Origin of the sequence: Cellulomonas sp. C5510, assembly GCF_019797765.1 — a bacterium.
In the GTDB taxonomy this organism is placed as follows: domain Bacteria; phylum Actinomycetota; class Actinomycetes; order Actinomycetales; family Cellulomonadaceae; genus Cellulomonas.
Genome location: NZ_CP081862.1, coordinates 3,202,997 through 3,260,667, shown reverse-complemented (window position 1 = coordinate 3,260,667; position 57,671 = coordinate 3,202,997). Strand labels below are relative to the sequence as shown.

Genomic DNA, 57,671 nt, shown 5'->3' with positions numbered 1-57,671 from the left:
GACTGCCCGGCCGGCGTCGACATGGCGCAGTACAAGGCCGAGGTGCTGCACCGCACGTACCGCCGCCGGCTGCGGCCCGTGAACCACTACGCCCTCGGCTGGCTGCCCCGCTGGACGCGGCTCGTCACCGGCGTGCCCGGGCTGGCGCGGCTCGCGAACGCCGTGCTCGGCGTCCGGCCCGTCGCGAAGGCCGTGCTCCGGCTCGGCGGCATGGACACGCGCCGGTCGATGGTCGACTTCTCGCCGGCACCGTTCCGGTCGCGGGTCCGGCGCGGCGAGGTCGACGTCCGGCGCGGCGCCGCCCCCCGCGCGGCCGGCGGCACGGACCTGTCGGTCACCGGCACGTCCGGCCGGCCGCCGGTGCTGCTGTGGACCGACTCGTTCAGCGACGCGCTCGCCCCGTCGATCCCCGTCGCCGCCGTCCGGGTGCTGCGGGCCGCGGGCTACGAGGTGCTCGTCCCCGACCACGACGCCTGCTGCGGGCTCACGTGGATCTCCACCGGCCAGCTCGACGGCGCGCGCAAGCGCCTCACCCACCTGCTCGAGGTGCTCGGCCCCTACGCCGTCAACGGCGTGCCGATCGTGGGGCTCGAGCCCTCCTGCACCGCCGTGCTGCGCTCCGACCTGCTGGACCTGCTGCCGGACGACCCCCGCGCCGTGGCCGTCGCCCGCGCCACCCGGACCCTGGCGGAGCTGCTCACCGCGCCCGCCCCCGTCGGGCCGGGGGACCGGTGGACGCTGCCCGACCTGTCCGACGTGACCGCCGTCGTCCAGCCGCACTGCCACCACCACGCCGTCATGACCTTCACCGCCGACCAGGACCTGCTGCGCGCCGCGGGCGCGTCCTTCTCGACGCTCGCGGGCTGCTGCGGGCTGGCCGGGAACTTCGGCATGGAGGCGGGGCACTACGACGTGTCCGTCCAGGTCGCGGAGCGTGCGCTGCTCCCCGCCCTGCGGGAGGCCGCGCCCGGCGACGTGCTGCTCGCCGACGGGTACTCGTGCCGGACGCAGGCCGACCAGCTCGGCGGCGTCCAGGGCGTGCACCTCGCGGAGCTGTTGGCGTCCCACCTCCCGGGCTGAACGCCGGGCGGGCAGGCCGCGCGTCGACGGATTTGGGAGCGACGCCGTCGTGCCGTAGTCTTGTCGCTGCCCAAGACCGCAGGTCGTCGGCTCCCGTGCTCCTCCCGCTTCCGCGGGGCGTGCTCGGAGCCGCCCGAAGTCCCGCTCCGGCGGAGGCCCGCGCAGGCGAGGATTCGATGGTCGTGCGTGCGAGCGCGCGAGATGCGAGCCCCGGCCTGCGCCGGGGCTCTTCCTCTGTGCGGGGTCGAGGACGACGCCCGGCGGCACCACCATCGGAAGGATTGCCATGGCGAGGCCGGACAAGGCAGCCGCCGTCGCGGAGATCGCGGAGCTGTTCCGCGGGTCCAACGCGGCCGTGCTGACCGAGTACCGCGGGCTCACCGTCAAGCAGCTCAAGACGCTGCGGCGGTCGCTCAGCGGCAACGCGAACTACGCCGTGGTGAAGAACACGCTGACCGCGATCGCGGCCAAGGAAGCCGGCATCGACGGCATCGACGACGCGCTCCAGGGCCCGTCCGCGATCGCCTTCGTCACCGGTGACCCGGTCGAGGCGGCCAAGGGTCTGCGTGACTTCGCCAAGGCGAACCCCGCACTGGTCATCAAGGGCGGTGTCCTCGACGGGCGCGCCCTGACCGCTGCGGAGGTCACCACGCTCGCGGACCTCGAGTCCCGCGAGGTCCTGCTGGCCAAGGCGGCCGGTGCGATGAAGGCCAAGCTGTTCCAGGCGGCTTACCTCTTCACCGCTCCCGCTGCGCAGGCCGTGCGCACCGTCGAGGCACTCCGCGTCAAGCAGGAGTCCGTCGACACCGCTGCCTGAGCCACCAGGGCTTTCGGCGCTCACACCCTTCCTCGCCGGTCGACGTGACCGGTGAGGACCGAACGGAAGGAACCGCCATCATGGCGAAGCTCACCACCGACGAGCTCATCGAGCAGTTCAAGGGCCTCACCCTCATCGAGCTCTCCGAGTTCGTGAAGGCGTTCGAGGACGTCTTCGAGGTCACCGCCGCCGCCCCGGCCGCTGTCGCCGTGGCCGCCCCGGCCGCCGGCGGTGCCGGTGCCGACGCCGCCGCCGAGGAGGAGAAGGACGAGTTCGACGTCATCCTCGAGGCCGCCGGTGACAAGAAGATCCAGGTCATCAAGGAGGTGCGCGGCCTGACCTCTCTCGGTCTGAAGGAGGCCAAGGACCTCGTGGACGGCGCGCCGAAGCCGGTCCTGGAGAACGTCAACAAGGAGACCGCGGACAAGGCCAAGGCCGCCCTCGAGGGCGCCGGCGCCACCGTCACCCTCAAGTGACCCGCCCCGGCCGGCCGGCGCGCACGCGCTGACCGCCCGGACGCTCCGCGCGAAGGCCCGCACCCCCCGGGGTGCGGGCCTTCGCCGTCCCCGCACCCCCGCCCGCACCCCCGCACTCCCGCACCCCCGCATCCGCACCCCCACCCGCACCCCTCCGTTCGGAGGCTCCCAACGCGTTCGGAGGTAGGCGCGCGTCATCGTGGTGCTCCGCGGACCACCACGACCACCCGTCGGAGCCTCCGACGGTGCGAGTCCGCGGGCGGGGTGTGCGGGAGCGCGCCGGTCAGACGGGCGCGGACTGCGTGCGCCGGGTGACGGTGCGTTCGGAGGCTCCCAACGCGTTCGGAGGTGGGCGCGCGTCATCGTGGTGCTCCGCGGACCACCACGATCCTCCGTGGGAGCCTCCGAGGGCGCGGGAGGAGAGGGGAGGGGAAGAGGGGTGCGCGCCGGGTGAGGGGGCGCGGTGCGGCGGCGACGCCACGCCCATACCACGGACAGTGGACAGAGCGCCAGGTCTGTACTACGCTAGCGCTTTGCGCTGGCCTGTGCCCGCGATCCCGTATAACCCGCGCCCACCAGGCATCGTAGTACGCGATGCCCTGGGGGCCCGAGGCCGGGGGACCGCGAACCGCCGGGCCCGTCGCAGGGAACTCGATCTGCTGGGAAGGACCCCTCTTGGCTGCCTCGCGCACCTCCTCCGCACCGTCCGAAGCCATCGCGAACCGCACCGCATCCCGCCGCCTCTCCTTCGCCCGGATCGACGAGCCGCTGGAGGTCCCGGACCTCCTCGGGCTCCAGACCGAGAGCTTCGACTGGCTGCTCGGCAACGAGAAGTGGCAGGCCCGGGTCGCCGCCGCTCTCGAGGCCGGCCGCACCGACGTCCCGGAGACCGCCGGTCTCGAGGAGATCTTCGAGGAGATCTCCCCGATCGAGGACTTCGGCGGCACCATGTCGCTGTCGTTCCGCGAGCACCGCTTCGAGCCGCCGAAGTACACGGCCGACGAGTGCAAGGAGAAGGACTTCACCTACGCGGCCCCGCTGTTCGTCACGGCGGAGTTCGTCAACTACACCACCGGTGAGATCAAGAGCCAGACCGTCTTCATGGGCGACTTCCCGCTCATGAGCGAGCGCGGCACGTTCATCATCAACGGCACCGAGCGCGTCGTCGTGTCGCAGCTCGTGCGGTCGCCGGGCGTGTACTTCGAGCGCGCCGCCGACAAGACGTCCGACAAGGACATCTTCACCGTCAAGATCATCCCGAGCCGTGGTGCGTGGCTCGAGTTCGAGATCGACAAGCGCGACAACGTCGGCGTCCGCGTCGACCGCAAGCGCAAGCAGAACGCCACGGTGCTGCTCAAGGCGCTCGGCATGACGGAGTCGGAGATCCGCGAGGAGTTCGCGCAGTTCCCGGCCGTCATCGACACCCTGGAGAAGGACCACGTCCAGACCCAGGACGAGGCGCTCCTCGACCTGTACCGCAAGATCCGCCCGGGTGAGCCGCCCACCGTCGAGGCCGGTCGCGCGCTGATCGAGAACTTCTACTTCAACCCCAAGCGCTACGACCTGGCGAAGGTCGGCCGCTACAAGCTGAACAAGAAGCTCGGCATCGACGTGCCGCTCGCCGACTCGGTGCTGTCGAAGGACGACATCGTCGCGGCGATCAAGTACATGGCCGCGCTGCACGCCGACGTGGCGACCCTGCCGGGCCGCCGGGGCGGCGAGGCGATCGAGGTCCGCGTCGAGACCGACGACATCGACCACTTCGGCAACCGCCGCATCCGCGCGGTCGGCGAGCTCATCCAGAACCAGGTCCGCACGGGCCTGTCCCGGATGGAGCGCGTCGTGCGCGAGCGCATGACGACGCAGGACGTCGAGGCGATCACGCCGCAGACCCTGATCAACATCCGCCCGGTGGTGGCGTCGATCAAGGAGTTCTTCGGCACCTCGCAGCTGTCGCAGTTCATGGACCAGAACAACCCGCTCGCGGGCCTGACGCACAAGCGTCGTCTGTCCGCGCTGGGCCCGGGTGGTCTGTCCCGCGACCGCGCCGGCATGGAGGTCCGTGACGTCCACCCGTCGCACTACGGCCGCATGTGCCCGATCGAGACCCCTGAGGGCCCGAACATCGGCCTCATCGGCTCGCTCGCGACGTTCGGGCGCATCAACCCGTTCGGCTTCGTCGAGACGCCCTACCGCAAGGTGGAGTTCGGCCGCGTGACGGACGAGGTGCACTACCTCACCGCCGACGACGAGGACCGCTACGTCATCGCCCAGGCCAACGCGGTCGTGGACGCCGACGGCAAGTTCGCCGACGAGACCGTCCTGGTCCGCGTCAAGGGCGGCGACACCGAGGACGTCCCGGCCGAGACGGTCGACTACATGGACGTCTCGCCGCGCCAGATGGTGTCGGTCGCGACGGCCCTCATCCCGTTCCTCGAGCACGACGACGCGAACCGCGCCCTCATGGGTGCGAACATGCAGCGCCAGGCCGTGCCGCTGGTCCGCTCCGAGGCGCCGCTGGTCGGCACCGGCATGGAGTGGCGCGCGGCGGTCGACGGCGGCGACCTCATCGTCGCGAGCAAGGCCGGTGTGGTCACCGAGGTGTCGGCGGACCTCATCACGGTCGCGAACGACGACGCCACGACGACCACCTACCGCGTCGCGAAGTTCCGTCGCGCGAACCAGGGCACGAGCTACAACCAGCGCGTGCTGGTCGACGCCGGCCAGCGGGTCGAGGTCGGCTCCGTGCTGGCCGACGGCCCGGCGTCCGACGAGGGCGAGCTGTCCCTCGGCCGGAACCTGCTGGTCGCGTTCATGTCGTGGGAGGGCCACAACTACGAGGACGCGATCATCCTGTCGCAGCGCCTCGTGCAGGACGACGTGCTGTCCTCGATCCACATCGAGGAGCACGAGGTCGACGCGCGCGACACCAAGCTCGGCCCGGAGGAGATCACGCGGGACATCCCGAACGTCTCCGAGGACGTGCTGGCGGACCTCGACGAGCGCGGCATCATCCGCATCGGCGCCGAGGTCTCCGCGGGCGACGTGCTCGTCGGCAAGGTCACCCCGAAGGGCGAGACCGAGCTCACCCCGGAGGAGCGCCTGCTGCGCGCGATCTTCGGCGAGAAGGCCCGTGAGGTCCGCGACACGTCGCTGAAGGTCCCGCACGGCGAGTCCGGCACGGTCATCGAGGTGCGCACGTTCAACCGCGAGGACGGCGACGAGCTGCCCGCCGGCGTGAACGAGCTGGTCCGGGTGTACATCGCCCAGCGCCGCAAGATCACGGACGGCGACAAGCTCGCCGGCCGTCACGGCAACAAGGGCGTCATCTCGAAGATCCTGCCCGTCGAGGACATGCCGTTCCTCCCGGACGGCACCCCGGTGGACATCGTCCTGAACCCGATGGGTGTCCCCGGCCGCATGAACGTCGGCCAGGTGCTGGAGGTCCACCTCGGGTGGATCGCCAAGCAGGGCTGGGACGTGAAGCTGGCCGAGGGCGACCTGTCGTGGGTCGACGAGGTCCCCGAGATCGCGAAGTCCTCGGAGCCGGGCACCCCGGTCGCCACGCCCGTGTTCGACGGCGTGCCGGAGGAGACCCTGACGGGTCTGCTCGGCGCGACGCTGCCGAACCGCGACGGCGAGCGGATGGTCGGCGTGGACGGCAAGGCGCGGCTGTTCGACGGCCGTTCCGGTGAGCCGTTCCCGGACCCGGTGTCCGTCGGCTACATGTACATCCTCAAGCTGCACCACCTGGTGGACGACAAGATCCACGCCCGGTCGACCGGCCCGTACTCGATGATCACGCAGCAGCCGCTGGGTGGTAAGGCGCAGTTCGGCGGCCAGCGCTTCGGCGAGATGGAGGTGTGGGCCCTCGAGGCGTACGGCGCGGCCTACACGCTGCAGGAGCTCCTGACCATCAAGTCGGACGACATCCCGGGCCGCGTGAAGGTGTACGAGGCCATCGTCAAGGGCGAGAACATCCCCGACTCGGGCATCCCGGAGTCCTTCAAGGTGCTCCTCAAGGAGATGCAGTCGCTCTGCCTGAACGTCGAGGTGCTGTCGTCCGACGGCGTCTCGATCGACATGCGCGAGAACGACGACGAGGTGTACCGCGCCGCCGAGGAGCTGGGCATCGACCTGTCCCGGCGCCCGAACGCCGCGAGCAGCATCGACGAGATCTGACGCCGAGCGTCCGCCGGCCCCTGGGCGACCAGGGGCCGGCGGGCCGCCCGCACCCCTTGCACCATTCCGTCCGCCGGACCGCGACCACCGCGGGGCCGGCAAGCGAAGGAAGTAGGACCCCTTGCTCGACGTCAACGTCTTCGACGAGCTGCGCATCGGCCTGGCCACGGCCGACGACATCCGTGCCTGGTCGCACGGCGAGGTGAAGAAGCCCGAGACCATCAACTACCGGACCCTGAAGCCGGAGAAGGACGGGCTCTTCTGCGAGAAGATCTTCGGTCCCACCCGGGACTGGGAGTGCTACTGCGGCAAGTACAAGCGCGTGCGCTTCAAGGGCATCATCTGCGAGCGCTGCGGCGTCGAGGTGACCCGCTCGAAGGTCCGCCGTGAGCGCATGGGCCACATCGAGCTGGCCGCGCCCGTCACGCACATCTGGTTCTTCAAGGGCGTGCCCTCGCGCCTCGGCTACCTGCTGGACCTGGCGCCGAAGGACCTGGAGAAGGTCATCTACTTCGCGGCCTACATGATCACGTGGGTCGACGAGGAGGGCCGTCACGAGGACCTCCCGAACCTCCAGAACGAGATCGACCTGGAGAAGAAGGAGATCGCGGACCGCCGCGACAACGACATCAACACCCGCGCGCAGAAGCTCGAGGCCGACCTGGCCGAGCTCGAGGCCGAGGGTGCGAAGGCGGACGCCCGCCGCAAGGTGCGCGACTCCGCGGACCGCGAGATGGCGCAGATCCGCAAGCGCGCGGACGCCGAGATCGAGCGGCTCGACACCATCTGGGACAAGTTCAAGAACCTCAAGGTCGCGGACCTCGAGGGCGACGAGCTGCTGTACCGCCAGCTCCAGGACCGCTACGGCAACTACTTCGAGGGCTCGATGGGCGCCGCGGCGATCCAGAAGCGCCTCGAGGCGTTCGACCTGGACGCCGAGGCCGAGTCGCTGCGCGAGATCATCCGCACCGGCAAGGGTCAGCGGAAGACCCGCGCGCTCAAGCGCCTCAAGGTCGTCAACGCGTTCCTCACCACGACGAACTCGCCGACCGGCATGGTGCTGGACGCCGTCCCGGTCATCCCGCCGGACCTGCGCCCGATGGTGCAGCTCGACGGCGGCCGGTTCGCCACGTCGGACCTGAACGACCTGTACCGCCGCGTCATCAACCGGAACAACCGCCTCAAGCGGCTCCTGGACCTGGGCGCGCCGGAGATCATCGTCAACAACGAGAAGCGGATGCTCCAGGAGGCCGTGGACTCGCTGTTCGACAACGGCCGCCGCGGCCGCCCGGTCACGGGCCCCGGCAACCGCCCGCTGAAGTCGATCTCCGACATGCTCAAGGGCAAGCAGGGCCGGTTCCGCCAGAACCTGCTCGGCAAGCGCGTCGACTACTCGGGCCGTTCGGTCATCGTCGTCGGCCCGCAGCTCAAGCTGCACCAGTGCGGTCTGCCCAAGCAGATGGCGCTCGAGCTGTTCAAGCCGTTCGTGATGAAGCGCCTGGTCGACCTGAACCACGCGCAGAACATCAAGTCGGCGAAGCGCATGGTCGAGCGCGCGCGCCCGGTCGTGTGGGACGTGCTCGAGGAGGTCATCACCGAGCACCCGGTGCTGCTGAACCGTGCGCCCACGCTGCACCGCCTGGGCATCCAGGCGTTCGAGCCGCAGCTCGTCGAGGGCAAGGCGATCCACCTGCACCCGCTCGTCTGCGGCGCGTTCAACGCCGACTTCGACGGTGACCAGATGGCCGTCCACCTGCCCCTGAGCGCGGAGGCGCAGGCCGAGGCCCGCATCCTCATGCTCTCGAGCAACAACATCCTGAAGCCGTCCGACGGCCGCCCCGTGACCATGCCCTCGCAGGACATGATCATCGGCCTGTTCCACCTGACCTCCGACAAGGAGGAGCCGGTGGGTGCCGGTCGGTCGTTCAGCTCGGTCGCCGAGGCGATCATGGCGTTCGACCAGGGTTCGCTGGACCTCAACGCGGTCGTGCGGATCCGGATGGACGGCCTGGTGTTCGCGCCGGGTGCCGAGCCCGAGGGCTTCGTCGCGGACCAGCCGTTCCTGTTCGAGACGACGCTGGGCCGGGCGCTGTTCAACGAGCTGCTGCCCGTCGACTACCCGTACGAGAACGGCGTGGTCGACAAGAAGCGGCTGTCCGTGATCGTCAACGACCTGGCGGAGCGGTACCCGAAGGTCGAGGTCGCCGCGTCGCTGGACGCCCTGAAGGAGGCCGGCTTCCGCTGGGCCACCCGCTCGGGCGTGACGATCGCCATCTCGGACGTCGCGGCGCCGACGGCCAAGGCGGAGATCCTCACGGAGCACGAGGCGCGTGCGGCGAAGGTGCAGGGCCAGTACGACAAGGGCCTCATCACCGACGACGAGCGTCGCCAGGAGCTCATCGAGATCTGGACGCAGGCCACCGACAAGGTCGCCAAGGCCATGCAGGAGAACTTCTCCGCCCGGAACACCGTGTTCCGCATGGTCGGCTCGGGTGCGCGTGGTAACTGGATGCAGGTCCGTCAGATCGCCGGTATGCGCGGCCTCGTGGCGAACCCGAAGGGCGAGATCATCCCCCGCCCGATCAAGTCCAACTACCGCGAGGGCCTGTCGGTCCTGGAGTACTTCATCGCGACGCACGGCGCCCGCAAGGGTCTGGCGGACACCGCGCTGCGGACCGCCGACTCGGGCTACCTGACCCGTCGTCTGGTGGACGTCTCCCAGGACGTCATCGTCCGCGAGGACGACTGCGGCACCGAGCGCGGCCTCACGCTGCCGATCGCCGTCGAGCTCGGCGGCTCGTTCCGCCGGCACGACAAGGTGGAGACCAGCGTGTACGCCCGGACCCTCGCGGTCGACGTCGAGATCGACGGCGAGGTCGTGGGCCGTGCGGGCGAGGACGTCGGCGACGTGCTGCTGGACCGCCTCGTGGCGGCCGGCGTCACCGAGCTGAAGGTCCGCTCCGTGCTGACCTGCGAGTCGCGCGTCGGCACCTGCGCGAAGTGCTACGGCCGCTCGCTGGCCACCGGCAAGCTCGTCGACATCGGCGAGGCCGTCGGCATCATCGCGGCGCAGTCGATCGGTGAGCCCGGCACCCAGCTGACGATGCGGACGTTCCACACCGGTGGTGTGGCCTCCGCGGAGGACATCACGCAGGGTCTGCCGCGTGTCCAGGAGCTCTTCGAGGCCCGCACCCCCAAGGGTGAGAGCCCCATCGCGGAGTTCTCGGGCCGCATCACCATCGACGAGGCCGACCGCACCCGCCGCATCGTCCTCACCCCGGACGACGGCTCCGAGGAGATCGCCTACCCGATCACCAAGCGCTCGCGCCTGCTGGTCTCGGACGGCGACCACGTCGAGGTCGGCACCCAGCTCGTCCAGGGCGCCGTGGACCCGAAGAAGGTCCTGCGCATCCTCGGCCCGCGTGCGACGCAGAAGCACCTGGTCGACGAGGTGCAGGAGGTCTACAACTCCCAGGGTGTGGACATCCACGACAAGCACATCGAGGTCATCGTGCGGCAGATGCTGCGGCGCGTGACCGTGCTCGACTCGGGTGACACGGACCTGCTGCCGGGTGAGCTGGCCGAGCGCGGCCGGTTCGAGGACGCGAACCGCCGGGCGGTCGCCGAGGGCGGTCAGCCGGCCTCGGGTCGTCCGGAGCTGATGGGCATCACGAAGGCGTCGCTCGCGACGGACTCGTGGCTGTCGGCGGCGTCCTTCCAGGAGACGACGCGCGTCCTCACCGAGGCCGCGATGTCGGGCCGTTCCGACCCGCTGCTGGGCCTGAAGGAGAACGTCATCCTCGGCAAGCTGATCCCCGCCGGCACCGGCCTGCCCCGGTACCACGAGGTGACGGTCGAGCCGACCGAGGAGGCGAAGGCCGAGCTGTACCCGTCCTTCGGCTACGACGAGATCGACTTCCCCGCCCTGGGCCTCGGCTCGGGCGAGGCGATCCCGCTCGAGGACATCGACTTCGGCGACTTCCGCTGACGTCACGCCGGTCCGAGGGGGTCCGTCGCGCGCACGCGCGGCGGGCCCCCTCGGCCGTCCCGGCCACGGGGCCGGACGGCCCGGGGAACACCGGCCGGGGGAGCGGTGTTGGACCCGTCGTGACCCGCCTGGGGACCACCACCACCTGCTTTGACGGTGCGTGGACCGGCGAGTAACGTTGGACACCGTGCCCGCGCCGTCGGGCTCTCGCGCGCGCTCATCCCGTGAGCGCAGGGTGGCCGCCCCCACCGCACCTCGACCCCGGAGACCCGGGACCGGTGTGCGGAGCAGGACGGGGACGACACGCCCGGGCGCGGGGGTCGGTTCGGGACGCAAGACCAGCGGGGTAGTCGCGCGACGGGCGACGATCCGCACACGATGCCGGCCGTCCAGGGTGACGGGTGCCGGTCAGACCAGACCATCCGAACAGACGGAGACGTAGTGCCTACGATCCAGCAGCTGGTCCGCAAGGGCCGGCAGGCGAAGACGAACAAGTCGAAGACGCCTGCCCTCAAGGGCAGCCCGCAGCGCCGCGGTGTCTGCACCCGCGTGTACACGACCACCCCGAAGAAGCCGAACTCGGCTCTGCGGAAGGTCGCGCGCGTCAAGCTCTCCTCGGGCATCGAGGTGACGGCGTACATCCCCGGCGAGGGGCACAACCTGCAGGAGCACTCGATCGTGCTCGTGCGCGGCGGCCGAGTGAAGGACCTCCCCGGCGTCCGCTACAAGATCATCCGTGGCGCGCTGGACACCCAGGGCGTGAAGAACCGTAAGCAGGCGCGCAGCCGCTACGGCGCGAAGAAGGGCTGAACCGATGCCTCGCAAGGGTCCGGCCCCTCGTCGGCCGCTCATCGTCGACCCGGTCTACGGATCGCCGGTCGTCACCCAGCTGATCAACAAGGTCCTGCTCGACGGCAAGAAGTCCGTCGCCGAGGCCATCGTGTACGGCGCCCTCGAGGGCGTCCGCGAGAAGACGCAGAGCGACCCGGTGGTCGTCCTCAAGCGCGCGCTGGACAACGTCCGCCCGTCGCTCGAGGTCCGCTCCCGCCGCGTCGGTGGCGCGACCTACCAGGTCCCGGTCGAGGTCCGCCCCGTCCGCCAGACCACTCTCGCGCTGCGCTGGCTCACGGACTACTCCCGCGCCCGTCGCGAGAAGACCATGACCGAGCGCCTCATGAACGAGATCCTCGACGCCAGCAACGGCCTGGGCGCAGCGGTCAAGCGCCGCGAGGACATGCACAAGATGGCCGAGTCCAACAAGGCGTTCGCCCACTACCGCTGGTGACCCCAGCAGTAGCGCGGACCCCACTACCGAGGGGCTGAACCTGTGGCACTGGACGTGCTCACGGACCTGAACAAGGTCCGGAACATCGGCATCATGGCGCACATCGATGCCGGGAAGACCACGACGACCGAGCGGATCCTGTACTACACGGGCGTCAACTACAAGATCGGCGAGACCCACGACGGTGCGTCGACCACGGACTGGATGGAGCAGGAGCAGGAGCGTGGCATCACGATCACGTCCGCTGCTGTGACCGCCTTCTGGAACAAGGGCAAGCCGAACGAGACGCAGATCAACGTCATCGACACGCCCGGTCACGTCGACTTCACCGTCGAGGTGGAGCGCTCGCTGCGCGTGCTCGACGGCGCGGTCGCGGTGTTCGACGGCAAGGAGGGCGTGGAGCCCCAGTCGGAGACCGTGTGGCGCCAGGCCGACAAGTACGAGGTCCCCCGCATCTGCTTCGTCAACAAGATGGACAAGCTGGGCGCGGACTTCTACTTCACGGTCGACACCATCGTGAACCGCCTCAAGGCCAAGCCGCTGGTCATCCAGCTGCCGATCGGCGCCGAGAACGACTTCGTCGGCGTCGTGGACCTGGTCGAGATGCGCGCGCTCGTGTGGCGCGGCGAGACCGAGATGGGCGCGAAGTACGAGATCGAGGGGATCCCCGCCGACCTCCAGGAGCGGGCCGAGCAGTTCCGCAGCGAGCTGCTCGAGGCCGTCGCCGAGACCGACGACGACCTGCTCGAGAAGTTCCTGGGCGGTGAGGAGCTGACGGTCGCCGAGATCAAGGCCGGCATCCGCAAGCTCACCATCTCCGGCGAGGCGTTCCCGGTCCTGTGCGGATCGGCGTTCAAGAACAAGGGCGTCCAGCCCATGCTCGACGCCGTCGTCGACTACCTCCCGTCGCCCCTCGACGTCCCGGCCATCCAGGGCCACGACGTCAAGGACCCGGAGGTCGTCATCGAGCGGCACCCGGACGCCGACGAGCCGTTCTCGGCCCTGGCGTTCAAGATCGCCGCGCACCCGTTCTTCGGCAAGCTCACCTTCATCCGCGTGTACTCGGGGAAGGTCGTGCAGGGCGCCCAGGTCATGAACTCGACCAAGGGCAAGAAGGAGCGCATCGGGAAGATCTTCCAGATGCACGCCAACAAGGAGAACCCTGTCGACGAGGCCACGGCCGGCCACATCTACGCGTTCATCGGCCTCAAGGACGTCACCACCGGTGACACCCTGTCGGACATGAGCTCGCAGGTCATCCTCGAGTCGATGACGTTCCCCGAGCCGGTCATCGACGTGGCCATCGAGCCCAAGACGAAGGCCGACCAGGAGAAGCTCTCCACGGCGATCCAGAAGCTCGCCGAGGAGGACCCGACCTTCCGCGTCCGCCTGGACGAGGAGACCGGCCAGACCGTCATCGGCGGCATGGGCGAGCTCCACCTCGACATCCTCGTCGACCGCATGCGTCGCGAGTTCAAGGTCGAGGCGAACGTCGGCAAGCCGCAGGTGGCGTACCGCGAGACGATCCGCCGCACGGTGGAGAAGATCGACTACACGCACAAGAAGCAGACGGGTGGCTCCGGCCAGTTCGCCAAGGTCCAGATGACCTTCGAGCCGCTGGTCTCCGAGGACGGCGCGACGTACGAGTTCGTCAACGCCGTCACCGGTGGTCGCGTCCCGCGCGAGTACATCCCGTCGGTCGACCAGGGCATCCAGAGCGCGATGCAGCTCGGCGTGCTGGCGGGCTTCCCGCTGGTCGGCATCAAGGCGACGCTCCTCGACGGGGCGGCGCACGACGTCGACTCGTCCGAGATGGCGTTCAAGATCGCGGGCTCGATGGTCCTCAAGGAGGCCGTCCGCAAGGCGGACCCGGTCCTCCTCGAGCCCGTCATGGCCGTCGAGGTGCGCACGCCCGAGGACTACATGGGCGACGTCATCGGCGACATCAACTCGCGGCGCGGCATGATCCAGTCCATGGAGGACGCGACGGGCGTGAAGGTGATCCGCGCCCTGGTTCCTCTCTCCGAGATGTTCGGGTACGTCGGTGACCTGCGGTCGAAGACCCAGGGTCGTGCGGTGTACTCGATGCAGTTCGACAGCTACGCCGAGGTGCCTCGGAATGTTGCCGACGAGATCATCAAGAAGACCCGGGGCGAGTAGTCCCACAGGTCGAACCGAGTACGACCAATCAACCCGACCCGTAGGACCGCACGTCCGCGAGGGTGACCAGCCCCCGCATCGTTCGGCAATCTCTACACCAGAGTCCTGAGGAGGACCCAGTGGGCAAGGCGAAGTTCGAGCGGACCAAGCCGCACGTCAACATCGGGACCATCGGTCACGTCGACCACGGCAAGACGACGCTGACCGCTGCCATCTCGAAGGTGCTGCACGACAAGTACCCCGACCTGAACCCCTTCACGCCGTTCGACGAGATCGACAAGGCGCCGGAGGAGAAGCAGCGCGGTATCACCATCAACATCGCGCACGTCGAGTACCAGACGGAGAAGCGTCACTACGCTCACGTCGACGCGCCGGGTCACGCCGACTACATCAAGAACATGATCACGGGTGCGGCGCAGATGGACGGCGCCATCCTCGTGGTCGCCGCCACCGACGGCCCGATGGCCCAGACGCGTGAGCACGTCCTGCTCGCCCGTCAGGTCGGCGTGCCCTACCTGCTCGTGGCGCTCAACAAGTCCGACATGGTCGACGACGAGGAGATCCTCGAGCTCGTCGAGATGGAGGTCCGCGAGCTGCTGTCGTCGCAGGGCTTCGACGGCGACAACGCGCCCGTCATCCGCGTCTCCGGCCTGAAGGCCCTCGAGGGCGACCCGCAGTGGGTCAAGTCCGTCGAGGACCTGCTGGACGCCGTGGACGAGTCCGTGCCGGAGCCGGTGCGTGACATGGACAAGCCGTTCCTCATGCCGATCGAGGACGTCTTCACGATCACCGGTCGTGGCACCGTCGTCACCGGCAAGGTCGACCGCGGCAAGCTCGCGATCAACTCCGAGGTCGAGATCGTCGGCATCCGCCCGGCGCAGAAGACCACGGTCACCGGCATCGAGATGTTCCACAAGCAGATGGACGAGGCGTGGGCCGGCGAGAACTGCGGCCTCCTGCTCCGCGGCACCAAGCGCGAGGACGTCGAGCGCGGCCAGGTCGTCGTGAAGCCGGGCTCCATCACCCCGCACACCGAGTTCGAGGGCCAGGTCTACATCCTCGCCAAGGACGAGGGCGGGCGTCACAACCCGTTCTACTCGAACTACCGTCCGCAGTTCTACTTCCGGACGACCGACGTCACCGGCGTCATCACGCTGCCCGAGGGCACCGAGATGGTCATGCCGGGTGACAACACCGAGATCTCGGTGCAGCTGATCCAGCCCATCGCCATGGAGGAGGGCCTCGGCTTCGCCATCCGCGAGGGTGGCCGCACCGTCGGCTCGGGCCGCGTCACCAAGATCATCAAGTGATCTGACCCCTTCGGGGGACCAGCACCACTCGGGAAGGCCCGGGCGCTACGGCGCCCGGGCCTTCTCGCACCCCACCGCCGACCCCTCCCTCCCACCCACCCTCTCTCCCTCCCACCCCCCCGTTCGGAGGCTCCCAACGCGCTCGGAGGGCGCCGCGCGTCATCGTGGTGGTCCCCGGAGGTCTCCGATGACCCGTCGGAGGCTCCGACGGGATCGGCGGTGCGCGTCGCAGGTGTGGGAAGTGGGCTGTGGAGGGCGGCCGGTCGGGGGGCCGTGGCTGCGAGGGTGGGGCGGTGGACCGTCGAACCGTGCAGGTGCTGAGCGCTCTCGCCGCGCGTGACAGCGTGATCACGACCAGGGGCGCGGAGCTCGCCGGGGTGTCCGGGGACGAGCTGCGCGCGGCGTGCGCCCGCGGTGACCTCGTACGCGTGCGGGTGGACGCCTACACGACCGCGGAGCGGTGGGAGGGTCTCGGGGACGCGGAACGGCACCGGCTGCGGGTGCTCGCCGCAGCGCGCCGGCTGCGCCAGCCGGTGTTCACCCACGACTCCGCCGCGGCGCTCTGGCGGCTCCCGCGTGTCGGCCGGTGGCCGGAGTCGGTACACGTCTCGCTCCCGCACGGGGCCGGCAACCGGTCGTCCGCCGGCGTCCGGCGCCACGCGACGCCCGGACCGGTCGGCCACGTCGTGACGGTCGACGGCGTGCGGGTGACCGGGGTGGCGCGCACCGTCGTCGACGTCGCCCGCACCTGGGAGCTCGCGGCCGCACTCGCCGCGGCGGACCACGCCCTGCACCGCGGGTGGGCGACGTCGTCGCGGCTCGCGACCGAGCTCGAGGCGGCGGGCACCGGGCGGGGCGTGCGCCGCGCGCGCCGCGTGGTCGACGCGGCCTCCGCCCGGTCCGAGTCGGTCGGCGAGTCGCTGAGCCGCGCGCGGATGATCGAGCTCGGGCTGCCGCTGCCGGAGCTGCAGCACGCGGTGGAGGACGACGCCGGCGTCGTCGGCCGGGTCGACTTCTGGTGGCCGGAGCTCGGGCTCGTGGGGGAGTTCGACGGGCGGCTGAAGTACCGCGCCGGCGGCGTGTCGGACGGCCGGACGCCCGAGGACAGGGTCTGGGCGGAGAAGCGCCGCGAGGACCGCCTGCGCGCACTGGGTCTTCAGGTCGTGCGCTGGACCTGGGACACGGCGCTGGACCCGGACGCCCTCCGCGCCGTCCTCGCGGCGTCCGGCGTGCACCCGCGCACCTGACGGGACCGCCGTCGGAGGCTCCGACGTGTCATCGTGGTGCCCCGCGGACCACCACGATGACGCGCGGCACTCTCCGAACGCGTTCGGAGCCTCCGAGGGGAGCCGAGGGGGTGGGCGGCGGGTGTGCCGCGTGATCGTGCGGGTGTGACGGAGACCCGGTTGGACCTTTCGCGCCCCGGCTGGCACACTAGACAAGTTGCCCGACGACGGGGCTGCCTGCGCGCATGCGTGCGGAGCGCCCCGGACGAGTGGGCAGGGACGCGTTGCGAGTCCGAACGGAGCCCGGGGTCACCCGGCGCGGGACTCCATCACACCAACGACCTCGTCCCGGCCGGCGCGCGCCCCGCGTGCCGGAAGGGACCGGCGCAGAGGTACGTCGCGAAAAGCGACACGCCCGAGTGCGGGGGTCGGACACCAGGCAGTTCGAAGAGAGAGAAGTAGACGACGCCATGGCGGGACAGAAGATCCGCATCCGGCTCAAGTCCTACGACCACGAGGTCATCGACAGCTCGGCGCGCAAGATCGTCGACACGGTGACCCGCGCTGGTGCGACGGTCGTGGGTCCGGTGCCGCTGCCGACGGAGAAGAACGTCTTCTGCGTCATCCGGTCGCCTCACAAGTACAAGGACAGCCGCGAGCACTTCGAGATGCGCACGCACAAGCGGCTCATCGACATCATCGACCCCACGCCGAAGGCCGTCGACTCGCTCATGCGACTCGACCTGCCCGCGGACGTGAACATCGAGATCAAGCTCTGACGCTGGGAAGGAACTGATCTTCATGGTTACCCAGCAGAACGCGCGCCCCGTCACGGCGGTGCTCGGCACGAAGCTCGGTATGACGCAGGTCTGGGACGCCGATGGCCGTCTCGTCCCCGTCACCGTGGTCGAGGTCGGCACGAACGTCGTCACCCAGGTGCGCTCCGCTGAGGCCGACGGCTACGCCGCGGTGCAGCTGGCCTACGGCCAGGTGGACCCGCGCAAGGTCACGAAGCCGCTCAAGGGCCACTTCGAGAAGGCGGGGGTCACCCCCCGTCGGCACGTGGCCGAGATCCGCACGTCGGACGCCTCCGAGTTCACGCTCGGTCAGGAGATCACCGCGGCGGCCTTCGAGGCCGGTTCGCTGGTCGACGTGATCGGCACCACCAAGGGCAAGGGCACCGCCGGTGTCATGAAGCGCCACGGGTTCGCCGGTGTCTCCGCCTCGCACGGTTCGCACCGCAACCACCGCAAGCCGGGCTCGATCGGTGGGGCCTCGACCCCGTCGCGCGTGTTCAAGGGCCTGCGGATGGCCGGCCGGATGGGCAACGCCCGCCAGACCACCCAGAACCTGACCGTCCACGCGGTCGACGCCGAGAAGGGTCTGCTGCTGCTCAAGGGCGCGGTTCCTGGCCCGAAGCGGGGCGTCGTCGTCGTGCGTACCGCCGTGAAGGGGGCATGAGCCTCATGTCCGAGACGCTGACCGTCGACGTGCTCGACGCCCAGGGCAAGAAGGCCGGCACGGCCGACCTGCCCGGTGAGGTGTTCGACGCGCAGACGAACATCCCGCTGATCCACCAGGTCGTCGTCGCCCAGCTCGCCGCCGCGCGGCAGGGCACCCACGACACCAAGACCCGCGGCGAGGTCCGCGGTGGTGGCAAGAAGCCGTACAAGCAGAAGGGCACCGGCCGCGCCCGCCAGGGTTCGACCCGTGCGCCGCAGTTCGCCGGCGGTGGCACCGTCCACGGCCCGACCCCGCGCGACTACTCCCAGCGGACCCCGAAGAAGATGAAGGCCGCGGCGCTCCGCGGTGCTCTCTCGGACCGCGCCCGTGCCGGCCGCGTGCACGTGGTCACGGGCTTCGGCATCGACGAGGCCCCCTCGACCAAGGCCGCGCTGCAGGTCCTGGACACGCTGTCCGGCCGCAAGCACGTCCTCGTGGTCGTGGAGCGCGCGGACGAGCTGGCCTGGAAGTCGCTGCGCAACGTCGAGCGGGTCCACCTGCTCGTCGCCGACCAGCTCAACACCTACGACGTGCTCGTCTCCGACGACGTCGTGTTCACCCAGGGCGCGCTCGACACGTTCCTCGCCGGTCCCGTCAAGGGCCGCGGCGCGACCGCCGTCGCGACGTCGTCCGAGGCCGAGGAGGACGCCAAGTGACCACCGTCGCCAAGGACCCCCGCGACATCCTGATCGCGCCGGTCGTCTCCGAGAAGAGCTACGGGCTGCTCGACGAGGGCAAGTACACCTTCATCGTCGACCCGCGCGCCAACAAGACCGAGATCAAGATCGCCGTCGAGCAGGTCTTCTCGGTCAAGGTCGAGTCCGTGAACACGATCAACCGCAAGGGCAAGTCGCGGCGGACCAAGTTCGGGATGGGCAAGCGCAAGGACACGAAGCGCGCGATCGTCACCCTCCGCGAGGGCACGATCGACATCTTCGGCGGACCGGTCGGCTGACCGGGCCTGAGAGCAGATTGAGGACAGATCCCCATGGGAATCCGTAAGTACAAGCCGACGACGCCGGGCCGCCGCGGCGCGAGCGTCGCCGACTTCGTCGAGATCACGCGCTCGGAGCCGGAGAAGTCGCTGGTCCGTCCGCTGCACAAGACCGGTGGTCGCAACTCGACCGGCCGCGTCACGATGCGGCACCAGGGCGGCGGGCACAAGCGCGCCTACCGCGTGATCGACTTCCGTCGTCACGACAAGGACGGCGTGCCGGCCAAGGTCGCGCACATCGAGTACGACCCGAACCGCACGGCGCGCATCGCGCTGCTGCACTACGCGGACGGCGAGAAGCGCTACATCATCGCGCCGAACAAGCTGCGTCAGGGCGACGTCGTCGAGAACGGCGCCGGTGCCGACATCAAGCCGGGCAACAACCTGCCGCTGCGCAACATCCCGACCGGTACGGTCATCCACGCCATCGAGCTGAAGCCCGGTGGCGGCGCGAAGATCGCCCGCTCGGCCGGTGCGTCCGTGCAGCTCGTCGCGAAGGACGGCCCGTACGCGCAGCTGCGCATGCCGTCCGGCGAGATCCGGAACGTCGACCTGCGCTGCCGCGCCACGATCGGCGAGGTCGGCAACGCCGAGCAGTCGAACATCAACTGGGGCAAGGCCGGCCGCATGCGCTGGAAGGGCAAGCGCCCCTCGGTCCGCGGTGTCGCGATGAACCCGATCGACCACCCGCACGGTGGTGGTGAGGGCAAGACGTCCGGTGGTCGTCACCCGGTGAGCCCCTGGGGCCAGCCGGAGGGCCGCACGCGCCGTCCGAACAAGCCGAGCGACAAGCTCATCGTCCGTCGCCGCCGCACCGGCAAGAAGCGCTGATAGGGAGCCGGGAGAATGCCTCGCAGCCTGAAGAAGGGGCCCTTCGTCGACGGGCACCTGCAGAAGAAGGTCGACGCGCAGAACGCGGCCGGCACCAAGAACGTCATCAAGACCTGGTCGCGGCGCTCGATGATCACGCCCGACTTCCTGGGTCACACGTTCGCGGTGCACGACGGCCGCAAGCACACGCCGGTGTTCGTGACGGAGTCGATGGTCGGGCACAAGCTCGGCGAGTTCGCCCCGACGCGGACGTTCCGCGGCCACGAGAAGGACGACCGGAAGGGCCGTCGCCGCTGACCCGCGGGTCGGCGCAGCGACTGCCCTGACGGCAGAGACAAGAAGGCAGGACAGCAATGGAAGCCAAGGCGAAGGCGCGGTTCGTCCGCGTCACGCCCCAGAAGGCCCGGCGCGTCGTGGACCTCATCCGTGGCAAGCAGGCCGGCGAGGCCGTGTCGACGCTGAAGTTCGCGCCGCAGGCCGCGGGTGAGACGGTCCTCAAGGTCGTCGAGTCCGCGATCGCGAACGCCCGCGAGGGCGCCAAGCGTGCCGGTGAGCGCTTCGACGAGACCAACCTGTACGTCGCCGAGGCGTACGTCGACGAGGGTCCGACCCTCAAGCGGTTCCGCCCCCGGGCGCAGGGCCGCGCGAGCCAGATCCTCAAGCGCACGAGCCACATCACGGTGGTCGTCGCCGAGCGTGAGACGAAGGGAAGGGCCTGACGTGGGACAGAAGGTCAACCCGCTCGGGTACCGCCTGGGCATCACCACCGACCACCGGTCGCGCTGGTTCGCCGACTCGACCAAGCCGGGTCAGCGCTACCGCGACTACGTCCGCGAGGACGTGCAGATCCGCAAGCTCATGGGCACGGGCCTCGAGCGCGCGGGCATCGCCAAGGTGGAGATCGAGCGCACGCGTGACCGCGTCCGCGTCGACATCCACACGGCGCGCCCGGGCATCGTCATCGGTCGCCGCGGCGCCGAGGCGGACCGCATCCGCGGCGAGCTCGAGAAGCTCACGGGCAAGCAGGTCCAGCTGAACATCCTCGAGGTCAAGAACGCCGAGATCGAGGCCCAGCTGGTCGCCCAGGGCATCGCGGAGCAGCTCGCGTCGCGTGTGTCGTTCCGTCGTGCGATGCGCAAGGGCATGCAGTCCGCGCAGCGCGCCGGCGCCAAGGGCATCCGGGTGCAGGTCTCCGGCCGTCTCGGCGGCGCGGAGATGAGCCGCACGGAGTTCTACCGCGAGGGCCGGGTGCCCCTGCACACGCTCCGCGCGAACATCGACTACGGCTTCTTCGAGGCCCGCACGACCTTCGGCCGCATCGGCGTGAAGGTCTGGGTCTACAAGGGCGACATGACCGAGCGTGACTTCGCGCGCGAGCAGGCCACCCAGGCCCCGCGTCAGTCCCGCGGCCCCCGCGGGGACCGTGGCGACCGCGGTGACCGTGGCCCGCGCGGCGGTGGCCGTCGTCCGGAGCGCACCGAGGCCCCCGCGGCCGAGGCCGCCCCGGCCGCCGCTGCTGCCGAGTCGGCTCCTGAGACCGGAACGGAGGCCTGAGCCGTGCTGATCCCGCGCCGGCTGAAGCACCGCAAGCAGCACCACCCCGGGCGCTCCGGCGCCGCGACGGGTGGCACCTCGATCGCGTTCGGCGAGTACGGCATCCAGGCCCTCGAGCCCGCCTACGTGACGAACCGGCAGATCGAGGCTGCTCGTATCGCCATGACCCGCCACATCAAGCGTGGCGGCAAGGTCTGGATCAACATCTACCCGGACCGGCCGCTCACCAAGAAGCCCGCCGAGACCCGCATGGGTTCCGGTAAGGGCTCGCCCGAGTGGTGGATCGCCAACGTCAAGCCCGGCCGAGTGATGTTCGAGCTCGCCGGCGTCCCGGAGCCGCTGGCTCGCGAGGCCATGCGCCGCGCGCAGCACAAGCTCCCGATGAAGACCCGTTTCGTGGTTCGCGAGGGTGGTAACTGAGATGGCTATCGGCACCAAGGACCTGGCTCCCACCGAGCTGGACGCCTTCGACGACGAGCGTCTCGTGGCCGAGCTGAAGAAGGCCAAGGAGGAGCTGTTCAACCTGCGCTTCCAGTCGGCCACCGGTCAGCTCGAGAGCCACGGCCGCCTCAAGGCCGTGCGTCGTGACATCGCCCGGATCTACACGATCCTGCGCGAGCGCGAGCTCGGCATCCGGACCGCCCCGAGTGCGAGCGAGTGAGGACTCGATGAGCGAGAACAGCAACGAGACCACCACCGCGGTCGCGCAGGCGCGTCCCTACCGCAAGACGCGGCGCGGCTACGTGGTCAGCGACAAGATGCAGAAGACCGTCGTGGTCGAGGTCGAGGACCGGGTCAAGCACCCGCTCTACGGCAAGGTCATCCGGCGGACCAGCAAGGTCAAGGTCCACGACGAGGCCGGCACCGCCGGCGTCGGCGACCTGGTCGTCATCATGGAGACCCGCCCCCTGTCCGCGACCAAGCGGTGGCGCCTGGTGGAGATCCTCGAGAAGGCGAAGTAAGTCCGCCCTCCTCACCACATATCCGTTCGGCCAGGCTCGCCAGCGTGCGAGAACCGGCAGACGACAGGAGTTCTGTAGATGATTCAGCAGGAGTCGCGACTTCGGGTCGCCGACAACACGGGTGCGAAGGAGATCCTCTGCATCCGGGTTCTCGGCGGTTCCGGTCGTCGCTACGCCGGTATCGGTGACGTCATCGTCGCCACCGTCAAGGACGCGATCCCCGGCGGCAACGTCAAGAAGGGCGACGTCGTGAAGGCGGTCGTCGTGCGCACCCGCAAGGAGCGCCGGCGCGTCGACGGGTCCTACATCAAGTTCGACGAGAACGCCGCGGTGATCCTCAAGAACGACGGCGAGCCGCGCGGGACCCGCATCTTCGGCCCCGTGGGCCGCGAGCTGCGCGACAAGAAGTTCATGAAGATCATCTCGCTGGCTCCGGAGGTGCTCTGACCATGGCGAAGATCAAGAAGGGCGACCTGGTGGTCGTCATCTCCGGCTCCCGCAAGGACCGGGGCAAGCAGGGCCGGGTGCTCGAGGTGCTCACCGACCGCGACCGCGTCGTCGTCGAGGGCATCCACCGGGTCACCAAGCACACCAAGGTCGGCCAGAGCCAGCGTGGCTCCCGCACCGGCGGCATCGAGACCGTCGAGGCCCCGATCCACATCAGCAACGTGATGCTGGTGGACCCGGAGACCAAGCGCGGCACCCGGGTCGGCTACCGCACCGAGCAGGTCGAGCGCGACGGCCGCACCCGCACCGTCCGGGTCCGCGTCGCCAAGCGCTCCGGTAAGGACATCTGATGACCGCCATCGACGAGACCACCCGGGCGTACCCGGTGCCGCGCCTGAAGGTGCGGTACAACGAGGCGATCCGTCCCGCGCTCCGCGAGGAGTTCCAGCACGAGAACGTGAACCAGGTCGCGCGCCTGGTGAAGGTCGTCGTGAACATGGGCGTCGGCGACGCGGCGAAGGACTCGAAGCTGATCGAGGGCGCCATCCGCGACCTCCAGCAGATCACGGGTCAGAAGCCGCAGGTCACCAAGGCCCGCAAGTCCATCGCGCAGTTCAAGCTGCGTGAGGGCATGCCGATCGGCGCGCACGTCACGCTGCGCGGCGACCGTGCCTGGGAGTTCCTGGACCGCCTGCTGTCGACCGCGCTGCCGCGCATCCGCGACTTCCGCGGCCTGTCGGCCAAGCAGTTCGACGGCCACGGCAACTACACCTTCGGCCTGACCGAGCAGTCGATGTTCCACGAGATCGACCAGGACAAGATCGACCGGGTCCGCGGCATGGACATCACGGTGGTCACCACCGCCACCACCGACGCGGAGGGCCGGGCGCTCCTGAAGCACCTCGGCTTCCCCTTCAAGGAGGACTGACATGGCGAAGACCGCCCTGATCAACAAGGCCGCGGGCAAGCAGAAGTTCGCCGTGCGCGCCTACACCCGGTGCCAGCGGTGCGGTCGTCCGCACTCGGTGTACCGCAAGTTCGGCCTGTGCCGGATCTGCGTGCGCGAGATGGCCCACGCGGGCCAGCTCCCGGGCGTGACCAAGAGCAGCTGGTAACAACGACGTCGTAGGTCCGCGGCGGCCCGCCCACGGGCGGCCCCGCGGAAACCACGGCGAGGAAGGGCAGAACGCCCCCATGACGATGACCGACCCGATCGCAGACTTCCTGACGCGTCTGCGTAACGCGAACTCGGCTCACCACGACACGGTGAGCATCCCGTACTCGAAGCTGAAGTCGCACATCGCGGAGATCCTTCAGGCCGAGGGCTACATCTCCGGCTGGACCGTCGAGGACGCCCGTGTGGGCAAGAACCTCGTGGTCGAGCTGAAGTACGGCCCGAGCCGCGAGCGTGCGCTCGCCGGCATCAAGCGCGTGTCCAAGCCCGGTCTGCGGGTGTACGCGAAGTCCACCAACCTGCCGAAGGTCCTCGGTGGCCTGGGCGTGGCGATCCTGTCCACGTCCTCCGGTCTCCTGACGGACAAGCAGGCCGCCAAGAAGGGCGTGGGTGGGGAAGTCCTCGCCTACGTCTGGTAAGTCCGAGACGGAAAGGAGCTAGCCAATGTCTCGTATCGGCAGAATCCCCGTCCCGGTCCCGGCCGGCGTGGATGTCGACATCAACGGCGCCGTGGTGACGGTGAAGGGCCCGAAGGGCACCCTCACGCACACCGTGGCGTCCCCCATCGAGGTCGCGCGCGACGACGAGGGGGCCCTCGTGGTCACCCGTCCGAACGACGAGCGCCTCTCGCGGTCGCTGCACGGCCTCACGCGCACCCTCCTGGCGAACCTCGTCACCGGCGTCACCGCCGGCTACGAGAAGAAGCTGGAGATCGTCGGCACCGGTTACCGCGTGACGGCCAAGGGCGACGCGCTCGAGTTCGCGCTCGGCTTCAGCCACCCGGTGTCCGTGACGCCGCCCGCCGGCATCACCTTCGCCGTCGAGTCCCCGACCAAGTTCTCGGTCGCGGGCATCGACAAGCAGCAGGTGGGCGAGGTCGCCGCGAACATCCGCAAGATCCGCAAGCCCGAGCCGTACAAGGGCAAGGGCGTGCGCTACGCGGGCGAGAACGTCCGCCGCAAGGTCGGAAAGGCTGGTAAGTGAGCCATGGCGATCACCATCATCGGTAAGGGCAAGTTCAAGGCCCGTCGGCGCCGCCACCTCCGGCTGCGCAAGAAGGTCGCCGGCACCGCCGCGCGTCCGCGCCTGGTCGTCACCCGGTCGAACCGCAACCTCGTCGCGCAGGTCGTCGACGACGCCGTGGGCCGCACGCTGGTCTCCGCCTCGACGCTCGAGGCGGACCTGCGGGGCGCCGAGGGCGACAAGACGGCCAAGGCCCGCAAGGTCGGCGAGCTGATCGCCGAGCGCGCGAAGGCCGCCGGCATCGACGCGGTGGTCTTCGACCGCGGCGGCAACAAGTACCACGGTCGGGTGGCCGCGGTCGCCGACGCCGCTCGCGAAGGCGGCCTGGCGCTGTGACGACGACCATTCCCGCATCGAAGAAGAGGATCCACTGATGGCTGCTCCTCAGCGCAGCAACACGGGCGCTCCCCAGGGCGGCGGTGACCGCCGCGACGGTGGTCGTCGCGACGGCCGTCGCGGGGACGCCGCCGAGAAGAGCGCGTTCCTCGAGCGCGTCGTGTCCATCAACCGCGTCGCCAAGGTCGTCAAGGGCGGCCGCCGCTTCAGCTTCACGGCCCTCGTGGTCGTGGGTGACGGCGACGGCACGGTCGGCGTCGGCTACGGCAAGGCCAAGGAGGTGCCCGCGGCGATCGCCAAGGGTGTCGAGGAGGCGAAGAAGAACTTCTTCCGCGTCCCCCGCATCCAGGGCACCATCACCCACCCCATCCAGGGTGAGGCCGCCGCCGGTGTCGTCTTCCTGCGCCCCGCGTCGCCGGGTACCGGTGTGATCGCCGGTGGTCCGGTGCGCGCGGTGCTGGAGTGCGCCGGCGTGCACGACATCCTGTCGAAGTCCCTCGGTTCCTCCAACGCCATCAACATCGTGCACGCCACGGTCGCGGCGCTGAAGGGTCTCGAGGAGCCGGCTGCTGTCGCCGCCCGTCGTGGCCTGTCGCTCGAGCACGTCGCCCCGGCGTCGATGCTCAAGGCGCAGGCTGCGGGGCGCGCGGCCAAGACCGAGAAGGTGGGTGCGTGATGGCCCGCCTCAAGGTGACCCAGACCAGGTCCGCCATCGGCGGCAAGCAGAACCAGCGCGACACGCTGCGCACCCTGGGCCTGAAGCGGATCGGCGACGTCGTCGTCAAGGAGGACCGCCCTGAGATCCGCGGCATGGTCCAGACGGTGACGCACCTCGTCGCAGTCGAGGAGGTGGAGTGACGATGGCGGAGAAGGAGACCGAGAAGGTCGAGAAGGACGCTGCCGCGGCTCCCAAGGCCACGCGCGCCAAGAAGGCGACGGCGACCGAGTCGGCTGCCGCCGAGAAGCCGGCCGCCAAGAAGCCCGCCGCCCGCACCACCAAGGCCAAGGCCGAGGCGGCTGCGGCGGAGGAGAAGCCGGCCGCCAAGGCCAAGGCTGCTCCGAAGGCCAAGCCGGCCGAGAAGCCCGCCGAGGAGGTGGGCGCGGGCGGCACCCTCAAGGTGCACCACCTGCGTCCGGCTCCGGGCGCCAAGACCGCCAAGACCCGCGTGGGTCGTGGTGAGGCGTCCAAGGGCAAGACCGCCGGTCGCGGTACCAAGGGCACCAAGGCCCGGTACCAGGTGCCGGACCGCTTCGAGGGTGGGCAGATGCCGCTGCACATGCGGCTGCCCAAGCTCCGCGGCTTCAAGAACCCGTTCCGGGTCGAGTACCAGGTCGTGAACCTGGACAAGCTGTCGGCGCTGTACCCGCAGGGCGGCGACGTCACCGTCGCCGACCTGGTCGCGAAGGGTGCCGTCCGCAAGGGCGCCCCGGTCAAGGTGCTCGGCACCGGCGAGCTCACGGTCAAGCTGTCCGTGGCCGTCGACGCCTACTCCGGCTCGGCCAAGGAGAAGATCCTGGCCGCCGGCGGCAGCGTCGCGCAGGACTGATCCCCAGCGAACGGGGTCGGCGGAGGCACCATGCCCCTGCCGGCCCCGTTCCGCTTCCCGCCCCGGCCGTGGTGACGTCCGGGCATGCCGGATCCCCGACGGAAGTCCGTTAGGGTGCGGCAGGGCGGCGAGCGGCGACGCTCGCCCGACGTGGTCGCCTCACCCGCAGGCCGGCCGGTTCCACGACATCCCGCTTCGGCGGAGCAGGAGGACACGTGCTCAGCGCATTCGTGCGGGCGTTCAGGACACCTGACCTGCGGCGCAAGCTGCTGTTCACGATCGGGATCATGGTCGTATTCCGGATCGGATCGTTCCTGCCGACGCCGGGCGTGTCCTACCCGAACGTGCAGGTCTGCATCGCCGACGTCGGCGAGGACAACACGCTGCTCGGCCTGGTGAACCTGTTCAGCGGCGGTGCGCTGCTGCAGCTGTCGGTGTTCGCGCTGGGGATCATGCCGTACATCACGGCGAGCATCATCATCCAGCTGCTGCGCGTGGTCATCCCGCACTTCGAGGCCCTGCACAAGGAGGGCCAGTCGGGCACCGCGAAGCTCACGCAGTACACGCGCTACCTGACGATCGGCCTGGCGGTCCTGCAGTCGACGACCGTCATCATCACGGCTCGCAACGGGCAGCTCTTCCCGGGCTGCTCCGTGGACGTGATCCCGGACGGCGGCATCGTCACGACGCTCATCATGATCCTCACGATGACCGCGGGTACCGGCCTCATCATGTGGCTCGGCGAGCTCATCACCGAGCGCGGCGTCGGCAACGGCATGTCCCTGCTGATCTTCACCTCGATCGCCGCGTCGTTCCCGGGCGCCATGTGGTCGATCGCGGGCGGCTCCGGCGGCATCGGTGCGTTCCTCGTCGTGATGGCGATCATCGTGCTGGTCATCGCGCTGGTGGTCTTCGTCGAGCAGTCGCAGCGCCGGGTGCCGGTGCAGTACGCGAAGCGCATGGTCGGCCGCCGCATGTACGGCGGGTCCTCCACGTACATCCCGATCAAGATCAACATGGCCGGCGTCATCCCGGTGATCTTCGCGTCCTCGCTGCTGCAGGTGCCGGCGCTGCTGGCCGGCTTCGGGGACCAGACCGCGGGCTGGAAGCAGTGGGTGGCGAACAACCTCGCGGCCACGGACGCCCCGCTGCACATCGCGCTGTACGTGCTGCTGATCATCTTCTTCTGCTACTTCTACACGGCGATCACGTTCAACCCGGACGAGGTCGCGGACAACATGAAGCGGTACGGCGGGTTCATCCCCGGCATCCGCGCCGGCCGCCCCACGGCCGAGTACCTGGACTACGTCATCACCCGCATCACGGCGCCCGGGTCGATCTACCTCGCGCTGGTCGCGCTCATCCCCACGATCGCGTTCATCGTGCTCGGCGTCGGGACGAACATCCCGTTCGGCGGCTCGTCGATCCTCATCGTGGTGGGCGTCGGCCTCGAGACCGTGAAGCAGATCGAGTCGCAGCTCCAGCAGCGGCACTACGAAGGGTTCCTCCGATGAGCGCTCGCCTCGTCCTCCTGGGTCCGCCCGGGGCCGGCAAGGGCACGCAGGCCGTCCGTCTCGCCGAGCGGCTGGGTGTCCCGGCCATCTCGACCGGCGACATCTTCCGCGCGAACATCAAGGGCGGCACCGAGCTGGGCCGCACCGCGCAGGAGTACACCGCGCGCGGCGCCCTGGTGCCGGACTCGGTGACGAACGCGATGGTGCGGGACCGGCTCGCACAGCCGGACGCCGCGCAGGGCTTCCTGCTCGACGGCTACCCGCGCAACGTGGCGCAGGTCGCGGAGCTCGACGCCGTGCTGGCGGACCAGGGCCTGACGCTGGACGCCGCGCTGGAGATCACCGCGGACGCCGACGTCGTGGTGGAGCGCCTGCTGAAGCGCGCGGAGATCGAGGGCCGCGCGGACGACACGGAGCCGGTCATCCGGCACCGGCTGGACGTGTACGCCGAGCAGACCGCGCCGATCTCGGGCGTGTACGCCGAGCGCGGCCTGCTGCTGCAGGTCGACGGCATCGGCGAGGTCGACGAGGTCACCGGGCGCCTGGTCGAGGCCCTGGCGACCCGCGTCGGCTGACGGCGGGGTTCCTCGTGTTCGGACGTGAGCGGATCGAGCTGAAGACGCCGGAGCAGGTGCTGCTCATGCGGCGCGCGGGCCTGGTGGTGGCGGACGCCCTGGCGGCGGCGCGCGCCGCGGCCCGCCCTGGCGTGACGACCGCCGACCTGGACGCCGCGGCGGCCGCGGTGATCGCGGACGCAGGCGCCGAGCCGTCGTTCCTCGGCTACTACGACTACCCGGCGACCATCTGCGTCTCGGTGAACGACGAGGTCGTGCACGGCATCCCGTCGGGCCGCGTGCTGGAGCCCGGCGACGTGGTGTCCATCGACTGCGGCGCGATCGTCGAGGGCTGGCACGGCGACTCGGCGCTGACGCTCGTGCTCCCCGAGGCCGACCCGGCCGACGTCGAGCTCGCGGCCGTGACCGAGCGCGCCATGTGGGACGGCATCGCCGCGCTCGCGTCGGGTGACCCCGTCGCCGAGCGGCTGGGAGTCGTGGGCGACGCCGTGGAGCGGAGCGTCGAGGCCGCGGGCGGGACGTTCGGGATCGTGCAGGACTACGTCGGGCACGGGATCGGGTCGGCGATGCACCAGCCGCCGGACGTGCCGAACTACCGCACGCGGGACCGCGGGCCGCGGCTGCGCCCGGGGATGTGCCTGGCGATCGAGCCGATGGTCACGCGCGGCGGGTCGGGCACCGAGGTGCTCGAGGACGACTGGACCGTGGTGACGGTCGACGGGTCGCGGGCCGCGCACTGGGAGCACACCGTCGCGCTGCTCGACGGCGGGATCTGGGTGCTGACGGCGGTGGACGGCGGGGCGGCTGAGCTCGCCGCCCGCGGGGTCACGGTCGCGCCGCTGGCCTGACCCCCCAGGGGTCGACCGGGGCCCGCCACCCCCTCGGGTGACGCGAATCACCCGGGTGATAGCACCCAAGCCCGGTCAAAGTCGGCTCAACCGGACACGGTTGCCTGCCGAATCAGGGACGTCAGCGCGTTCCGGTCCCCCGGTCGGACGCGCCCCTGCGTCCCTCGGATGGTCATGGCCCAGCAGCCGCTCCCTGCCCCCCGTCCCGGCTCCGTCGCGCCCGCGTCGCCCCGCGCACGACGGTCGGCGCGCGCCCGTCACCGCGCCGCCGGACCCGCCACGCGCCTGGTGCGCTCGGCCGTCGGCCGCGCCCTGGCCGCGACGCTCGTCGTGGTGCTCTCGGGCCTCGCCGTGGGTGCGGCCGGGAGCGCCGCCCTCGCCGCCGGGGACGACGCGTTCACGCTGACGCTCGCGGACGGCAGCCCGGCGGTCGTTGCCGGCACGGGGACGACGCCGCTGGAGCCGGCGGGGGAGCGGTACACGCTGCCCGCCGCGCAGGCCGGCGACGCGGTGCGGTTCTCGTTCGTGGCGAACTGCGTGCTCGAGGACGAGGCGTGCCAGGACGCGACGGCGACGCTCGAGCTCGACCGGCTGCGGCTCGCCGCCCCGCTCGCCCCGTCGGCCCCGGTCGCGAACAGCGTCGGCTACGCGGTGACCTACCTCGACGGGTCCGGGGCGGACCTCGGGGACCCGTCGGCGTCGCTCGACGCCGTGCGGGCGGTGCGGCTGTCGTTCGTGTCCTACGGCCCCGACAGCGCCCCGCTGCCGCTGGCGGGCGGCAGCATCCTGGAGGTCGCGCTCGACGCGACGCTCGTGCCCCCGACCGGCGGAGGGGAGCAGGTCGGGACGATGACGGTGCGGCCGTCGGTCGGCGGCGTCGAGCAGAGCACGTCGTCGGTGGCGGTGGTCACGACCGTGGTGCCCGTGCTGGCCACCACGACGACGAAGACGTGGGCACCCGAGGACCCGTACCTGTCCGGTGCGGCCGACACCGCGCGGACCGCCACGGTGACGTTCACGAGCACCGGTGACACCGCGACCTCCCTGGTCGTCGACGAGCCCGCCGACCCGACGGCGGTGCCGCAGGGCGCCGACGCGTTCAACCTGCTGCGCGCGACCGGCCTGTCGCTCACGGCCTGGCCGGCGGGTGCGACCCAGGTCGCGATCAGCACGTGGCACGACGGCGTGGCCGGCCCCTCGACCACCGCCGCCGACCTGACGGCCGCGCAGGCGTGGCTCGCGGCGCTGCCCGGTGCCGAGCTCGACCGGCTGACCGGCGTGCGTCTCGCGTTCACGGGCACGTTCGCCGCCGGCGCCTCCGGCACGCTCGAGGTCGCAACGGCGCAGCTGGCCGGCGGTGCCGCCACCCCCGGGGCCGTCACCGGGCGGCACGGCTCCGTGGCGTACGAGGACGCGGGCGCCGTGCCCAGCGCGTCCGCGTCGTCGGACTTCCACACCGTGCGCGTCACGAACACGGCCGACACCACGGCGGCGTCCACCGTGCCCGGTGCCGCCCCCGCGACGTCGACCGGCTCGGCGGACTTCCGGATCTGGGACCCGGACCCGTACGCCGGCACGACCAAGCGCTTCGTGCGCCCCGGCACCACCACGGACGTGACGCAGGTCTACCCCGGCGCCTTCGCGGTCGTGCAGCTCACCGGGACGAGCTGGACCCGCCGCGCGGTCGACGCCCTCGTGCTCGCCGACCAGCCGGGCACCGGGGACGCCGCGGTCGACGCCGCGGTGCAGGGCGTGCGCGCCGGTGGGCTCGACGCCGACATGTTCGCCGCCTCCGGCATGGTGATGGCCGGCTTCGGGTCGGACGTCGTGGCCGGCACCGGGAACGGCCAGGGGCTGGTGTGGCCCGAGGGCGCCACCGGCCTGGACCTCGTCCTGCGCGCCGACGGCGAGACCGGTACCTGGCACGGGGACGTCGGCAGCGCCCTGCCGACGTCGACCGGCGAGTTCACGGGCTTCACCGCCGCACCGGCCTGGTCGGCGGTCACCGGCTTCGAGGCCCGGTTCGCCGGCGCGGTCGCGATGGGAGCGTCCGCCACCGTGCCGTACGTCGTCACCACCGGTGGGAGCTCGACCCCCGGCACCGTCGTGGACAACCTCGCGCTGACGCAGGCGACCGTCGGCGGGCTGACGTCCGCGCCGACGCCACGCACCCCGGGCAGCGGCAACAAGCCGGTCGCGGCCGACTCGGTGACGATCGCCGAGCCGTACGGCGCCGCGACGATCACCAAGACGATCCCCGAGCCGTTCGTCGACGTGCGGGGCGGCGACGTCACGGCCGTGCTGCGGGCCGCCGCGGCGCAGGGCACCGACCTGCCGACGACGCTCGTCATCGACGACACCCGCGTCACCGGGTCGGGCTCGGCGTGGTGGGCCCGGTTCGCGCCCACCGACATCGACGTGACCGCCGAGGGCGACGTGGACGCCGTCGTGCAGTACGCGACCGACTCGGGTGCGACGAACTGGTCGGCCGCACCGGCCGCGCCGTGGTCGGCGGAGACCACGAAGGCCTGGACCGGCGTGCGCGTCGTCGCCGCCAAGCCCGTGCCGTACGACGCCGGCGAGGTCGTGCAGGCGGTGGTCCGGTTCGCGGTCGCCGTCGACGCCGGCACCACGTTCACCGACAACCAGTCGGTCTCGAACTGCGCCGTGGCCCGGGCCGTGCTCGACTACGGCGGCCCGCGGACGTCCGAGCGGGTCACCGCGGCGTCCTGCGACGCGGTCCGCGGCTACGACCTCGGCGGTGACGGCTCCGGCCCTGCCGCGCTGGTCAAGGAGCTGCGCACCTCCGTCGTGGAGGGTGCGACCGGCTCCGGCGCGACCCGCGAGGCGACGCTGACGTGGGGCACGGCCGGCCGGGACGACCTCACGGGCGTGACCGTCGCGGACGCGAGCACCACGTCCGGCGGGACCGTGCTCGAGGGCCGCCGCGACAGCTTCTGGGACACGTTCGACCTCGTCGGCCTGCCGGCGATCACGTCGGGCGCGACGCGGTCCGGCTCCGACGCCTACGACCCGTCGCTGCTGTTCGACCAGGTGTCGGACGTCGAGGTCTACGACGTCGAGGACGACGCCTGGGTGTCGCTCGCCGGGAGCCAGTGGGACGACGCCACGGACGCGTGGGTGCCCGTGGGGCCGTCCCGCGCCGACGTCACCTTCGGCGGGGCGACCGTCGCGGCGTTCCCGTACCGCGGCACTGTCGCGCAGCCGCGGGTGTTCCCGGGCATGACCGTCGTGAGCGACGAGCTGCGGGAGCGCATCGGCGGCGTGCGGGTGGTCGTCACCCCGCTGCCCGCCGGGGTGCGCGACGGCGTCGTCGCGGCGCTCACCGACTGGCGGGTCCCGACGCTGACCGCCGGCCTGGTCCCGGACGCGGTCGCCGGCACGGACGGCCCGACGCGCGAGGTGAAGGTGTCGGTGCGGCTGCGCACCACGTCCCGTGCGGACCACCACCTCGTCGTCAACGACGCCGCGCTCTACAACCACCCCGACGTCGACGGCTCCCCGGTGCCACGCCTCGTGGTGGACGACGGCCGCGTCGACGGCCTCGGAGGGGGCTCGCCGTTCAGCCTGACGGCGGCGGACCGGATCGAGCACCGCACCGTCACGCTCACGCCCACCACGGTGACCGCCTCGGCGACGAAGCGGTGGACCCGGTCGTCGGACAACCCGCAGGACATCACGTCCGACGCGGAGCACGTGCACGTGGTGCCGCTGCCCGTTCTGGGCGGCGACGACGCGGTCGCCGCGCTGCGCGTCACCGGTGGCAACGCTTCGGGCGTGCCCGTCGACTCGCTGACGATCACGGAGCCGGCGGGGGTGGAGGCCCTCGAGGGCACGACCGCCGGCGACGCCGGGGGCCTGCCCGCGGACGCGCCGTTCGCGTGGTTCGCGCTCGACGCGGTCACGGAGCTCACCGCCCCGGCCCAGCTGCCCGGGGCGACCTCGCTCGGCCTGACCGCGTACGTCCTGGGGTCCGACGACGTCGTGGACGCGGTGGACGTCCCCGTCACGGACGCGGGCGCCGCGGGCCTCGCGGACGACCTGCCCGCGGCCCTCGCCGCGGCGGGCGTCGACGCCGACGCGGTTGTCGGCCTGCGCCTGGCGTACACCGGCCGGATCGCACCCGGAGCGGTCGCCGCCCTGGCGGCGCGCACCACCCTGCGCGCCGCGAACCTCGTGGACGGCACGACACCGCAGGACGCGGTCGACGAGGCCGACTCGCTGCGGGTCGACAACACCGTGCGCGTCACGGTCGCCGACCAGCTCGTGTGCTCCGGCTCGCCCGAGACCTACCCGGACGCGGGGGACTGCACGACCGCGCCGAGCAGCACCACGCGCACGGACCACGTGAGCGTGCAGGCGCCGGACGTGCTGGCGTTCGCGAGCAAGCGGTTCACGTCGCCCTCGACCGTCACCCGTGACGCGGGCACCACCATCACCGCGGTCCTCGACGTGCAGAGCTTCGGCAACTCCGAGCCCGACTCCCTCACGCTGACCGACGCGGACCCGACGTTCTTCGACGCCGTCGGCCTCACCGGCGTGCGGCTGACGGCCCTGCCGACCGGCGCGGCCTCAGCGCGGCTCGACGTCCTGCTGCGCGGGGGCGTCGACGTCGGGGCGGACGGCGCCTACACCGCGCCGGTCACCGACGCGGCGTGGACGACCGTCGGCACCCGCACGTCGGCCGGCGCCTGGTCGGCGCCCGCCGCGGGCTGGGGCCAGGTCGTCGGGGTGCGCGTCGTGTTCGCGGCGCCCGAGGGCAGCCGGCTGCCCACGCCCGGCTCGCAGGTCGGCACCGTGACGGTGACCGGCGTCCTGCGCGACCAGCTCCTGTCCGGCGGGCTGCCCGCGGCCACAGGCGCCGACCCGGCGTGGGGCGAGCCCGCCCGCAACCCGGGGGAGTCCGCCGACGCCACCGTCGCCAACACGGTCGCCGCCGTCGCGACCCGCGGCGACGCGTCCTCGGCGCCGAAGACGGCCACCGCGTCGTTCCGGGTCGCGGCCGGCACGCAGCGGGTCACGGTCACGAAGTCCTCGGCGGCCGCGCCGTCGGGCGGCTGGTCGCCGGGCGCCACCGTGCCCTACACGATCACGGTCGCGAACAGCGGCACGGCCGACGTGGTCGGTCTGGTGGTCACCGACCGGTTGCCCGCCGACGAGACGCTGGGCTGGGGAGGGGATCCGGTCATCGCCTCGACCGACCCGGCGCTCGGCGCGCCCGCGAGCGTGGTCCACGACGCGGAGGCCGGCACGATCACCGCGACCTGGCCGGCGACGGCACGGCTCGCCCCGGGCGCCACCGTCACGGTGCAGCTCCCGCTCACCATCGCCACCGCGCCGTCGACCCTGACGATCGTCAACGCCGTCGCCGTCTCCGCGACGGGCCGCCCGGTCGTGCAGCTGCCCGCCGGCAACGGCACCTCGGCCGCCTGCGTCACCGGCACGTTCCAGGCGCTGGACGGGCGCGAGGGCGCGTGCGTGGTCACGGCCGGCGCGCTGTCCATGAACGCCTCGACGGTCTTCGTGTCGGAGAAGTGGGTGAGCACGGGCACCAGCACCGCGACGTCCACGACGAGCGCCACCACCTGCACCCCGCGCGGCTCCGGAGCGGACGGGACCTGGTTCCGCTACCCGTGCGTGGTCGACGCGCAGCCGGGCGGGAAGATCGACTGGCAGGTGCAGGTCCGCAGCATGGCCGACGCGCCGTCGCCGACCGTGACCGTGGTCGACATGCTGCCCCGGCCGGACGACTACCAGGCCATGAAGACGACCGGCCGCGGCAGCCAGTGGCAGCCGGTCTGGGACGGCACCCTGCCCGTCGTGCGTCCCGTGACCGGGGTGCCCGGGGCGGTGTCCCGCACGGACGGCGTCGCCCGGTACTTCGTGACGACGGCCGACTACACCACGTCCACCGCGGCCGCCTCGACGTCCTACGACCCGCTGCCGGCGGACGCGTGGACGGAGGTCACCGGCGCGCTGACGGCCGCCGAGGCCGCCCGCGTCACCGGCCTCAAGGTGGTGCTCGACTACTCGGGTGTCGGCGGGTTCACCAAGAACAGCGCGGTCCGGCTGCAGTGGAGCCAGCGCGCGCCGCTCACCGCCTCGGACGGCGCCGTCGCGTGGGGCTCCTTCGCGTTCCAGGTCGAGCCCGAGAGCCGGGCGGCCCTCGCGTCCGTGCCGCTGAAGGCCGGAGTGCGGTACGCCGTGCCGAGCACGCTGTTCGCCGTCGGCGACCGCGTCTGGCACGACACGGTGGCCGACGGCCAGCAGGGCGCCGGCGAGCCGGGCGTGCCCGGGGTGACCGTGTCCCTGCTCGACACGGACGGCACCGTGCTCGGCACCACCGAGACCGACGAGGACGGGCGGTACCTGTTCGACGGCCTGCCCGCCGGGACGTACGCGCTCGGCTTCGCCCTCACCGGCGACGAGGCGGCGCGCTACCGGTGGACGACCCCGCTCGCCGGGGACACCGCCTCCGACTCGGACGCCGCCCCGGCGGACGGGTCGCGGGTCGTGGCCCGCACCGCGTCGTTCACGCTCGACGAGGGCGAGCCGGGACTCACCGCGGTCACCGACGGCTCGCTGGCGGCCGCGTTCGTCGACCGCACGCGTGACGGCGGGCTCGTGGACGCCCCGCTCGCCCTGGGCGACCGGGTGTGGCTCGACTCCGACCACGACGGCGTCCAGGGCCCGGCGGAACCCGGGATCGCGGGCGTCGCCGTGCGGGTGCTCGCGGCCTCCGACGACCGGCTCGTGCGGTCGACCACGACGGACGGCGACGGCTGGTACGCCGTGGGCGACCTGCCCGAGGGCGACTACGTCGTGGAGTTCGGGCTGCCCTCCGGCTACCGGTTCTCGCGTCCGCTGCAGGGCGGCGACGCCGCGGCGGACTCGGACGCCGCGCGGGCCACCGGGCGGACCGGCGTCGTCCACCTGGCGTTCGACACCGACCGGGTGCGTGCCACCACGGACGCCGAACGCGCGCGGCTCGGCACGGCCGACGCGGGCGTGATCGACCCGACGGTGGACGCGGGCGTGTTCGCGCTCGCGGTCGCCGGGCCGGTCACGGACGTCACGGTCCGCAAGGACGTGGACACCCCCGGCCCGGTGCAGGGCGGTGACGTGCTGACGTACACGCTCACCGCGTCGACGACGGGTGGCGTGGCCGCCGAGGACGTCGAGCTCACCGACGTGGTGCCCGCCGAGCTGGCCGTCACGGGCGTGGCCCCGGCGGACGGCGACCCGGCGTGGACCTGCGACCTCACCGGCCAGGACGCCCGCGGCTACGGCGGCACCGTGCACTGCACCCTGGGAGACGACCTGCTGCCCGGGACGTCGGCCCCGGCCGTCGTCGTCACGGCCACCGTCGACCCGCTGGTCGCGGTGGACGCCGTGGTCAACTCGGTCACCGTCGGAGCCTCCAACGAGGACCCGGGCCTCACCGGCGACGACACCGCGTCCGCCACGACGCCGGTGAGGTGGATCGCCGTGACCGCGACCCCGCGCTGCGAGCTCGACGCGCCGTGGCTGGACTACACGGTCGAGGCGCACCAGGTGGACGCCGCGGCCCTGCCGATCACGCTGACCTGGTACGCGGACCTCGACCGCGACGGTGTCGCCGACGGTCCCGCGGTCGCCACGCGCACGCTGCCCGCCGGCTCCGACCTGACCGGGTCGGTGCTGTGGCCAGGCGCCGCGGTGGACGCCGACGGGCGCGGGACGCAGTGGCCCGGCTGGCGCGAGGTCCGCGCCGGCGAGACCCCGGAGTGGGAGAACCGGGTGCTCGACCCGAGCCTGCCGGAGTACGCGCTGCGCGGCGGCTCGCTGGTGCAGGTCACCATCAACCCGGAGCGGACCGTCACGGTCGCCTACCCGGCGAGCACGGACGGCTGCGAGGTCGGCGGCGCGCCCGAGCTGGTGCTGAGCAAGACGGCCGACCACGACGAGGTGCAGCCCGGCGACGCCGTGGACTACACGCTCGCCGTGCGCGCCACGGGTCCGGGTGCCACGGACGACGCCGTGCTGACGGACGTCGTGCCGCCCGAGCTCAAGGTGGTCGCGGTGAGCGTGCTGCCGCGCACGACGGCGGACGAGCCCACGTGGACGGACTGCCGGGTCACCGGCCGGGACGCCCGCGGCTACGGCGGCACCGTCACCTGCACCCTCGACGGCTGGGTCGGCCAGGGGCAGGAGCTGCCGCCGGTGGTCATCGAGACCCGGGTGTCCCCGGACGCGGAGGGCGTGACCCGCAACGTCGCGCACGTGGCCTGGGGCGACCCGGACACGGGCGAGGAGCACACCGGGGAGTCCGCGTCGGGCGCCGACGTCGACGTGCAGTCCGAGGTGCTCGCGGCGGGCGGCGGGTCGCCGGCCGCCGGGGTCGGCGGGCTGCTCGCCCGGACCGGCGTCTCCGTCGGCGGCCTGGCCGGCGTGGCCGTGCTGCTGGTCCTGGCCGGGGCGGCGGCGTCGGCCGTGCGGCTGCGGCGCCGGGACGCGGGCGCCTGACGGACGGCGCGCCGGGGCTCGTGCGGCCCCGGCGCGCCGTACCCCGTGACCGCCCCCCCGCGCGCCCGCCCCGCCCCATCCGGCCCGCACGCTCGCCCACCGCACCCCGCGCGCCCGCCCCATCCGGCCCGCGCGCCCGCCCACCGCACCCCGCGCTCGCCCTTCTGCGGTGAGAGTCCAGGACACGCCGGCCGCGTGCCGTGATCCCGGGCGTGTCCTGGACTCTGGGCGCGGTCGGCGCGCGGGTGGCGCGTGGCCGGTGGGCCGGACAGCGCGCGCCCGCCCACCGCACCCGCGGCCGCTCTCCTGCGGCGAGAGTCCAGGACACGCCGGCCGCGTGCCGTGATCCCGGGCGTGTCCTGGACTCTCGGCGCGGGCGGGGTGCGGGTGGGGTGCGGGCTGCGCGCGGGTTGGGCGCGGGGTCGCGCGCGGGCGGAGGGGCGGACCGGGCGCGCGCCCGGCGTGTCGGGCCGGCGCGTCGTCGCGGAGTGGTCGGGGCGGCGTGGTGGTATCGTCCCCCGTTTCGCCGACGAGGACCGATGGCGTATGATCGTCCGTTGGGTGTGCGCCCAGGCGTTGCCGCACGTCCCGCCCGAGCCCGACCGTCCCTCCCCGCGAGGGGTTCGCGGTCGCGCACGCGCGGGGAGTCGGCGGCCGACGGGCACCAGGCACGTCCGGCCACGTCACCGCCCGGTCGCCACCGGTGCGAGAGCGTGGAACGGCAGTTCAGGACAAGAGTTAGCGGAGGACATGGCGAAGAAGGACGGTGTCATCGAGATCGAGGGCAGCGTGATCGAGGCTCTGCCGAACGCGATGTTCCGCGTGGAGCTGACCAACGGTCACAAGGTGCTCGCCCACATCTCGGGCAAGATGCGCCAGCACTACATCCGGATCCTCCCGGAGGACCGGGTGGTGGTCGAGCTGAGCCCGTACGACCTGTCCCGCGGGCGCATCGTCTACCGCTACAAGTAACCGACCGAACGAGCATCGCCGTCGGCCGTGCCCGCCACGCACCCGCGTGGGGGACCGGCGCACCGGCGGCGGAGGAACAGGCCATGAAGGTCAAGCCCAGCGTCAAGAAGATCTGCGACAAGTGCAAGGTGATCCGCCGGCACGGTCGCGTCCAGGTGATCTGCGAGAACCTGCGCCACAAGCAGCGCCAGGGCTGATGCCCTGACGCCCGGCGCACGCCGAGCAGCACCACCCGCCGGACCCGTCCGGCACCAGCGCACCGCCGCACCGCCCGCAGCCCCGCGAGGGGAACCGGGCGGTGAACCCCTGGCTCGGAGGCCGGGGCCCGCAGCCACGCGGGAGGACGGTGCGGCAGACCTCCGAGTGAAGTACAGGAGCCGGAAGGCACATGGCACGTCTTGTCGGCGTCGACCTCCCCCGCGAGAAGCGGCTCGAGATCGCGCTCACCTACATCTACGGGGTCGGCCGGACCCGCGCGCAGCAGACGCTGGCGGCGACCGGTATCAGCCCTGACGTCCGCGTCAAGGACCTCGACGACGCCCAGCTCGTCACCCTCCGCGACTACCTCGAGGGCAACTTCAAGCTCGAGGGTGACCTGCGCCGCGAGGTCGCCGCGGACATCCGCCGCAAGGTCGAGATCGGCAGCTACGAGGGTCTGCGTCACCGCCGCGGGCTCCCGGTGCGTGGTCAGCGCACCAAGACCAACGCGCGTACCCGCAAGGGCCCGAAGCGCACCGTCGCCGGCAAGAAGAAGGCCGGCCGGAAGTAACGCCCGCGCGGCCCGCCGGGCCTGTCGCACGACAGCAGCCCGCGCCGCGTCGGAGCACCGACTCACCGACCCGCAGCGAGAGAGAACGAGCGAATGCCTCCCAAGACCCGCAGTGCCGTGCGCAAGCCGCGCCGCAAGGAGAAGAAGAACGTCTCCCACGGCCAGGCGCACATCAAGAGCACCTTCAACAACACCATCGTCTCCATCACCGACCCGTCCGGCGCGGTGATCTCCTGGGCCTCCGGCGGCGACGTCGGCTTCAAGGGCTCGCGCAAGTCGACGCCGTACGCCGCGGGCATGGCCGCCGAGGCCGCCGCGCGCAAGGCGCAGGAGCACGGCATGAAGAAGGTCGACGTCTTCGTCAAGGGCCCCGGCTCGGGCCGCGAGACCGCGATCCGGTCCCTGCAGTCCGCCGGCCTCGAGGTCGGCTCGATCCAGGACGTGACGCCGCAGGCGCACAACGGCTGCCGCCCGCCGAAGCGCCGCCGCGTCTGATCCGTCGCCGGTCCGCCGCGGGCGGGGTGCAGACCCCGCCCGCGGCGGCGCCGGCCGGTCGCGCGGGTGGACCGAGACCCCCGCGGCCCTGCGTACCTGCGGTGCGTCATATGGCGGACGCACGCTGAGAGGAACCCAGAAGTGCTCATCGCACAGCGCCCCACCCTGACCGAAGAGGTCATCTCGGAGTACCGCTCGCGGTTCTCCATCGAGCCGCTCGAGCCGGGCTTCGGCTACACGCTCGGCAACTCCCTGCGCCGCACGCTGCTGTCGTCCATCCCGGGCGCGGCGGTGACGAGCATCCGGATCGACGGCGTGCTGCACGAGTTCAGCACCGTCCCGGGCGTCAAGGAGGATGTCACCGAGATCATCCTCAACATCAAGAACCTCGTCGTGTCCTCCGAGAACGACGAGCCGGTCGTGATGTACCTGCGCAAGCAGGGTGCCGGTGAGGTCACCGCGGCGGACATCGTCCCGCCGGCGGGCGTCGAGGTGCACAACCCCGACCTGCACCTGGCCACGCTGAACGAGAAGGGCAAGCTCGAGATCGAGCTGACCGTCGAGCGCGGTCGCGGCTACGTCTCGGCGAACCAGAACAAGTCGTACGAGGCGGAGATCGGCCGGATCCCGGTCGACTCGATCTACTCGCCGGTCCTCAAGGTGACCTACAAGGTCGAGGCCACGCGTGTCGAGCAGCGCACCGACTTCGACAAGCTCGTCGTGGACGTCGAGACCAAGCCGGCGATCTCGCCGCGGGACGCGCTGGCCTCGGCCGGCAAGACCCTGGTCGAGCTGTTCGGGCTCGCCCGCGAGCTCAACGTCGAGGCCGAGGGCATCGAGATCGGCCCGTCGCCGACGGACGCGGCGCTGGCCGCGGACCTGGCGCTGCCGATCGAGGACCTGCAGCTGACCATCCGGTCGTACAACTGCCTCAAGCGCGAGGGCATCCACACGGTGGGCGAGCTCGTGGCGCGGTCGGAGGCCGACCTGCTCGACATCCGCAACTTCGGTGCGAAGTCGATCACCGAGGTCAAGGAGAAGCTGGCCGAGCTGAACCTGTCCCTCAAGGACAGCCCGCTCGACTTCGACCCGAGCGCCGCCGCGTACTACGACGGCGACGAGGGCGACTTCACCGAGGACGAGCAGTACTGACGCCGGGGAGGCGGCGTCCCGCTGACGGGCGCCGCCGGCCCATCACCAGAACCAAGGAGTAAAGACCATGCCCACGCCCACCAAGGGTCCCCGGCTCGGTGGCGGCCCGGCGCACGAGCGGCTGATCCTGGCCAACCTGGCCACGTCGCTGTTCGAGCACAAGCGCATCACGACCACCGAGGCCAAGGCCAAGCGCCTGCGCCCGCTGGCCGAGCGCCTCGTCACCTTCGCGAAGCGCGGCGACCTGCACGCCCGCCGGCGCGTCCTGACCGTCGTCAAGGACAAGTCGGTCGTGCACGAGCTGTTCGTGGAGATCGCCCCGCAGATGGCCGAGCGCCAGGGCGGCTACACGCGCATCACGAAGATCGGCCCCCGCAAGGGCGACAACGCCCCCATGGCCGTGATCGAGCTCGTGCTGGAGCCCGTCTCGCCGAAGCAGGCCGTCGTCCGCGAGGCCACCAAGGCCGCCGCGAAGGCCGCGCCGAAGGCGGAGGAGCCGAAGGCCGAGGAGACCGTCGAGGACACCACCGAGGCTCCGGCCGAGGAGGTCACCGAGGCTCCCGCCGAGGAGACGACGGACGAGGCCGACAAGGCCTGACCGTCCGGTCCGCGGACAGGGCCCGGGCCCGCGAGCACACCGCTCGCGGCCCGGGCCCTGTCGCGTGCGCGGGCGTGACCGTCCGGATGCCGTGCCCCTGCGCGGCGGCGGGCAGGGGCGCCGGTACCGTCGGGTGCCATGACGGTCCCCGTGGTGCTGGTGCACGGTCTGCGCACGTCGCGCACCATGTGGCGGGTGCAGGTCGAGGCGCTGCAGGCGTACGGCTGCCCGGTGGTCGCGGTGGACCTGCCGGGGCACGGGACGCGCCGGGGCGAGGCGTTCACGCTCGACGGTGCGGTGCAGACCGTCGCGGACGCGGTGGACGGGCTGGGTGGGCGCGCGCTGGTGGTGGGGCTGTCGCTCGGCGGCTACACGGCGATCGCGCACGCGGCGCGGCACCCCGGCCAGGTGGCCGGCCTCGTCGCGGCGGCGTGCTCGACCCGGCCGCTGGTCGCGCTGGTCGGAGCGTGGACGCTGCTCGCCCGGGGTATCGCCCGGCTGCCGGACGCGGGGGAGGGCCTGAACCAGGGCCTCGTCAGCCGGGTGCTGCCGGTCGAGGCCGCGCGGGACGCCGCCGCGGGCGGGTTCGCGCTCGAGGTCATGGACGACGTGCTGCGGGAGATGCGCGCGGCGACCCCGGTGGCGGACCTGGGGCGCGTCGAGGCGCCCGTGTGGCTCGTGAACGGGCGGTTCGACCACTTCCGCGGCGAGGAGCGGGGGTTCCTGCGGGCGTGCCGCGACGGGCGGCTGGTCGTGGTCCCGGGCGCGACGCACCTGGTGTCGCTGACGGCGCCGGTGGCGTTCACGCGCGCGGTGCTGGACGCGGTCGACGTGGTGGGGGAGCGGGAGACGGGGACCCTGATCTAGACCCCGAGCTGCCAGGCGCGCACTCCGCCGACGATGCCCGCCTGGTTCGGGACGACGACCACGTCGTCCCCGAGCCGGGCGAGCACCTGGGGGGTGATGCGCCGCGAGTTGCCCCCGCCGAGGTACAGCCGGTCCCACAGGACCACGGGGCGCAGTCCCTCGACGACCTGCCGCACCCGCCGCGACCACAGCGCGTCGCCGAGCCGGGCGCGCTGGATCTGCCCGATGTACTCGTCGTACGTGGTCAGGCGGCGGACCGGGGCGTGCGACCACTCCAGGTGCGGGGCGAGCCGGCCGCCGTCGAACAGCGCGGACCCCAGCCCGGTGCCGAGCGTCAGCACCAGCTCGACGCCCGTGCCCGACACGACGCCGGCGCCGTGCACCTCCGCGTCGTTCAGCACGAGCGACGGCACACCGAGCCGTGCCTCGAGGGCCGCGCGGATGTCGCAGCCGGCCCAGGCGGCGACCAGCTCCGGGTCGACCCGGGTGTGCGGCCCCGAGCGCGTCACGTAGTGCGGGGTCGCCACGACCACGCCGTGGCGGATCATGCCCGGCATGCCGATCGTGGCGCGGTCGGCCGCCGGCAGCCGACCCGCGATCTCCGCGATCGTGGCGACCAGCCGCTCGGGCGGCAGCGGGTAGGGGGTCGGCACCCGCACCGCCGGGGCGTGCAGCGTCCCCGACGCGTCGAGGACGGATGCCTTGATGCCGCCACCCCCGCAGTCGACGGCGAGCGTGTACGGCGTGGCCGGCGCGGGCGCCGCGCCGGGGGAGCGCGCCGGGCGCGGGGACGCCGGGAGCGCGGGCGAGGACTCCGGGGGCACGGCCACCGGACCACCGTAGGGCAGGGACGGCGACCCGTACGCTCGGGGCGTGCCCGACGAGCCCCACCAGCACGACCAGCGCCGCACGCCCGACCAGCCCGACGCGTCCCCGCAGCCGGCCCCGTGCGACGCAGCCGCTGCTCCCGTCCGCGTCCGGATCGACCTCGCGTACGACGGCACCGACTTCGCCGGCTGGGCGCGGCAGCCCGGGCTGCGCACGGTGCAGGGCGTGGTCGAGGACGGCCTGGCGCTGGTGCTGCGCGCGGAGCACCGGGGGGACCCGCCGCCGCGCGTGACCGTCGCGGGGCGCACCGACGCCGGGGTGCACGCGCGGGGCCAGGTGCTGCACGTGGACGTCCCCGCGGGCGCGTGGGCGGCGGTCCCGGGCCGCTCGGACCGCACGCCGGCGCAGTCGCTGCTGACGCGGCTCGGCGGTGTGCTGCCGGACGACGTCGTCGCGACCGCCGTGCGCGAGGCCCCCGGCGGGTTCGACGCCCGGTTCTCCGCCGTCGCGCGTCGCTACGCCTACCGCGTCTGCGACGACCCGGCTCTGCGCGACCCGCTGCGCCGGCACCACGTGCTGTGGACGCGCCGGCCGCTCGACGTCGACGCGATGCACGCCGCTGCGCAGCAGGTGCTCGGGCGGCACGACTTCGCGGCGTACTGCAAGCCGCGCCCGGGGGCCACGACCATCCGCACGCTCGACGAGCTGACGTGGGAGCGCCCGTCCTCGGGCCCGGACGCGGGCCTGGTCGTCGCGACCGTCCGCGCGGACGCGTTCTGCCACTCGATGGTGCGGGCGCTGGTCGGCGCGAGCCTGGCCGTCGGGGAGGGGCGGCGCCCGGTCGGCTGGCCGGCGGAGCTGCTCGTCGGCGGCCGCCGGGACCCGGGCGGGGCCGTCGTCGCCGCGCGAGGGCTCACCCTGGAGGAGGTCGTCTACCCGCCGGACGACGAGCTCGCCGCCCGGCAGCTCCGGACGCGCGCGCCGCGCTCGGCGGACGACGTCGACCGGCACCCGCTGCGGGGGGCCTGACACCGCCGGGGGACCCGGTGCGGCCGCCGGGGCGCCGCCACGCGCCGCCGGTCGCGCGACCGGCTGGGCGGTGCGGAGGTCAGTCTTCCTCGTCGACGACGTGGACCGCGGCCTCCTCGGCGCTCGCGGCGCCGCCGTCCACGCCCGCGTCGATCGCGAACTGGTCGTTGCCGCCGGACTCCACGGCGTCGTCGTCCTCGAGCAGGCGGCCGGCGCGGCCGGGCTCGCGCGAGGGGTCCGGCGCCCGGTCCGGGTCGTCCCACACGTCCGGCTCCTCCTGGGCGACGCGCTGGTCGAGCGTCTCGCCGCGGGACTCCTCCCAGGGCGTCTCGCCCCAGTGCGCGGACGCCGGCCGGGGCCGCTCCGGCGGGGAGTAGCCCTCGTCCAGCAGGTCGTCGACGCCGCGGTCGAGCAGCGTGTCCTCCTCGGGCAGCTGGTCGGCGTCGCCCTCGGCCCCGGTGGCGGCGTCGGTGCTCGTGGCAGGGGTGTTCTCGGTCATGGAACGAGCGTGGCACCGCCGCCCGCCCGCTGCCACCGCACGGAATCGGCTTGGGGTGGGCCCCTGCACCTGGGACGATCGGCCCCATGGGTCATCTCGAGGTGCACGACGTGCGCTACGTGCTCCCGGACGGGCGGCCGCTGCTGGGCGGCGTGGACCTGCGGGTCGGCGAGGGGCAGCGCACGGCGCTGGTCGGGCCGAACGGCGCCGGCAAGTCGACGCTGCTGCGCATCGTGGCGGGCGACGAGCAGCCGCACGACGGCGCGGTGGTGCGCACCGGCGGGCTGGGCGTGATGCGGCAGGACGTGGGCCGCATCGCCGACGACCGCTCGGTGCGGGACCTGCTCGCGTCGCTGGCCACCGGCGCGGTCGGGGCCGCGGCGGCGGAGCTGACGGCCGCCGAGCTGCTCATGATGGAGGTCGACGACGAGCCCGCGCAGATGCGGTACGCGCAGGCGCTCGCGGACTGGGCGGACGTCGGCGGCTACGAGGTCGAGGCGGACTGGGACCGCGTGACGGACGCCGTCCTGTCGATCCCGTTCGACCGGGCGCAGCACCGCAGCGTGCGGACCCTGTCCGGCGGGGAGCAGAAGCGGCTGGTGCTGGAGGCGCTGCTGCGCGGCCCGCAGGAGGTGCTGCTGCTCGACGAGCCGGACAACGCGCTGGACGTGCCGACCAAGCGCTGGCTGGAGCAGCGGCTGCTGGAGAGCCCGAAGACGGTGCTGCTCGTCAGCCACGACCGGGAGCTGCTCTCCCGGGTCCCCACGCACGTCGCCACGCTGGAGCCCGCGCGCACCGGGGCGACCGTGTGGGTGCACGGCGGCACGTTCACCACGTACACCGAGGCCCGCGAGGCCCGGCGCGAGCGGCTGGCCGAGCTGGCCCGCCGCTGGGACGAGGAGCACGCCAAGCTCATCACGCTGGTGAACACCCTCAAGACGAAGGCCGCGTTCAACGACGGCCTGGCGTCGCGCTACTCGGCCGCCCAGACGCGGCTGCGCAAGTTCGAGGAGGCCGGCCCGCCGGAGGTGGTGGCGCACGACCAGCACGTCCGGGTGCGTCTGAGGGGCGGGCGGACGGCCAAGCGCGCGGTCGTCGCGGAGCAGCTCGAGCTCACGGGGCTGATGCGACCGTTCGACCTCGAGGTGTGGTTCGGCGAGCGCGTCGCCGTGCTCGGGTCGAACGGGTCGGGCAAGTCGCACTTCCTGCGGCTGCTCGCGGCCGGCGGGACCGACCCGCAGCCCGAGCAGGCGCCGTCCGAGGGTGAGCCCCCGGTCGACCCCGTCACGCACACCGGCGTCGCCCGGCTCGGCTCGCGGGTCGTCCCCGGGTTCTTCGCGCAGAACCGGCAGCACGCGCAGGACGCGGCGTTCGCCGGCCGCACCCTGCTGGAGATCCTGCACCGCGGCGAGGGCCGGCGGCCGGGCATGGGCCGGGAGCCCGCGAGCAAGGCGCTCGACCGGTACGAGCTGGTGGCCTCGGCCGAGCAGCGGTACGAGACGCTGTCCGGCGGCCAGCAGGCCCGGTTCCACATCCTCCTGCTCGAGCTGGGCGGCGCGACCCTGCTGCTGCTCGACGAGCCGACCGACAACCTCGACCTGCACTCCGCGGAGGCGCTCGAGGCCGGGCTGGCGGCGTTCGAGGGCACCGTGCTCGCCGTGACGCACGACCGCTGGTTCGCCCGCGGGTTCGACCGGTTCCTCGTGTTCGGCGAGGACGGCGCGGTGGTCGAGACGCCGGAGCCCGTGTGGGACGCGGGCCGCGTGGCCCGGGCGCGCTGAGCCGCCGTCGGGTGACCCAGGCCGCTTTGACCGGCCCGGCGGCGGCGGCTACCCTGGTGAGTCGTTGTGCGTTCGTCTGCGTCGACCTGGTGCGTTCCCACTCACCGGTCCGCGGAGGGCGCACGGACGGTACTCATCGGCTGACCCCGGCTTCTACGGGATTGCCGTGGACACAGTCAGAGACATAGAGAAGGCAACGACCGTGCGCACGTACACCCCGAAGCCCGGCGACGTCCAGCGGAACTGGTACGTCATCGACGCGACCGACGTCGTCCTGGGTCGCCTGGCCACCCACGTCGCCACGCTGCTGCGTGGCAAGCACAAGGCGACCTTCGCCCCCCACGTGGACGGCGGCGACTTCGTCATCGTCATCAACGCGGACAAGGTCGCGCTGACCGGCAACAAGCGCGAGGCCAAGCTCGCGTACCGCCACTCCGGCTACCCGGGCGGTCTGCGGGCCGTCGCGTACTCCGACCTGCTCGCCAAGCACCCCGAGCGTGCGGTCGAGAAGGCCGTGCGCGGCATGCTCCCGAAGACCTCGCTGGCCCGCCAGCAGCTCTCCAAGCTGAAGGTCTACGCGGGTGCCGAGCACCCGCACGCCGCCCAGCAGCCGAAGCCCTTCGAGATCACCCAGGTCGCGCAGGGCTGACGCCCGCGAGGACATCCGAGACAGGACGCGAGGACACACCAGTGGCCGAGACCACGGTCGACATCGACCTTGAGGGCGGCGAGACGCCCAGCAGCTACACCTCCGAGACCAGCGCGCCGGCTGGCCGCGGGCAGAGCCTGACGGCTCCCGGCCAGGCCCTGGGCCGCCGCAAGGAGGCGATCGCCCGCGTGCGCCTGGTGCCCGGCACCGGCCAGTGGAAGATCAACGGCCGCACCCTCGAGGAGTACTTCCCGAACAAGGTGCACCAGCAGCTCGTGAACTCCCCGCTGAAGCTGGTCGACGTCGAGGGTCGCTTCGACGTCATCGCCCGCATCAGCGGCGGCGGCGTGACCGGCCAGGCCGGTGCGCTGCGCCTGGGCATCGCCCGCGCGCTCAACGCCATCGACGCCGAGCACAACCGCCCGGCGCTCAAGAAGGCCGGGTTCCTGACCCGCGACGCCCGCGTGGTGGAGCGCAAGAAGGCCGGTCTCAAGAAGGCCCGCAAGGCGCCGCAGTACTCGAAGCGCTGATCCGTTCAGCCACGGCCGATGGCCCCGGGGTCCGACCCCCGGGGCCATCGGCCGTTCTGCGTGCCCACCGCGGGCACGCGGCGTGTCGGTGCGGCACGCTCTGGCACGATGCAGGGGTCCGCGAGCAGCGGCCGACGACGAAGGGGCCCGTTGATGGGACGACTGTTCGGCACCGACGGGGTGCGAGGACTGGCCAACCGGGACGTCACGGCGGAGGTCGCGCTCGACCTGTCCGTCGCCGCGGCGCACGTGCTGGCGTCGCGCGGGGAGTTCGCCGGCCACCGGCCGCGGGCCGTCGTGGGCCGTGACCCGCGCGCGTCGGGGGAGTTCCTGTCCGCCGCCGTGGCCGCGGGCCTCGCGAGCGCGGGCGTCGACGTGCTGAACGTCGGCGTGCTGCCGACGCCGGCCGTCGCGCACCTCACGGGTGCGCTGGACGTCGACCTGGGCGTCGTGCTGTCGGCGTCGCACAACCCGATGCCGGACAACGGGATCAAGTTCCTCGCGCGCGGCGGCCACAAGCTCGACGACGAGCTGGAGGACGCCATCGAGCAGCGCCTGCGGGAGGACTGGGAGCGTCCCGTGGGCGCGGACGTCGGGCGCATCCGCTCCGACACCGGCCGCGCGGGCGAGCAGTACATCGAGCACCTGGTCTCGACCATCGGGCACGGCCTGACCGGGCTGCGCGTCGCCGTCGACTGCGCGAACGGCGCGGCCAGCGAGGTCGGGCCGGCGGCGCTGCGGGCCGCGGGCGCCGACGTGGTCGTGATCAACGCCTCGCCCGACGGCCGCAACATCAACGAGGCGTGCGGGTCCACGCACCCCGAGCAGCTCCAGGCGGCGGTCGTCGCCTCGGGGGCCGACCTCGGCGTGGCGTTCGACGGCGACGCGGACCGCTGCCTCGCGGTCGACCACACCGGGGCCCTGGTCGACGGCGACCAGATCATGGGGGTGCTGGCTCTCGACCTGCGGGACCGCGGCGCCCTGGCCCACGACACGCTGGTCGTCACCGTCATGAGCAACCTCGGCCTGCGCCTGGCCATGCAGGCCGCCGGGGTGCGCACCGTCGAGACGGCGGTCGGCGACCGCTACGTGCTCGAGGCGATGCGCGCGCACGGCTACAGCCTCGGAGGTGAGCAGTCCGGGCACGTCATCCTGGCGGACCACGCGACGACGGGCGACGGCACCCTCACCGCGCTGCAGCTCGCCTCGCGCGTCGCCGCCACCGGGCAGAAGCTCAGCGAGCTCGCCGCCGTCGTGCGGCGGCTGCCGCAGACGCTGGTGAACGTGCCCGGCGTCGACAAGGCCCGTGCCGCCACGGACGAGCAGGTCGCCGCCGCGGTGAGCGCGGCGCAGGCGGCGCTCGGGTCGACCGGTCGTGTGCTGCTGCGGTCGTCCGGGACCGAGCCGCTCGTGCGGGTCATGGTGGAGGCGGGAACGCAGGACGACGCGGACCGCGTCGCGTCGCAGCTCGCCGACGTGGTGCGCGACCGGCTGGCGCTCTGACCGTGCCGACGGTGCCGACCGGGCCGGGTGCGGTCCCCGCGGCGCGGTGGCCCGCGTCCCTGGTCCGGGAGCGCGTCGGCCTGCTGCTCGAGGCCGCGGAGGCGGCGCCCGGCGGCACCGTGCCGATCGTCCAGGCCGGCCACCCAGCGCTGCGGATGCGGGCGGTGCCGTACGACGGTCAGCTCGACGCCGGCACGCTCGACGCACTCGTCGGCGTCATGCGCCGCACGATGCACGCCGCGCCCGGCGTCGGGCTCGCCGCGCCGCAGATCGGGCTGCCCCTCGCCCTGGCGGTGCTCGCGGACCCGGGTGCCGCGGGCACCGAGTCGGGCACGGTGCGGGAGCGGCCGCAGCTGCCGTTCCGCGTCCTGGTCAACCCGGCGTACGGGCCGGTGCCGGGCGAGCATCCGGAGCACGTGGCGTTCTACGAGGGCTGCCTGAGCGTGACCGGGTACCAGGCGGTCGTGCCGCGGCTGCGACAGCTGCGGCTCACGGGCGTGGACGAGCTCGGCGCCCCCCTCGACGAGGTCGTCCAGGGTTGGCCCGCGCGGATCGTGCAGCACGAGACGGACCACCTGAACGGGACGCTCTACCTGGACCGCGCTCACCTGCGGTCGCTGTCGGCCACCGACGAGCTCGGCGCGCACTGGGCCTCCGAGCCGCGTCCCTCGGAGGCGGCGCGCACGCTCGGCTTCCCGCTCGAGGGCTGAGCCCCGCCCGTTCACACGACGGTCACGCCACGGCCGTGACCCCTGTCGGTGGTGCGTGGTGCACTGGTGCTCCGGGTCCGTCGTGAGGGGGACCCGGAGCGGACGGAAGTCGGTCCGCGGGGCGATGCCGGGGGGCGCCGCTCCGGGGAAGCATGGGGGGAGGACCAGGGGGGACTCGGGGGTGTCCCCCATGTCGCGCCGGGAGGCGGCTGCCTAGCGTGGACATCGTCCTCGCGGCCCGCCGGTGCCGACGACACCCGTCACGACCCAGGAGCTGATGACACGTGCTGCAGGACTGGATCAGCTCGATCGAGAGCTGGATACCCGCCCTGGCGGACTCCCTGTGGGTCTACCCGGCGCTGACGCTGTTCGCACTGGTCGACGGCTTCTTCCCTCCGATCCCGAGCGAGTCGGTGGTCATCGCCCTGGCGTCCCTGTCCGTGTCGCACGGAGCCCCGAACCTCGCGCTCATCGCGCTGGCCGGCGCGCTCGGGGCGTTCGCCGGCGACCAGATCGCGTACACGATCGGCTCGCAGGTCGACGTGCACCGGCTGCGCGTCTTCCGGTCGGAGCGCGGGCGCAAGGCCCTCGCGTGGGCCGAGCACGCCCTGGAGCACCGCGGCTCCTCGTTCATCCTCGCGGCCCGCTACATCCCCGTGGGGCGGGTGGCGGTCAACATGACGGCGGGCGCCCTCGGCTACCCGCGCCGGCGGTTCGTCGGGCTGACGGCCCTGGCGGCCGTCACCTGGGCGGGCTACGGCACGGCCGTCGGCGTCGGCGCGGGCATGTGGCTGGAGTCGCACCCGCTCATCGCGGTCGTGGCCGGTGTCGTCGTCGGCACGCTGGTCGGTGTGGCGATCGACTGGGTGCTGCGGCGCTGGACGGGGCTGGGCCGCGGTGTGGCCGTCGGCGCGGCCCCCGTCGACCTCGCGTCCGCGCCGGTCGCCGAGGACGGGCCCGGTGCGTCCCGCGCCCGCGAGGGCGGTGCGCCGCTCGCCCGCGAGCACGGTGCGGCCCACGCGGGCGCGACGGGTCCGGGCGGGCAGGGTGCGGGCGGGCAGGGTCCGACCCCGCCCGGTTCCGGGGTGGTCGCCGGGGGGACCGAAGCCGGAGGGACGGCGTCGGGGCCCCAGCGACCGGGGGCGACGGAGCCGGGAGCGGCCGACCGGGACGCCGCGGGCCGAGGGGCCGCCGATCCGGGGGGCCCTCGCCGCCCGGCCGGTTCGTCGCGCCTGCCCGTCGCGTCCCCTCCGGTCCCCGACGTGCCCGTGAGGCCTGCCGTGCTCGCAGCCGGCGCCGCCGAGATGGGCGCGCGGGTCACGTCCCGGCAACGATCCGGTCCCGCTCGCTAACGATCCGGTCACTGCGCCGGTCCGCCGCCTGAGCCGCGCCTAGGCTCGTCCCGGGCCACGACGGAGTCGCCCCCAGCGACGGAGGCCGGGCAGCAGCCCGGTCCTCCGTCCCAGGGCAGCACGGGCGACGAAGGGCGGGGACCATGACGGCACCTCATGCCCGCACGCCCGCCGTCGGGCCGTCCGGGAGGCAGGCGCACGCCGACGCGGTGCCGCCGCGCCGCTCCGTCCGCCGCCGGCTCGCCGCCGTCTCGGCGCTGCTGCTCGCCGCCGCGGCCGGAGGGACGCTCGCCGGGTGCTCCTCCCCCGCCGCGGACGCCGTCAGGTCGTCCGCGGTCGCTTCGCCGCCGTCGACGACCGACGTGGCGCGCGCGCCCGACTGCCTCGCACCGCAGGTGCTCCTCGCGCTCGGGTTCGCCGCGGACGCGTACGACGGTGCACCGCACCCCGACGTCCCGGACCCGGCGCCCCTCCCCGACGGGTTCACCGTCGCCTCCGCCGTCCTGTGCAGCACGGGGGAGACCCTGACCGACGCGGCCGGGCGGTGGGCCGCGGTGACGGCCACCCGGCTCGAGGGCGACGTCGGGCCGCTGGTCACCGCGCTCGCTGCGCCCGTCGCCGCAGCCGCGTCCGACCCCGGCCCGGACCGCTGCAGCCGCGGGGCCGCGCGCTCCGACCTGTGGCTGGTCGACGCGCTCGGGTCGGCCGTCCGGGTGCCGCTGCCGCGGTCCGGCTGCGACCCGCTCCCCAGGGCGGTGCGGGACGGCCTCGCCGCGCTGGACGTGGTGGACGTGGAGCGGTACCCCGTGGCGCTGGTCGCCCCGTCGGCGGCGGCGTCGCCCGGCGGCTGACTCCCGCGTCAGAGCTTGCGGAGCCGCACCCGGCGCACGGAGTGGTCGCTGCCCTTGGTCAGCACGAGCGTCGCGCGGCTGCGCGTCGGGAGGATGTTGCGCACCAGGTTCGGGGCGTTGATCGCGTCCCAGATGCTCTCGGCGCGCGCCACGGCCTCCGCGTCGCTGAGGGCCGCGTACCGGTGGAAGTACGACTCCGGGCGGGCGAAAGCCGTCGAGCGCAGGGACAGGAACCGCTCGACGTACCACTGGCGCACGTCCTGCGTGCGGGCGTCGACGTAGATCGAGAAGTCGAAGAAGTCGCTCACGGCGAGGTTCGACGTGCTCGACGTCCCCGCGGCGGACGGGGCGGGCTGCAGCACGTTCAGCCCCTCGACGATCAGCACGTCCGGGCGGCGCACCACGACCTCGGCGCCCGGCACGATGTCGTAGGTCACGTGGTCGTACACCGGGGCACGGACCTCGGCCTCACCCGCCTTCACGCGGGACACGAACTGCAGCAGCGCGCGCCGGTCGTACGACTCCGGGAAGCCCTTGCGGTCCATGAGCCCCCGACGCTCGAGCTCGGCGTTCGGGTGCAGGAACCCGTCCGTCGTCATGAGGGCCACGTTCGGGGTCGCGGGCCAGCGGGCCATCAGCTCGCGCAGCAGGCGGGCGGTGGTCGACTTGCCGACGGCCACCGAACCGGCCACGCCGATCACGAAGGGGGTGCGCGGCGTGTCCTCCCGCAGGAACGTCGAGGACGCCGCGTGCAGGCGCCGGGTCGCCGTGACGTACAGGTCGAGCAACCGCGACAGCGGCCGGTAGATCGCATCCACCTCGGCGAGGTCGATCGGGTCGCCCAGGCCGCGCAGCCGCGTGACGTCGGCGTCGGTCAGCGGCAGCGGGGTGGACTCGGACAGCCGGACCCACGCGTCCCGGTCCAGCTCCACGTAGGGCGACGGCGACACGGGGACGTCGGTGGCTCGCACCCGACGATTCTGCACGATGACCGGCGGTGCGCCCGCCGGTGCGGTGTCCCGTGGTCGGCCGGTGCACGGGGCCGCCCCGGCTAGACTCGCCGCCATGTGTGGAATCGTCGGGTACGTCGGTGACCATCGACCGGACGGGCAGCCGCTCGAGGTCGCGCTGGAGGGCCTGCGCCGTCTGGAGTACCGCGGGTACGACTCCGCGGGCGTCGCGCTCGTCACCGGCGACGGCACCCTCGCGACGGCCAAGAAGGCCGGCAAGCTGGGCAACCTCGTCGCGCTCCTCGAGGAGCAGCCGCTGCCCGACGCCACGGCCGCGATCGGGCACACCCGGTGGGCGACGCACGGCGGCCCGACCGACGTCAACGCCCACCCGCACGTCGCCGGGCGCATCGCCCTGATCCACAACGGGATCGTCGAGAACTACGCCGTCCTCAAGGACGAGCTGCTCGCGGACGGCGCCGAGCTGCTCTCCGAGACCGACACCGAGGTCGTCGCGCACCTGCTGGCCCGGGCGTACGACGAGACCAAGGACCTCGGCGACGCGATGCGCGTCGTCGTGCGGCGGCTGCACGGCACGTTCACCCTGCTCGCGGTGCACGCCGACCACCCGGACACCGTCGTGGGCGCGCGGCACGACTCCCCGCTCGTCGTCGGGCTCGGCGAGGGTGCCAACTACCTCGGGTCCGACGTCGCCGCGTTCATCGCCCAGACCCGCCGGGCCCTGGAGCTCGCGCAGGACCAGGTCGTCGTCATCACGCCCCGCACCGTGACGGTGACCGACTTCGACGGCAACCCCGCCGAGGGCCGCGAGTACGTCGTCGACTGGGACGCCGCCGCCGCCGAGAAGGGCGGGTTCCGCTCCTTCATGGAGAAGGAGATCGCCGACCAGCCGCAGGCCGTGCACGACACCCTGCTCGGGCGCACGGACACCCGCGGTCGCCTGATCCTCGACGACATGAAGATCGACGAGTCCGTGCTCCGGTCCGTCGACAAGATCATCGTCATCGCGTGCGGCACCGCCGCGTACGCGGGGCACGTCGCGAAGTACGCGATCGAGCACTGGTGCCGCGTCCCCGTCGAGGTCGAGCTCGCGCACGAGTTCCGCTACCGCGACCCGATCGTCAACGCCCGGACGCTCGTCGTGGCGATCTCCCAGTCCGGCGAGACCATGGACACGCTCATGGCCATCCGGCACGCCCGCGAGCAGGGCGCGAAGGTGCTGGCGATCTGCAACACCCACGGGTCCACCATCCCGCGCGAGTCGGACGCGGCGCTGTACACGCACGCCGGACCCGAGGTCGCGGTGGCGTCGACCAAGGCGTTCCTCGCGCAGATCACCGCCGCGTACCTGCTGGGCCTGTACCTCGCGCAGCTCCGGGGCAACAAGTTCGCCGACGAGATCGGTGAGATCCTCGAGGACCTGCGCGCCATGCCCGCGAAGATCCAGGAGGTGCTGGACCGCGCCGGCCGCGTCCGGGAGATCGCCCGGTGGATGGCCGACACCTCGTCCGTGCTGTTCCTCGGCCGGCACGTCGGCTTCCCGGTCGCGCTGGAGGGCGCGCTGAAGCTCAAGGAGCTCGCCTACATCCACGCCGAGGGCTTCGCCGCGGGCGAGCTCAAGCACGGGCCGATCGCCCTCATCGAACCCGGGCAGCCGGTGTTCGTCATCGTCCCCTCGCCGCGCGGCCGCGACTCGCTGCACTCGAAGGTCGTGTCGAACATCCAGGAGATCCGGGCCCGCGGCGCCCGCACACTGGTCATCGCGGAGGACGGCGACGAGGCGGTGAAGGCGTACGCGGACGAGGTGTTCTTCGTGCCGCAGAGCCCGACGCTGCTCGCCCCGCTGCTGTCCGTGGTGCCGCTGCAGGTCTTCGCGTGCGAGCTCGCGACCGCCCGGGGGCTCGACGTCGACCAGCCCCGCAACCTCGCGAAGTCCGTCACGGTCGAGTAGTGGGGCTGCGGGCCGAACGCACCGGCGCCGGGACGGACCGCCCGTGATCGTCGGGGTCGGGATCGACGTCGTGGACGTCGCGCGCTTCATGGCGACGGTCGAGCGGGTGCCGGCCCTGCGGGAGCGGCTGTTCACGGCGGAGGAGCGGGACCTGGCCCCGTCGTCGCTGGCCGCGCGGTTCGCGGCGAAGGAGGCCATCGCGAAGGCGCTCGGGGCGCCCGGCGGGATGTCGTGGCAGGACGCGACCGTGCGCCGCGTCCCCGGCGGGCCGCCCGAGGTCGAGGTGGTCGGCACGGTCGCGGCGCGCGCGGCCGAGCTCGGCGTCGCGCGGTTCCACCTGTCGATCTCCCACGACGCGGGCATCGCCTCGGCGATGGTGGTCGCCGAGTCCGCCTGACCCGGACTGCACCCCTGCGCCCCTGCGCTCTGCGCGTGCGCTGCGCTCTGCGCGTGCGCTGCGCGTGCGCCGAGACACCAGGACACGCCCGGGATCCGTGCGGCTGCGTCGGCGTGTCCTGGTGTCTCGACGGGCGGGGCGAGCGGGACGGAGGGGGCGGGCACGGGGCCGGCGGGTCGGTCGACGGGTCCGACGGGCGGACGGGTCAGCGCGCGAGGGGCGTCCAGGGGTCGCCGGCGCGGAGCGGGCCGAGCGCGGCGCGGATCCAGGCGAGTGCGCGGGCCGGCGCCCGGACGTCGTCGGCGGTGCACGTGATGACACGCCACCCCTCGTGCTCGAGGGCCTGCCTGCGGGCGACGTCGCGACGCCACGTCCGGGCGTCCGTGCGGTGCACGTCGCCGTCGTACTCGACGGCGAGGCGGCGGGCCGGGTAGCTGAGGTCCGGCAGCGCCACGAAGCGCCCGTCCGCGTCCAGCACCGGCCGGTTCACCTCGGGGCAGGGCAACCCGTCGCGCACCAGCGTCAGCCGGAGCCGGGTCTCCTGGCACGAGTCGGTCCCGGCGCGGAGCAGCGGCAGCGCGCGCCGTAGCCGTCGCAGTCCGCGCGTTCCGGCGTCCAGCCCCTCGACGGCCCTCGTCAGCTCGGGCAGCCCGACGCGGGCGTCCCGGCGACGGAGCAGCGCGTCTCCGGCGACGACGAGCTCGTCCTCGTCCAGCTCCGCGGCGAGCTGGACCCAGAGCCGCGGCACGGTGACGACGGGGATGCCTCCGACGAGCACGACCGGGGTCCGTGGTCCCGACCGGCGGTGGCCGACGACGCCCCGGCGACGTGGAGGACGGGCACCGGACCTGACCTCGACGTGCACGTCGTCCGGTCGCCGCAGACCGCGCGGGCGGTCGACGCCGAGCAGGTCGAGCGCCGTCGCGTGGCTGAAGACGGCCTGGGGCGGCAGCACGGGCAGGAGCTCCCGGCAGCGGGCGAGCAGGTCCGCAGGGGAGGGCCCGGTGGCGCGCAGGCCGCGGGCCGGTCGCCGCAGCGCGGGGTCGCGCAGGTCCCGGGACGACAGCCCCGCTGCGCGACCCTCCGCGACCGTGAAGGGCCGCCCGGCGAAGTCGTCGAGGAGGGCGGGCGCGGACCGGACCATGCGCCGGACCCTCTCGCACGACGGGTCGACCACGCACGTCCCCCGTCCCTCCCTGTGGACGACCTCCCCGCGACCGCAGCGCGCCGTGCGCGTCCCAGCACGACCGAGAGTCCAGGACACGCCGGCGGGCGCAACGGATCCCGGGCGTGTCCTGGACTCTCGGCGTGGGCGCGTGGGCGCGTGGGCGCGTGGGCGCGTGGGTGCGTGGGTGCGTGGGCGCGAGAGGGGGCGCGGGCGCGCGGTCAGCGGAGGGCCGGGACGACCT

The 57,671-nt window shown here is 72.7% G+C and carries 57 protein-coding genes (2 of these 57 running past the window's edge); 52 read left to right on the top strand and 5 right to left on the bottom strand.

Going from position 1 to position 57,671, the window contains the following annotated elements:
- The 42 genes from K5O09_RS14980 to K5O09_RS14775 form a co-directional block, all read left to right on the top strand.
- Positions 1-1,080, top strand: the 3' portion of a protein-coding gene (locus tag K5O09_RS14980) for an FAD-binding and (Fe-S)-binding domain-containing protein (protein WP_222170257.1). It extends 1,845 nt beyond the left edge of the window; the window shows 1,080 of its 2,925 coding nt (coding positions 1,846-2,925); its start codon lies beyond the left edge, outside the window; the stop codon is at positions 1,078-1,080.
- A gap of 286 nt (positions 1,081-1,366) precedes the next feature.
- Positions 1,367-1,897 (top strand): 50S ribosomal protein L10, encoded by a 531-nt coding sequence (rplJ, locus tag K5O09_RS14975; protein ID WP_222170256.1) that lies wholly within the window; start codon positions 1,367-1,369, stop codon positions 1,895-1,897.
- 80 nt (positions 1,898-1,977) lie between these two features.
- The gene (rplL, locus tag K5O09_RS14970) at positions 1,978-2,373 is read left to right on the top strand and encodes a 50S ribosomal protein L7/L12 (RefSeq protein WP_146840772.1); all 396 of its coding nucleotides are present in this window, start codon (positions 1,978-1,980) and stop codon (positions 2,371-2,373) included.
- Between the two features lie 675 nt (positions 2,374-3,048).
- Positions 3,049-6,555, top strand: a complete 3,507-nt coding sequence (gene rpoB / locus K5O09_RS14965) for a DNA-directed RNA polymerase subunit beta (RefSeq protein WP_222170255.1) — start codon at positions 3,049-3,051, stop codon at positions 6,553-6,555.
- Between the two features lie 121 nt (positions 6,556-6,676).
- On the top strand, positions 6,677-10,543 hold the full coding sequence (locus K5O09_RS14960; protein WP_222170254.1) for a DNA-directed RNA polymerase subunit beta': 3,867 nt from the start codon (positions 6,677-6,679) through the stop codon (positions 10,541-10,543).
- Positions 10,544-10,984: 441 nt separating this feature from the next.
- The gene (gene rpsL / locus K5O09_RS14955) at positions 10,985-11,353 is read left to right on the top strand and encodes a 30S ribosomal protein S12 (RefSeq protein ID WP_147794366.1); all 369 of its coding nucleotides are present in this window, start codon (positions 10,985-10,987) and stop codon (positions 11,351-11,353) included.
- Positions 11,354-11,357: 4 nt separating this feature from the next.
- Entirely contained in the window at positions 11,358-11,828 is a 471-nt protein-coding gene (gene rpsG, locus K5O09_RS14950; protein WP_222170253.1) for a 30S ribosomal protein S7, read from the top strand.
- Between the two features lie 42 nt (positions 11,829-11,870).
- On the top strand, positions 11,871-13,988 hold the full coding sequence (fusA, locus tag K5O09_RS14945) for an elongation factor G (protein WP_304518592.1): 2,118 nt from the start codon (positions 11,871-11,873) through the stop codon (positions 13,986-13,988).
- Between the two features lie 119 nt (positions 13,989-14,107).
- Positions 14,108-15,298, top strand: coding sequence for an elongation factor Tu (gene tuf / locus K5O09_RS14940; RefSeq protein ID WP_222170252.1), 1,191 nt, complete (start codon positions 14,108-14,110; stop codon positions 15,296-15,298).
- A 293-nt stretch (positions 15,299-15,591) separates the two neighbouring features.
- Complete coding sequence (locus K5O09_RS14935; protein WP_222170251.1) at positions 15,592-16,545, top strand: hypothetical protein; 954 nt, start codon at positions 15,592-15,594, stop codon at positions 16,543-16,545.
- 449 nt (positions 16,546-16,994) lie between these two features.
- Positions 16,995-17,303 (top strand): 30S ribosomal protein S10, encoded by a 309-nt coding sequence (gene rpsJ, locus K5O09_RS14930; protein WP_012867945.1) that lies wholly within the window; start codon positions 16,995-16,997, stop codon positions 17,301-17,303.
- Positions 17,304-17,325: 22 nt separating this feature from the next.
- Entirely contained in the window at positions 17,326-17,985 is a 660-nt protein-coding gene (gene rplC / locus K5O09_RS14925; protein ID WP_222170250.1) for a 50S ribosomal protein L3, read from the top strand.
- A gap of 5 nt (positions 17,986-17,990) precedes the next feature.
- Entirely contained in the window at positions 17,991-18,683 is a 693-nt protein-coding gene (rplD, locus tag K5O09_RS14920) for a 50S ribosomal protein L4 (protein WP_222172829.1), read from the top strand.
- Complete coding sequence (gene rplW / locus K5O09_RS14915) at positions 18,680-18,982, top strand: 50S ribosomal protein L23 (protein WP_222170249.1); 303 nt, start codon at positions 18,680-18,682, stop codon at positions 18,980-18,982. The genes rplD and rplW overlap by 4 nt, the downstream gene beginning before the upstream one ends.
- Positions 18,983-19,015: 33 nt before the next feature.
- Positions 19,016-19,852, top strand: a complete 837-nt coding sequence (rplB, locus tag K5O09_RS14910; RefSeq protein ID WP_222170248.1) for a 50S ribosomal protein L2 — start codon at positions 19,016-19,018, stop codon at positions 19,850-19,852.
- A gap of 15 nt (positions 19,853-19,867) precedes the next feature.
- On the top strand, positions 19,868-20,149 hold the full coding sequence (gene rpsS, locus K5O09_RS14905; RefSeq protein ID WP_146838615.1) for a 30S ribosomal protein S19: 282 nt from the start codon (positions 19,868-19,870) through the stop codon (positions 20,147-20,149).
- 56 nt (positions 20,150-20,205) lie between these two features.
- On the top strand, positions 20,206-20,571 hold the full coding sequence (gene rplV, locus K5O09_RS14900) for a 50S ribosomal protein L22 (protein ID WP_146838613.1): 366 nt from the start codon (positions 20,206-20,208) through the stop codon (positions 20,569-20,571).
- Position 20,572: 1 nt separating this feature from the next.
- Positions 20,573-21,406, top strand: coding sequence for a 30S ribosomal protein S3 (gene rpsC, locus K5O09_RS14895; RefSeq protein WP_222170247.1), 834 nt, complete (start codon positions 20,573-20,575; stop codon positions 21,404-21,406).
- A 3-nt stretch (positions 21,407-21,409) separates the two neighbouring features.
- Entirely contained in the window at positions 21,410-21,826 is a 417-nt protein-coding gene (rplP, locus tag K5O09_RS14890) for a 50S ribosomal protein L16 (RefSeq protein WP_154728249.1), read from the top strand.
- Position 21,827: 1 nt separating this feature from the next.
- Entirely contained in the window at positions 21,828-22,067 is a 240-nt protein-coding gene (rpmC, locus tag K5O09_RS14885; RefSeq protein WP_109130752.1) for a 50S ribosomal protein L29, read from the top strand.
- A 7-nt stretch (positions 22,068-22,074) separates the two neighbouring features.
- Positions 22,075-22,368, top strand: coding sequence for a 30S ribosomal protein S17 (rpsQ, locus tag K5O09_RS14880; protein ID WP_222170246.1), 294 nt, complete (start codon positions 22,075-22,077; stop codon positions 22,366-22,368).
- Between the two features lie 78 nt (positions 22,369-22,446).
- A complete protein-coding gene (gene rplN / locus K5O09_RS14875) occupies positions 22,447-22,815 on the top strand; it encodes a 50S ribosomal protein L14 (RefSeq protein ID WP_146838605.1) in 369 nt (122 codons plus the stop codon).
- A 2-nt stretch (positions 22,816-22,817) separates the two neighbouring features.
- A complete protein-coding gene (rplX, locus tag K5O09_RS14870; protein ID WP_146838603.1) occupies positions 22,818-23,165 on the top strand; it encodes a 50S ribosomal protein L24 in 348 nt (115 codons plus the stop codon).
- Positions 23,165-23,743 carry a 50S ribosomal protein L5 gene (rplE, locus tag K5O09_RS14865; RefSeq protein WP_283319490.1) on the top strand — a complete coding sequence of 193 codons (579 nt, stop codon included), beginning with the start codon at positions 23,165-23,167 and terminating at the stop codon, positions 23,741-23,743. The genes rplX and rplE overlap by 1 nt, the downstream gene beginning before the upstream one ends.
- 1 nt (position 23,744) lies before the next feature.
- On the top strand, positions 23,745-23,930 hold the full coding sequence (locus K5O09_RS14860; RefSeq protein WP_122147680.1) for a type Z 30S ribosomal protein S14: 186 nt from the start codon (positions 23,745-23,747) through the stop codon (positions 23,928-23,930).
- A 79-nt stretch (positions 23,931-24,009) separates the two neighbouring features.
- Positions 24,010-24,408, top strand: a complete 399-nt coding sequence (gene rpsH / locus K5O09_RS14855) for a 30S ribosomal protein S8 (protein ID WP_222170245.1) — start codon at positions 24,010-24,012, stop codon at positions 24,406-24,408.
- 25 nt (positions 24,409-24,433) lie between these two features.
- Positions 24,434-24,973 (top strand): 50S ribosomal protein L6, encoded by a 540-nt coding sequence (gene rplF, locus K5O09_RS14850; protein WP_222170244.1) that lies wholly within the window; start codon positions 24,434-24,436, stop codon positions 24,971-24,973.
- Between the two features lie 3 nt (positions 24,974-24,976).
- The gene (gene rplR, locus K5O09_RS14845; protein WP_222170243.1) at positions 24,977-25,348 is read left to right on the top strand and encodes a 50S ribosomal protein L18; all 372 of its coding nucleotides are present in this window, start codon (positions 24,977-24,979) and stop codon (positions 25,346-25,348) included.
- Between the two features lie 37 nt (positions 25,349-25,385).
- On the top strand, positions 25,386-26,024 hold the full coding sequence (rpsE, locus tag K5O09_RS14840) for a 30S ribosomal protein S5 (RefSeq protein WP_222170242.1): 639 nt from the start codon (positions 25,386-25,388) through the stop codon (positions 26,022-26,024).
- Entirely contained in the window at positions 26,024-26,206 is a 183-nt protein-coding gene (rpmD, locus tag K5O09_RS14835; protein ID WP_222170241.1) for a 50S ribosomal protein L30, read from the top strand. Before rpsE ends, rpmD begins: the two co-directional genes overlap by 1 nt.
- A gap of 2 nt (positions 26,207-26,208) precedes the next feature.
- Complete coding sequence (rplO, locus tag K5O09_RS14830) at positions 26,209-26,895, top strand: 50S ribosomal protein L15 (protein WP_222170240.1); 687 nt, start codon at positions 26,209-26,211, stop codon at positions 26,893-26,895.
- Positions 26,896-27,110: 215 nt separating this feature from the next.
- On the top strand, positions 27,111-28,409 hold the full coding sequence (gene secY, locus K5O09_RS14825) for a preprotein translocase subunit SecY (protein WP_222170239.1): 1,299 nt from the start codon (positions 27,111-27,113) through the stop codon (positions 28,407-28,409).
- Positions 28,406-28,984, top strand: coding sequence for an adenylate kinase (locus K5O09_RS14820; protein ID WP_222170238.1), 579 nt, complete (start codon positions 28,406-28,408; stop codon positions 28,982-28,984). Before secY ends, K5O09_RS14820 begins: the two co-directional genes overlap by 4 nt.
- A 14-nt stretch (positions 28,985-28,998) precedes the next feature.
- The gene (gene map / locus K5O09_RS14815) at positions 28,999-29,832 is read left to right on the top strand and encodes a type I methionyl aminopeptidase (RefSeq protein ID WP_222170237.1); all 834 of its coding nucleotides are present in this window, start codon (positions 28,999-29,001) and stop codon (positions 29,830-29,832) included.
- A gap of 174 nt (positions 29,833-30,006) precedes the next feature.
- Positions 30,007-38,358 (top strand): SdrD B-like domain-containing protein, encoded by an 8,352-nt coding sequence (locus tag K5O09_RS14810; protein ID WP_222170236.1) that lies wholly within the window; start codon positions 30,007-30,009, stop codon positions 38,356-38,358.
- A 750-nt stretch (positions 38,359-39,108) separates the two neighbouring features.
- Entirely contained in the window at positions 39,109-39,330 is a 222-nt protein-coding gene (infA, locus tag K5O09_RS14805) for a translation initiation factor IF-1 (RefSeq protein WP_146838576.1), read from the top strand.
- Positions 39,331-39,413: 83 nt separating this feature from the next.
- A complete protein-coding gene (gene rpmJ, locus K5O09_RS14800; protein WP_013117849.1) occupies positions 39,414-39,527 on the top strand; it encodes a 50S ribosomal protein L36 in 114 nt (37 codons plus the stop codon).
- A gap of 191 nt (positions 39,528-39,718) precedes the next feature.
- A complete protein-coding gene (rpsM, locus tag K5O09_RS14795) occupies positions 39,719-40,099 on the top strand; it encodes a 30S ribosomal protein S13 (RefSeq protein ID WP_122147671.1) in 381 nt (126 codons plus the stop codon).
- 93 nt (positions 40,100-40,192) lie between these two features.
- Positions 40,193-40,594 carry a 30S ribosomal protein S11 gene (gene rpsK, locus K5O09_RS14790; RefSeq protein ID WP_222170235.1) on the top strand — a complete coding sequence of 134 codons (402 nt, stop codon included), beginning with the start codon at positions 40,193-40,195 and terminating at the stop codon, positions 40,592-40,594.
- Positions 40,595-40,735: 141 nt separating this feature from the next.
- Complete coding sequence (locus tag K5O09_RS14785) at positions 40,736-41,746, top strand: DNA-directed RNA polymerase subunit alpha (RefSeq protein ID WP_222170234.1); 1,011 nt, start codon at positions 40,736-40,738, stop codon at positions 41,744-41,746.
- A 67-nt stretch (positions 41,747-41,813) separates the two neighbouring features.
- Positions 41,814-42,344, top strand: coding sequence for a 50S ribosomal protein L17 (gene rplQ / locus K5O09_RS14780; protein WP_222170233.1), 531 nt, complete (start codon positions 41,814-41,816; stop codon positions 42,342-42,344).
- A 138-nt stretch (positions 42,345-42,482) separates the two neighbouring features.
- Positions 42,483-43,211 (top strand): alpha/beta fold hydrolase, encoded by a 729-nt coding sequence (locus K5O09_RS14775; protein ID WP_222170232.1) that lies wholly within the window; start codon positions 42,483-42,485, stop codon positions 43,209-43,211.
- Here the strand turns inward: K5O09_RS14775 and K5O09_RS14770 are convergent.
- Positions 43,208-44,041 carry an ROK family protein gene (locus K5O09_RS14770; protein WP_255595684.1) on the bottom strand — a complete coding sequence of 278 codons (834 nt, stop codon included), beginning with the start codon at positions 44,039-44,041 and terminating at the stop codon, positions 43,208-43,210. The two genes, K5O09_RS14775 and K5O09_RS14770, sit on opposite strands and share 4 nt — an antisense overlap.
- 151 nt (positions 44,042-44,192) lie before the next feature.
- Here K5O09_RS14770 and truA point away from each other — a divergent pair, with 151 nt between their 5' ends.
- Positions 44,193-45,068, top strand: coding sequence for a tRNA pseudouridine(38-40) synthase TruA (gene truA, locus K5O09_RS14765; RefSeq protein WP_255596385.1), 876 nt, complete (start codon positions 44,193-44,195; stop codon positions 45,066-45,068).
- Between the two features lie 79 nt (positions 45,069-45,147).
- Here the strand turns inward: truA and K5O09_RS14760 are convergent, their stop codons facing one another.
- Positions 45,148-45,567: a DUF5709 domain-containing protein gene (locus K5O09_RS14760; RefSeq protein ID WP_222170230.1), complete on the bottom strand. Its 420-nt coding sequence runs from the start codon at positions 45,565-45,567 to the stop codon at positions 45,148-45,150.
- Positions 45,568-45,653: 86 nt separating this feature from the next.
- On the opposite strand from K5O09_RS14760, the gene K5O09_RS14755 reads away from it, so the two are divergent.
- From K5O09_RS14755 to K5O09_RS14725, 7 genes are all read left to right on the top strand, one after another.
- Positions 45,654-47,348 (top strand): ABC-F family ATP-binding cassette domain-containing protein, encoded by a 1,695-nt coding sequence (locus K5O09_RS14755; protein ID WP_222170229.1) that lies wholly within the window; start codon positions 45,654-45,656, stop codon positions 47,346-47,348.
- Positions 47,349-47,550: 202 nt separating this feature from the next.
- Complete coding sequence (gene rplM, locus K5O09_RS14750; protein WP_222170228.1) at positions 47,551-47,997, top strand: 50S ribosomal protein L13; 447 nt, start codon at positions 47,551-47,553, stop codon at positions 47,995-47,997.
- Positions 47,998-48,038: 41 nt separating this feature from the next.
- A complete protein-coding gene (gene rpsI, locus K5O09_RS14745) occupies positions 48,039-48,527 on the top strand; it encodes a 30S ribosomal protein S9 (RefSeq protein ID WP_222170227.1) in 489 nt (162 codons plus the stop codon).
- Positions 48,528-48,680: 153 nt separating this feature from the next.
- On the top strand, positions 48,681-50,030 hold the full coding sequence (glmM, locus tag K5O09_RS14740) for a phosphoglucosamine mutase (protein ID WP_222170226.1): 1,350 nt from the start codon (positions 48,681-48,683) through the stop codon (positions 50,028-50,030).
- Positions 50,031-50,041: 11 nt separating this feature from the next.
- Positions 50,042-50,740 carry a peptide deformylase gene (locus tag K5O09_RS14735; RefSeq protein WP_222170225.1) on the top strand — a complete coding sequence of 233 codons (699 nt, stop codon included), beginning with the start codon at positions 50,042-50,044 and terminating at the stop codon, positions 50,738-50,740.
- A 284-nt stretch (positions 50,741-51,024) separates the two neighbouring features.
- Positions 51,025-52,092, top strand: coding sequence for a DedA family protein (locus K5O09_RS14730; RefSeq protein ID WP_255595681.1), 1,068 nt, complete (start codon positions 51,025-51,027; stop codon positions 52,090-52,092).
- Between the two features lie 143 nt (positions 52,093-52,235).
- Complete coding sequence (locus K5O09_RS14725; protein WP_222170224.1) at positions 52,236-52,943, top strand: hypothetical protein; 708 nt, start codon at positions 52,236-52,238, stop codon at positions 52,941-52,943.
- A gap of 8 nt (positions 52,944-52,951) precedes the next feature.
- On the opposite strand, the gene coaA is transcribed toward K5O09_RS14725, so the two are convergent.
- Positions 52,952-53,914 carry a type I pantothenate kinase gene (coaA, locus tag K5O09_RS14720; RefSeq protein WP_255595677.1) on the bottom strand — a complete coding sequence of 321 codons (963 nt, stop codon included), beginning with the start codon at positions 53,912-53,914 and terminating at the stop codon, positions 52,952-52,954.
- Positions 53,915-54,008: 94 nt separating this feature from the next.
- Here coaA and glmS point away from each other — a divergent pair, with 94 nt between their 5' ends.
- Positions 54,009-55,865, top strand: coding sequence for a glutamine--fructose-6-phosphate transaminase (isomerizing) (glmS, locus tag K5O09_RS14715; protein WP_222170222.1), 1,857 nt, complete (start codon positions 54,009-54,011; stop codon positions 55,863-55,865).
- Between the two features lie 43 nt (positions 55,866-55,908).
- Positions 55,909-56,262 carry a holo-ACP synthase gene (locus K5O09_RS14710; RefSeq protein ID WP_222170221.1) on the top strand — a complete coding sequence of 118 codons (354 nt, stop codon included), beginning with the start codon at positions 55,909-55,911 and terminating at the stop codon, positions 56,260-56,262.
- A gap of 205 nt (positions 56,263-56,467) precedes the next feature.
- On the opposite strand, the gene K5O09_RS14705 is transcribed toward K5O09_RS14710, so the two are convergent.
- On the bottom strand, positions 56,468-57,406 hold the full coding sequence (locus K5O09_RS14705) for a hypothetical protein (RefSeq protein WP_222170220.1): 939 nt from the start codon (positions 57,404-57,406) through the stop codon (positions 56,468-56,470).
- 242 nt (positions 57,407-57,648) lie between these two features.
- Positions 57,649-57,671, bottom strand: the 3' end of a protein-coding gene (locus K5O09_RS14700) for an LLM class F420-dependent oxidoreductase (RefSeq protein ID WP_222170219.1). The gene runs 964 nt beyond the window's last position; 23 of the gene's 987 nt are visible here — the last part of the coding sequence; the start codon falls outside the window, past its right edge — the gene reads right to left on this strand; the stop codon is at positions 57,649-57,651.

Coding starts and splice junctions, on each gene's coding strand:
- rplJ (WP_222170256.1), top strand. CDS start 1,367: ATGGCGAGGCCGGACAAGGCAGCCGCCGTCGCGGAGATCGCGGAGCTG.
- rplL (WP_146840772.1), top strand. CDS start 1,978: ATGGCGAAGCTCACCACCGACGAGCTCATCGAGCAGTTCAAGGGCCTC.
- rpsG (WP_222170253.1), top strand. CDS start 11,358: ATGCCTCGCAAGGGTCCGGCCCCTCGTCGGCCGCTCATCGTCGACCCG.
- rpsJ (WP_012867945.1), top strand. CDS start 16,995: ATGGCGGGACAGAAGATCCGCATCCGGCTCAAGTCCTACGACCACGAG.
- rplC (WP_222170250.1), top strand. CDS start 17,326: ATGGTTACCCAGCAGAACGCGCGCCCCGTCACGGCGGTGCTCGGCACG.
- rplD (WP_222172829.1), top strand. CDS start 17,991: ATGTCCGAGACGCTGACCGTCGACGTGCTCGACGCCCAGGGCAAGAAG.
- rplB (WP_222170248.1), top strand. CDS start 19,016: ATGGGAATCCGTAAGTACAAGCCGACGACGCCGGGCCGCCGCGGCGCG.
- rpsS (WP_146838615.1), top strand. CDS start 19,868: ATGCCTCGCAGCCTGAAGAAGGGGCCCTTCGTCGACGGGCACCTGCAG.
- rplV (WP_146838613.1), top strand. CDS start 20,206: ATGGAAGCCAAGGCGAAGGCGCGGTTCGTCCGCGTCACGCCCCAGAAG.
- rpmC (WP_109130752.1), top strand. CDS start 21,828: ATGGCTATCGGCACCAAGGACCTGGCTCCCACCGAGCTGGACGCCTTC.
- rpsQ (WP_222170246.1), top strand. CDS start 22,075: ATGAGCGAGAACAGCAACGAGACCACCACCGCGGTCGCGCAGGCGCGT.
- rplN (WP_146838605.1), top strand. CDS start 22,447: ATGATTCAGCAGGAGTCGCGACTTCGGGTCGCCGACAACACGGGTGCG.
- rplX (WP_146838603.1), top strand. CDS start 22,818: ATGGCGAAGATCAAGAAGGGCGACCTGGTGGTCGTCATCTCCGGCTCC.
- rplE (WP_283319490.1), top strand. CDS start 23,165: ATGACCGCCATCGACGAGACCACCCGGGCGTACCCGGTGCCGCGCCTG.
- K5O09_RS14860 (WP_122147680.1), top strand. CDS start 23,745: ATGGCGAAGACCGCCCTGATCAACAAGGCCGCGGGCAAGCAGAAGTTC.
- rpsH (WP_222170245.1), top strand. CDS start 24,010: ATGACGATGACCGACCCGATCGCAGACTTCCTGACGCGTCTGCGTAAC.
- rplF (WP_222170244.1), top strand. CDS start 24,434: ATGTCTCGTATCGGCAGAATCCCCGTCCCGGTCCCGGCCGGCGTGGAT.
- rplR (WP_222170243.1), top strand. CDS start 24,977: ATGGCGATCACCATCATCGGTAAGGGCAAGTTCAAGGCCCGTCGGCGC.
- rpsE (WP_222170242.1), top strand. CDS start 25,386: ATGGCTGCTCCTCAGCGCAGCAACACGGGCGCTCCCCAGGGCGGCGGT.
- rpmD (WP_222170241.1), top strand. CDS start 26,024: ATGGCCCGCCTCAAGGTGACCCAGACCAGGTCCGCCATCGGCGGCAAG.
- rplO (WP_222170240.1), top strand. CDS start 26,209: ATGGCGGAGAAGGAGACCGAGAAGGTCGAGAAGGACGCTGCCGCGGCT.
- K5O09_RS14820 (WP_222170238.1), top strand. CDS start 28,406: ATGAGCGCTCGCCTCGTCCTCCTGGGTCCGCCCGGGGCCGGCAAGGGC.
- K5O09_RS14810 (WP_222170236.1), top strand. CDS start 30,007: ATGGCCCAGCAGCCGCTCCCTGCCCCCCGTCCCGGCTCCGTCGCGCCC.
- infA (WP_146838576.1), top strand. CDS start 39,109: ATGGCGAAGAAGGACGGTGTCATCGAGATCGAGGGCAGCGTGATCGAG.
- rpmJ (WP_013117849.1), top strand. CDS start 39,414: ATGAAGGTCAAGCCCAGCGTCAAGAAGATCTGCGACAAGTGCAAGGTG.
- rpsM (WP_122147671.1), top strand. CDS start 39,719: ATGGCACGTCTTGTCGGCGTCGACCTCCCCCGCGAGAAGCGGCTCGAG.
- rpsK (WP_222170235.1), top strand. CDS start 40,193: ATGCCTCCCAAGACCCGCAGTGCCGTGCGCAAGCCGCGCCGCAAGGAG.
- rplQ (WP_222170233.1), top strand. CDS start 41,814: ATGCCCACGCCCACCAAGGGTCCCCGGCTCGGTGGCGGCCCGGCGCAC.
- K5O09_RS14775 (WP_222170232.1), top strand. CDS start 42,483: ATGACGGTCCCCGTGGTGCTGGTGCACGGTCTGCGCACGTCGCGCACC.
- K5O09_RS14760 (WP_222170230.1), bottom strand. CDS start 45,567: ATGACCGAGAACACCCCTGCCACGAGCACCGACGCCGCCACCGGGGCC.
- K5O09_RS14755 (WP_222170229.1), top strand. CDS start 45,654: ATGGGTCATCTCGAGGTGCACGACGTGCGCTACGTGCTCCCGGACGGG.
- glmM (WP_222170226.1), top strand. CDS start 48,681: ATGGGACGACTGTTCGGCACCGACGGGGTGCGAGGACTGGCCAACCGG.
- K5O09_RS14725 (WP_222170224.1), top strand. CDS start 52,236: ATGACGGCACCTCATGCCCGCACGCCCGCCGTCGGGCCGTCCGGGAGG.
- glmS (WP_222170222.1), top strand. CDS start 54,009: ATGTGTGGAATCGTCGGGTACGTCGGTGACCATCGACCGGACGGGCAG.
- K5O09_RS14705 (WP_222170220.1), bottom strand. CDS start 57,406: ATGGTCCGGTCCGCGCCCGCCCTCCTCGACGACTTCGCCGGGCGGCCC.